Source organism: Legionella steelei (assembly GCF_001468005.1).
In the GTDB taxonomy this organism is placed as follows: domain Bacteria; phylum Pseudomonadota; class Gammaproteobacteria; order Legionellales; family Legionellaceae; genus Legionella; species Legionella steelei.
Window position 1 is genome coordinate 204,358 of the sequence record NZ_LNYY01000019.1, and the last position, 57,671, is coordinate 262,028.

Consider the following 57,671-nt stretch of genomic DNA (forward strand, 5'->3'; position numbering starts at 1 on the left):
CATTAAGTCATAAAACTGATCTGTTGCTGGACGAGTTTTTCAACTGTTTGCATAGAGCAGACGAGCGGCTCAGTTGGGAAGAAATCAAGCATAATAAATCCTTTATGAGTGTTTGGACCCAGTGGTTGACACTAAAAGATGACATTATGGCGTGTTTTAACGACCTGTCGCTTGCGGAGTTTCCTGGACTGGCACGGTGTAAAGAAAGATTACTGGAGTTTACACGAATCTTGTCGTTCTTTAGCCAAGAACATAATAATAAAATACGTTGGTTAGAGCGTTTTAAGCATACTTTAGTTTTTCATATTACTCCCTATGATGTTGCGGAAACATTCAGTAGTCTGCTTTTGCGTCAAGAGTGTACTTATGTATTTACTTCTGCAACCCTAACTATTGCAGATTCTTTTGATTGTTTTTGTAAGCCTCTTGGACTGCATGAAGCGAGAACCTTATTATTGCCCAGTCCTTTTGATTATCAACAACAAGCGTTACTTTATTTGCCTAGAGGGTTACCTGATCCTAAGGATGCAGCTTATTATGAATTATTAGTATCACGAGCTATTCCCTTAATTAATGCTTTAGGTGGACGCTGTTTCTTTCTATTTACCAGCCATAAAGCATTAAAACAAGTTGCTCAAATGATGGGCAATATTTTAAACTATCCCTTATTAATTCAGGGAACTGAGGCAAAACCTATTTTATTGGAGCGTTTTAGGCAATTAGGGAATGCTGTTTTATTGGGAACAGCGACCTTTTGGGAAGGCGTGGATGTCAAAGGTGACGCTCTTTCTTGTGTTATTATTGATAAGTTGCCTTTTGCGAGCCCAGTTGATCCGGTAATTCGTGGTAGAATGGCTTATTTAAAAGAAAAAGGTTTGTCTGGTTTTGACGAATTGTCTTTACCAGGGGCAGTTATTGCCCTAAAACAAGGGGTAGGGCGTTTAATTCGGGATAATACAGACAAAGGGGTTTTAATGATTGCTGATCCTCGTCTTACTAGTAGAGATTATGGTGGGCGTATTCTGGCTAGTTTACCTCAATTACCGAAAACTCGTGATGAACAAAAAGTACTTACATTTATTAAAGAATTAGAGTTGGATTATGAAACTGCTAGCAATTGATACATCTACTGAAACAGCCAGCGTGGCTTTGCTGACAGGGAATGAACTACTTTGCGATGAACAAAGCAACCAAAAAACGCATGCACAATTTATTTTACCCATGATTGATAAGTTGATGGTCAGCTCCGGATTACAGATGAATCAGCTGGATGCTATTGTATTTGGTCGTGGTCCTGGAAGTTTTACTGGTTTACGTATTGCCTGCAGTATTGCAAAAGGGCTGGCTTATGCTCATGATTTGCAGTTGATTCCGGTGAGCAGTCTAGTCGCAATTGCTTGGTCAATTCGCCAGAAAAAACAAATGCACCATGCACCTGTATTGGCGGTAGTGGATGCACGCATGCAAGAAATGTATTGGGCTTATTTTGCTCCAGATCAATGGACAGCAGAGGAACATGTTAATCCAGTGCACGAGCTTACACTCCCAGAAGAACAATCTATAATCCTTGCTGGAGCAGGAGTAGATTTATATTGGGATGAGTTTACACTGGAAGTTAAATCACAAATTAGCGATAAAATAACAGTGAACCCTTCAGCAGAAGCCATGATTCAATTTGCTCAGTTTTCTGGACAAAAAACCATTTCAGCTGCTCAGGCGCAACCTGTATACGTACGAAATAAAGTGACTTAGACTCATAGGAGAATTTTGTGGATAAAAAACTATTGGAAATATTGGTATGCCCTTTGTGTAAAGGAAAATTATTATTAAAAAAACAAGAGTTTATTTGTAAATTTGACCGCCTGGCATTCCCTATCCATGATGGTATACCTGTTATGTTGGAGCACGAAGCTCGAGTTATTTCATTAGAGGAAAAGGATAAGTTGTAATCTTGAATAAGGCTCTGTAGAACAATCTATATACTTTGTTGTCTTTCTCATATCGTATGATATGAATTGTTTGTTTCTAGAAGTTCAGAAACACAATTTCCTTTTGCTAAAAAAAATAAATTTTCCTGTTCTATAATTTATCATAAGTTGTAAGCGTATTAACGAGCCCAATAATGATAGATTTTATAGATAAAAAAAGGTTTTTTGGTAAAAAGTTAGGATTTGATGCACCGGGTGTTGCGCCAAAGGTGAGTGGTACTGTGAAGGGAAGATGGCTTTGGTATCGTGAACGAAATGAAAATGCCTCCACGATTGAGCAAGAAAGAGGCAAAGACAGTCAGGAATATTCAAAGGCCTCTGATGCTGAAAAACAACAGCGGATGTTTTTGGTTAAAACGGGGGCCATTAAGTTTCAAACTAAAGAAGATTTTGCAATTAACAATGTGCGTAATCGAGTGGAGGTTGCTAATTCCGCGATGTTAAACTTTTTTCTTGGGGAAGGAGCTGCTGTCAAAAATACAATCGCTTATTCTACATATCATAATGAAAAAAATCCGGATAACTTTCCAAGCGGCCTTAAATATTACCTTGATGAGAATGGTTTTGTAAAAGAAGAGCTCGCATCTCAATATGCTGGTCAATTTGATACACCAAAAGGGAAAAAAACAGAGGTTTATAATAGAGAGAAATTACAAGAATCGGGTTTTGCCCCACTGAGGAAAGCATTTGTTGTTTGCGGGCTTATGGGTTTTCATGATTTTTTGGGAAATTACGATAATTTTGCCTTCATCAACGGCAAATTAATGATAACTGATACAGGTGTAGGCAGTGGGAATACCGGCCAGCATAATTCATATGTAAGCACTGGGAATACCAATTTTGATAATGATGTACTAAAAGATTTGGATAGGCTATTTGAAAATGACAATCAGCTTGTTTCTTCATTTAGAGGGCATTTAACGATTAAAGATGTGCTAGATGGCATTGATGAGCTAAAAACTAAATCCAAAGAAGATTTGAAAAAAATCCTAGATGAGTCATTCAAACCAATACCTAGCCCATTTGATAAAAGTGATCCTCGATATGATGATTTTATGCGTTATAATGGGGCGTTGCAATTACATAAAGACCGTCTTTATCAAGCATACGGACAGCGAATTGATGCTCTAGTTGCGTTTCAAAAGGTTTTAAATAAATTTTATTCTGCTGATCCCGAAAAATATCATGTTCCTTCTTTTCAAACCCTTCAAGAAATAGATAGAAAATTAACGGAACAAAATTTTTCTCCAAATATGTACAAAATATATGCCAATGCCAATGAAAAAATCTTTGCTTTAAATAAGAAAGGCACACTTGCTGGAAATGAGGCGTTATTACATTCTGCTTTAAAAAGTATATTAGACGAATATGCAAAAGATGATATTAACGGTGAACAAATAGAAACAATATGGGAACAGGTATTGGATCTCGAAGCAAAAATAAATTGTAATAGAGAAAACCTGAAAAAATTTGATAATTTAGTGAATGACTTAAAACAGTCACTCCCTAAAAAATTGCAAATGATTTTAAATGATTCTGAACGTGGTTTGAAAGTGGTTGATCCAACGGCACGTGCTCTGGTTGAATTAAAGGCTCAAATCAATAAGATTAAGAGTGATCTGGGGCAGGGCAAATGTACGTTTGAAGAGGCAAAATCATCACTTACAGAAGCTGTAAGAGAGGTCATTCATGTTTCTAATGAACAACAGGAAAAAACTACGCTGGGTAAAACTCGTAAATTATTGGGATTTACAATCCAAGTAAAAGGAAGTGAGTTATCTACATCACTGCAAAAATTTTTAGAGTCAAAGCATTTTCTTGGTAAAGAATTATTTGACAAAAAGCAAGGAGTGGATTTACCAACAATCGACTCATGTACCAAATACAAATCGGCGATGGACAAAATAACTCACCCAGCTCACGCTTCTGATGGGGAGGAAGAGCATACATCATTTGAGAAGCATTAAGTAATCTTTTCTCTATTAATCCTCAGACTTAGTAAGGTGTTTTTTACGCCAATACAGCAAAAATGCAGGGAGCATCATGATTGCTATTCCCATAGAAAAAACTAAGCGAAAATGACTTGCACTTCCAAAATTCATAAACTCTACTGGTGGTATAAAACCTACAATTAAAGTCATAGTGCAACCACATAAACCTAAAATGCACGTCAGATAGTAGCCTGTTTTCTTACCGGGGATTGCAAAAGGTCGCTTAAGATGGGCAAATTTGCTTTTTAATTTCCAGGCTGCAATAAACATCAAAACATACATCATAATATAGAGTTCGGTGCTTAAGGCTGTAAATAGCCAATAGATGGCATTGACGCTGGGAAACAATAGAAATCCACTGCATAAAAGCGTAACCAAAATTGCCTGGGTGATTAGAATTCGCGAAGGCATACCACGCTTATTTAATTGGCACATAAACTTTGGCAAGAAGTTATGATTGGCCGCCATCAGCAAGCCCTTAGCAGGTGAAATGATCCAGTTGATCATGCTACCTAAACTTCCTAAAAGTAATAATGCAATCAATATGGGCAATAGCCATTCAAGATTATATGCGTGGAAAAAGTTAGTAAAGGCTTGTAGTACACCATCAATCAGGCTGATTTTTTCTTTTGGAAGAACAAACGCTATAGCTAAAGAACCAAAAATCATAGTGGTCAAGATAAGCAGGACTGAGAAAAACATCGCACGAGGAAAATTCGTTTGTGGATTATGCACATTACGAACATGTACTGCCGCAAGCTCCATACCTAGAAATGAGGTCATAATAGCGGTGAGTGATACCCAGGATTGACTGTCTTTCCAGTGCGGTATCAAATGAGATAGGCTTAAATCAATCGCTATAGGATGCCCTTTAATAACCCAGATCAATGCAAGAAAAATAATAAATCCCATGGGAAGTATCATTCCTAATATGGCACAAAGACCTGCAAAATGTGCTGAGGCGCGTAATCCAGATAAAGCAATTATGGTCAATGACCAGAATACAACTAGAATTACTGAAATTAAGTAATATTTATTTTGAGCTAGTTCGGGATTGATTAAATAGGCTAAGACACCTGCAATAAAGGATAAAATCGTTGGATACCAGACTAAAGTATTGATCCACTGCAGCCAGATAGTAAAAAATGCAAGGTTCTCACCATAAGCATGCTTTACCCAACTATAAATTCCACCTTCCTCATCAGACCAAGTTGACGACAACTCTGCCGCCACCAAAGCTACTGGAATTAAAAAAACAATCGCAGAAAAGATAAAGAAAAAAATTAATGAAGAGCCGAATAGGGCAGTTCCCGGTAAGTTTCTTATACTATCAATTGCACCTGTAATTAGTAAGACCAGGGCTAGGACAGATATTTTTTCAGAAGACCAGTTGTTCATTAATTAAATCGACTTGTTAAAAGTGCCCGGCATTATATAGGAAGTTGGCAATGGACGTTACTATTTATTTTATCATATCGCATCAATTTTGTAGTTTTTAAGCTAAATAATTATGATGAAAAACGAATTTTACCTGCAGATTACAATTCAAAGCATATTATTATTACAATACTGCAGGCAGATTTTTTACAGAATAGAAAGGTACAGAAAATGTTATTTAGTCAATAAATAATATTAATAATTATTTAAAATCATAGGCTTACTGATCTTTCTGAACTGGGTATATTCTCATAATAGTCAGGATTTTTTATTCTCTTGAGTTTCTTAAAAAATGAATCTTTTTTGTTATTATCGCTCTGAGAGTCAAAATCTTTTTTTATGCTCTTCAATAAATTATCGAATTCGAGAAAAATTTTTATTCTTAATTGATAATCAGATTTTTTATGATCACTGTTTGTTTTATAAAATACTACAGCTTCATTACTAAGCGTGGTTATTTCTTTTTGTAACAAAGCTTTTGACGTGAATTGATTACTCAGTTTCATTGCCTGCTCGGTCAATTCACCAAACTTTGCTTCGTATGTTTCTATTTTCATTCTAATCCTTAAAGAGTTATTCTTAACTGCATGAAAATGAAGCAAAAAATATGCCGCTTTATTGAGTTTGGATTTAATTGCAGTCTGGATGAGAAACAGCGGACCTCAGGATTAAGAAGTTTTTTCATGCTAAGAAATCGGGTTCCGCTACGCTACACCCAGGCTACAATTATAATATTAATCTTATATATCTTTGTTTTCTTTATTAAAGCCTCCCTTACATGCAGGGGAGTTCAAAACGCTTTTTCCCTTATTTTCCCATTCTTCTGGGGCAAATAAATGCATGCTTAAGGCATGTAGTCCGAGTTCAAATTCATTTTTCAGCAATTGATTTAATAGTCTATGGCGTGCGATTCGTGATAAATCAGTAAATTGTGAAGAAACGACAGTAACTTTGAAATGAGTTTGTGCGTTTTCCGGAACATGGTGGTTGGCTGATTCATCTTCAACACTTAAATAAACGGGAATTAGCTCTTGTTCGATCAATGCTTCAATACGATTTTTACGTGACATATTTAACTCTTACTCATTAAGTATAAAAATTCATAATAAAAAAGCCGCCTTAAAGCGGCTTTTAAAAAAGATAGGATTAGATTCTGCAATTTGCTGGAACATAACGGTCATCGGCAGCATTTTGTACTGCACAAACCCAGGTAATTGGATTTGTAGGTGGTGTTCCCGCAACAAGTGGTTGTCCATTAGATGACGGAGTCAAGGTAAGAACCACATTGTTTGCTAGAGCAGTGTAGGTTACTGTAATTACACCAGTCGCTGGAGTAACTACAACACTTGCAACGTTAGGCGTTTGGGGAGGTTGGGCCCAACCCAAGTCTAAAGCACTAGCGCCCGTCGTGGCATTTTCAGAAATCGTAGTCTGTGCTGAAGAGGCAAGACTTAATCCTTCTGTTACACGCGCTCTAACAACATAATCCTGATAAGCTGGAATAGCAATTGCGGCAAGAATACCAACTATTGCCACTACTATCATCAACTCAATTAAAGTAAAGCCTTTTTGTTTCATTATTTGCTCCTAATGATTCGTACAACGATAAATATGCAAAAAAAATGCCATTTATCAGAAACTTACAACACAAATAGGCCAAAACAACGATACAACCTGCCATGGCAAGAAAAGGAAGTCCTCTTTACTTCTTTTCCTATTCTTATTGTAGCAGAACCCAATAAGGGTTGCTTGAATTGCAGTAATGAATGGTTGTTTTTGCTCCACCTACCGCGCATGAAGCGCGGTAGGTGGAGCGGTTTCTGAAAATTTTAATTCCTAATATATCTGCTATTTTATATGACTAAGTACTTTAGGTACCAATTGATTCTTTAAGCGAACATAATCAGGTAGCCCGTTAACGTAGTCTGGGTACGCTTCGCCTTGAATTAAAGGTAACAAATATCGTTTGCATTCAGCAGTAATACCCATTCCATCTTCGGCAATATATGTTTTAGGCATGGCTTTTTCTTGATTCGCAACATTAGCTAGTTGAACATGGCCAATAGACCATTGATAGGGTTCATCATGTTCACGAACGATTATTGGCATGATGGCATTATGACCCTTTATGGCATATTCTACTGCGGCCTTACCAAGCGCATAAGCCTGATCCAGATCAACTTTTGAGGCGATGTGGCGGGCTGCGCGTTGTAAATAATCTGCAACTGCCCAGTGGTATTTGTAATTCAGTTCCGTTTTGATGTACTGAGCAATGACTGGTGCAACACCACCTAATTGGGCATGACCGAATGCATCACGAATTCCAGCCTCACTTAAGAATTTACCTTCGGTATTACGAATTCCTTCTGACACGACAACAACACAATAACCATAATTTTTAACGCATTCGTCTACTTTTCTCAGGAATTTTCCTTGTTGGAATGGAACTTCAGGTAATAAAATGATGTGGGGTGGCTCATCAGGGTGTTGACTTGCCAAGCCACTGGCTGCCGCAATCCATCCAGCATGGCGTCCCATTACTTCTAGAATAAAGACTTTTGTTGATGAAGCTGCCATTGATGCAACATCAAAACCTGCTTCTCGGGCAGAAATAGCTACATATTTAGCTACAGAACCAAATCCGGGGCAGGTATCAGTATAGGGAAGATCATTATCTACCGTTTTTGGTATGCCGATACAGATAATTGGATAGCCCATTTTAGAGCCTATTTGCGATATTTTATGTGCTGTATCTTGTGAGTCACCACCACCGTTATAGAAAAAATATCCTATATTATGGGCTTTAAAAACCTCAATTAAACGCTCATATTCATCACCGTCCTCTTTTAACTTATAACGGCAAGAACCAAAAGCACCAGAAGGTGTTTGTAATAATTTGGCGATATCTGCATCACTCTCTAGTGATGTATCAATAAGCTCTTCATTTAAAGCACCAATAATCCCGTTTTTGGCTGCGTAGACTTTGCCAATATGTTGTGGATATTGCCTTGCAGTCTGAATCACAGCACAAGCTGACGCATTAATTACAGCGGTTACGCCACCTGATTGAGCATATATTGCATTTTTTACAGTCATTCTTTCTCCTTGTTGAAGTAATTACCTGCCTCATAGCCTCTTGGGGAGAATAAGAGAAGAGATAAGTAATCGCTTAAATTCTTATTTTTTGATTTTCATATTCATTAATCACTGCGTCAATGCTTTGAATTAGTTCTGCAAAAGGAGTAGCAAGCTCTTCAATTGATGCGGTATGCGCAGCCAGTTTTTCTACATGAACTACTTTTTTCTGTAAAGTAGGTACTCCAGAAAAACAACATGCTCCATGAAGTTTATGTGCCGCTTCTCCTATTTTTTTGATATTTTTATCATGCATTAATTGGATAAATTCATCACGATTTTTATGTAATTCCTCGACAAATCGCGCAAGAAATTCTTCAGCAAGCACTTGATTTCCTGATACTTTTTGCACACATAATTGCCAATCAATTGCAGCGTGTTTTGCCTTATCTGCAATACGAAGAATTTGGGTCAGTAGTTGTTTTTCATCTATAGGTTTTTGCAAGCAAAAGTCGACACCTGCTTTTTTGAGATCAATGCTGTTCACATCACTGCCATTTGCACTAATTAGCACGATAGGGGTATGGCGGTTTAGTTGTGATTTGTGTCGAATGAGTCGAGCTGCTTCTAATCCATTTATTTTAGGCATCTGTAAATCGAGTAAAATCAAGTCGTATTTTTTGTCATTACAAGCCGATACAGCCATTTCACCATCATCAACAGCAGTCATATTGGCGTGGGTGCCTAATAAAGAATCCAAGAGCATTTTGTTCACTGGATTGTCTTCAGCGATGAGCAAGTCTGGGTGCATGAAACGTAATTGCTCTCTTAAGCCATCTAATTCATGATTGACTGGTTTTTCAACGTTTTCTTGGCTGGTTAGAGACTCAATAACATCTTGTAGTTTTTGAATACTAATTGGCTTATATAAAAAGCCTTGTGCACCGAGTGCAGTGTAGTCATTGATGAGCCATTTGGAAATCAACACATACGGGAAATAATTATGTTCGGAAATGATTTCAGCAATTTTTTGCTCATAACCTTTATTAATATTGAGAAAAGCAATATTGCAGTCTTTATTATTCTCAAGAGCACTTGCAAGATGATTCAATGAATTTACGGGAATACACTCTATTCCCCAATAACCAAGGCCATTACATAGTGCTTCTAAATGTAGCGAATTATCATCAAAGCATAACATTTTAAAGTGAGCGAAGGGGTGTATTTGATTTTTTTCTATTTCGTAGGCAACTAACTTTTCAACCTTAACATTCGCGATAAAGCTGGAACCTTTATTGAGTTCACTGGTAAAGGTAATGCGACCATGCATTTCTTCACAGAGTTTTTTACAAATGACCAATCCGAGACCTGAACCGCCATAGCGTCGAGTAATGCTGGTATCTGCTTGGTTAAAGGCAGTAAATAATTTGCCTTGATCTTCTGGAGAAATACCCAAACCTGTATCAATGATACTGATGCATAAAGTGTAATCTTTTTCCGTTTCCTGCTCCACTTTAGTGCGAATCAGAACATAACCATGATCTGTAAATTTAACCGCATTAGTCACCAAATTAGTAATGAATTGTTTGATTCTAAAGGGATCACCCAAGACAATTTTGGGTACACTGACATCGGTTATTGGGATTAAATCAATTCCTTTTTTGTGGGCATTGGGAGCTGCGAGTGTTAGTACTTCATCAATACAATGACGTATATTTAACGGGATGCAATCAAGATGTAGTTTTCCAGCATCAATTTTAGAAAAATCAAGGATATCATTAATAATTCCTAGCAGGTCTTGTGCGGAGGCTTTAATCGTTTTGACATAATCTAATTGTAATGGATCAAGCTTGCTTTCCAATAAAACGTTAGTAAAGCCAATAACACCATTCATAGGTGTACGGATTTCGTGACTCATATTGGCAATGAATTCTGATTTTTGCCGACTTTTTTCTTCTATTTTTTTCTTCTCAAGTGAGAGCTCAATATTTTTTTCTTCCAATAGCTCAAGACTTTGTTGTAAATCTTCGGTGGCTACTTCGATGTGTTGATTTAAATCACGCATTGTTTCGAGGTATTTTTTCTGCAAATGGGTGCAACCTTGCTCAATGATACCCAATTCGCCTGCGCTCGTTGTTTTGATTTCTGTTTCGAATTCATTTCGTAAAATTTGTTTCATGCTCCGACGCAAGCGAGAAATGGGCAAATAAATACGCTTGGAGAGAAAATAGTGGATGGTTAATCCCATAAGCAAGCCAAATAGAGTAATAAAGATAGTTACAATGAGCATTTGGTAACGTTTTATTATCATCGAGCGCGTATCAATATCAATGGATAACCAGCCTAGAATATCATCTGCACGCGAAGCCATTGGACTGAGGATATTCTTAAAAGAGGAATTGGAATAAAGATTGAATTTAGGAATAGTAACTGGTGCGATGAAATTAATTGTAAACGGATTAATTTGCTTGCTTTCAATATAATCCCCCGTAAATTTAGGCGGACTAAATGGTTTATCCAACGAATGTTTGCCGCCGCGATATGCAAGTAGTTGTCCGTCGCTACTGTAAAAGGCAAGGGCCTTCACTTCTGGATTGATTGTGGATGCATTAATTAAACCTTGCAAAGTGCGGTCATCACGGCGCAGCATGGCGTATTGTGCAGCAGGAAGCAATTGACGGATGTAAGCCTCTCCCAGACGCGACATGTGCTGCTTCAAGTCATTACCAAAAAGTCCATTATAAAAAATAGCGAGAAGCAGTGCGACTAAAAAGGCTGGAATTAGGGTGGTAATTCTTAGTTGATACTTAATACCAATGCTTTTCAAAATGTCTCACCAAATAGTTTGGATAATACTTTAATTTTAGCCTGCATCGCACGCAACGTAACGTAAAGGGTGATAAGCGGGCTAAAGTCTGCTCATAATATCCTTCACCCAGGCTTTAAAGTCAGTTATTATAGCCCGATTATTTTATTCCTTACAATGTGGAAGAGATTATGACAGTTAGAACCCGATTTGCACCAAGCCCAACTGGTTTTTTACACGTGGGTGGAGTAAGAACTGCTTTATTTTCATGGCTTTATGCAAAGCGCCATCAAGGTAAGTTTATTTTGCGTATAGAGGATACGGATCAAGAACGTTCTACTAAGGAATCGGTACAAGCTATTTTAGATGGTATGTCTTGGTTAGGTATGGATTATGACGAGGGTCCTTTTTATCAAACGGAGCGTTATGATCGATACAATCATGTCGCGCAACAATTTTTGGATGAGGGTAAGGCTTATCGTTGTGAGTGCAGTAAAGAACGTCTGGAAGCTTTAAGAACCGCACAATTAGAAGCTAAAGAAAAACCGCGTTATGATGGTCACTGTCGTGATAGAAACTTACCTTTATCGGATAAGCCCTATGTAATCCGTTTTAAAAATCCTGAACAAGGAATTGTTACGTTTCATGATGAAGTCTATGGAGAAATCCATGTTGGAAATAGTGAGTTGGATGATTTGATTCTTGTTCGTTCTGATGGACACCCAACCTATAATTTTGCTGTGGTTATCGATGATATAGATATGAAAATAACCCATGTAATTCGTGGCGATGATCATATTAATAACACGCCAAGACAGATTAACTTGTTTCAAGCACTTAATGCACCAATTCCTGTATTTGCTCATTTACCGATGATCTTAGGTGAGGATGGTAAACGTTTATCCAAAAGACATGGTGCCGTAAGCGTACTGCAATTTAAAGAATTAGGTGTTTTACCTCATGCGTTACTCAATTATTTAGTGCGTTTAGGTTGGTCTCATGGTGATCAGGAAATCTTTAGTATTAATGAAATGATTGAATGCTTTGATTTAAAGAATGTGAGTCGAGGTGTTTCGAGTTTTAATTATGAAAAGTTGTATTGGTTAAATCAACATTATCAAAAAAATGATTCTGTTGAAGAGGTTGCTCAAGCATTACGTTGGCACTTTGAACAGGCGGGTATTGATCTTTCTAAGGGACCCAAATTAACAGATTTGGTCGCGATTCAGGCAGAGCGATGTAAAACTTTAGTAGAAATGTGTCAAATGAGTTTATATTTTTTTACTGATTCAATTGAATATGATGAAGCAGCAGTAAAAAAACATTTGCGTCCAGTTGTTTTGGAGCCACTGACAGCACTTTATGAACGGTTTCAAACGGTAACGTCTTGGGAAAAAGACCATTTGCAAGAGTGTATTAATGACATCAGTGCGCAATTTGATATCAATATGGGGAAAATAGCACAACCACTGCGAGTCGCTGTAACAGGCTCGGGTATGTCGCCATCTATTGATATGACACTGACTTTATTAGGTAAAGAAAGGGTCTTAACACGCCTTAAAAATGCTTTACAACAATTAAACACTAGGGCTCAAGCCAGTAGTTAATTTCTATATTTGTTGTGTTTTATGCTCTGCAGGTTGAAGGAAATGATGATCTGCAGATTCTATATTCTTAGACTCGTGAATATCGTATTTTGATATGAGTGATAATTTTAATAAAAAAGGATGATGCTTATGAAATTAAAATCACAGTTATTTGGATTAGCCTTTATGGCTTTTTTAACTGCCCCAATGCTTTATGCTGATAGTTATTCTAACCTCACAAATCAGTTGCAGAAAGAAATAGAGGGCTATTATCAGAAGTACAGTAAAAAAGAAAAATTTTCAGCGATAGCTGCAACCGTCTTAATTCCCCAAAATCGTATGAGTTCTAAAAAAGAAACTCACACGGTAGTACATGGTACTATGGGGTTTCCTCCTTTATCGCAACCGATTACAGCAAACAATTTGTTTGATATTGGCAGTATTACCAAATCATTTACTGCACTTATTTTGTTGCAATTACAGACAGAAGATAAATTGACTCTTGATGATCCTTTAGGGAAATGGTTACCACAATATCCTAATTGGAAAAATGTTACTTTAAGACAATTACTAAATATGACCAGTAGTATTCCAAATTATTCTGAAGATGAGGAATTTTCCAGAAAAATGGAGGCGCATTTAGATAAGATTTGGACCGATGAAGAATTATTAAAGTATGCTCATCCTGAAAAACCACTCAAGAAGAGAAAAGATAATCTTTTTGAATACTCAAATTCTAATTATATTCTGGCTGGTTTAGTGATAGAAAAGGTGACCAATGATACTTTTGCCAACCAATTAAAATTACGCATTATTAATTCACAAAATGGCTTAAATGATTCGTTTTATCTTGCAGGACCTGACAGCCAAGCTATAGCAAAATCAGTTGAGGAACGTAGAGTACATGGATATTTTTTTGATGAAAAAACAAATAAATTAATTGATACGATATCTAATGACTTATCTTGGGCAGGCGCTGCTGGCGCAATCGTTGCAACTACTGAAGACGTAATGCGTTGGGTACAATTACTTTATCACGGTACATTGATCAAGCCAATTTATAGAGAGCGAATTTTAGCTGAGCTGGAATCTGTGGTCTCTATGAAAACCGGACAACCTATCCCTAAAGTAACTGCAGAAGATCCGCATGGATTTGGATTAGGAGTAGGGTCTCTTTATGATAAAGAACTGAAGCAACGTTTTTGGGTTTATAAAGGAAGTACTTTAGGATTTCGCGTGATGTATTTTTGGCAGCCTTGTAATAATGTGACCACAGTAGTTGCTTTAAATGGTAAGGGTGGTGAAGGTGATCCTAACTCTAAATTAGGTGATGAGATCATGAAAGCAAACCTAAGTTTATATAAAGCCATTTTAAAAAATTATCCTGAATTACAATGCATATCGTAAAGCCTTTTTTCTTAACCCTTCTCCATTTAGGAGAAGGGATTTTTCTAAGATATACACCTCGAGTAGATGGAGCAAATTGTTGTATTTGTGCCATAGTAGTAACAATGCAAATCGCATGATATAATTTGCGCTTTCCGCTTTAAAAATTATCATATATGACTAAAAGTAAAGTTCCTGTTACTCTTTTAACGCCTGATAATGAAAATATTGCATCGAATAATGTGGATGATGGAGCGTCTGATGATAAGGCCACCCCATCAGCAGATAATGAAAATGCCTCATTAGCAAAACCAAAATCAAAACCAAAATCAAAATCAAAACCAAAAAATAGTCCATTTTGCCCACCTGACAAGCTTAAAATTAATAAAAAAACTGATCATTTTTTTATTTCTATCAATAAGAGAAAGGGAGATGTACATTCTTTTGTGATGTTGGGGATATATGACCCGAAAAAAAATAAAGTCCAGCGCGTGCTTTGTCGCGTAGGAAAATGGGGCGATAGTGGAATTGATGAGCCTGACTATGCTGATAGTATGACGTTCATTTGTAATGCTCTTTTTTTCAGTAATAAATCAAAGTTAGGGGATGAAGGGGTCTGGAGGGAAGGCGCAGAGCTTCAACCAATGAGCTATCAAGCTTATGATATTTCTTATGAGCAATATTTGGAGTTTGTACAAATATTGGAATCAATCCAAACGGATAAGAATACTTTTGGATGTTATAAACCAGGGATAAAGGAAAATCCCCAAAAAACGGCACAAGATCATACCACTGAACAGCCTCAAGTAGAAGATTCTGGCTCTCTAAGCCCTTCTGAGCCGGCTACATTAGTATCCAGTGAACCTCAAGATGAAAATCCTGACCTAGTCACACTAACATACAGTATTCAACGCGTCTTTCCTTCTCGAGATGTCAGAAAGGTACAAGAAAGCGTGAATGGACTGAATATACATAACACATGCAGACACTCAGCAATTAGACTAGTCGAAGAAGTTCAGCATGCACCGGTCGGATCGATGGTTTCTTCCTGTTTTCTTTGGGGATTACCTTATGAAACGTATTTGGATCATGGTAAACCAAGTGAAAATGTCCCTTTTTATGCACTTCCAGCACCTCCAACGACCTTCGCGCATTTGGATGAGATCAAGCTCAATGTCCTTAAGAAACTCTACACGCGAATGGAAGAGATGCTGTGTCTAGAACCTGACTCTCCGGATACTCAAGATAAGTTTGCAACATTGAGGGATAAGTATTTAGACCTCGCGGGGCCAAAGAATGATTTATCTCTTGATGCATTACTAGAAGACATTCATACTTGGAAAGTAACAAATAAATCCACCTTAGAAGTTTTAAGAGAAAAGTATCTGTGGGATTATCTCCCTTTCTTTAAAAGAACATCCTCTACTATGAAACTAGTTTCCGAGTTAGAAAATGATCTTGAAACAGAAATCAAATTTAGAACACATGGCTAGAATCGCTCGTTTCTAGTATGCTCAACTAAGTATAAAACAGATGATTATGAATCACAGGAGTGAATATGAAACTTTATTATGCTAAGTCAGCGTGTTCCTTAACAGTACGTATCGTGCTTAATGAGTTAGGCTTTGATTTTCAAGATGAAGAAGTAGATTTAAAGACAAAAAAAACACACGCAAACGAGAATTATTTCTCAATTAATCCTAAAGGTGCGGTACCGGCACTGCAGCTTGATAATGGCGATGTGCTGACTGAAAATCAGGTTATTTTGCAGTATCTAGCGGATAGCTCACCTGGTCAAAAGCTTTTGGCTCCAGTCGGTGATTTAAAAAGATACCATACACTAGCATGGGTTAATTATGTTGCTACTGAATTGCATAAAACTGTAGGAATATTCTTTTATCCTAATCTCAATGAAGAAACAAAAAACATTTTCATGAGTCTCATTACTAGCCGATTCAAGTATCTTGACGAGCATCTTGCGCAGGGACCATATTTGATGGGTAAAGACTTTACCTTAGCGGACGCTTATTTATTTGTTATATTAAGATGGGCTTTTTATTTTAAATTAGATCTTTCTGCATATAAACATTTAGAGCAATTTATGAAAGTTGTTGCAGAGCGTCCTGCTGTTGTGACCTCGTTACAAGAAGAAAAACGGTAAGAAGTGCTTGTTCCCGATTAAGAACGTTTGTAGGGGTATTTTTTTGCTAAGTGCAAACGTTCTCCAAACTTTTTGCTCAGGGATAAGATAATTACCAACTGTAATTATTTGGAGGTGGAGCGTGTCTTTAAAGTCTACTTTTCAAGGTGGAATCGAACTTAATTTTTCTTCACAACGTAAATTTGAAACGACTGAAGGTGTCGCACAAGAAAATCAAGCGCCAATTATTGCACGCAATACAGTACGTTTTTTAATGATGGGATGGACGGAACAGTGGACTGAGTTTTTAACCCCATCTGTGGCTTATGCTGTTTTCGTAAAACGTGATCATAAATTATTACGAGAATTGCGTTTTGCGTTTCAACAAGGTTTTTTGGATCTTTTCGAGCAATTAAAAAATAAGGAGTTAACGCCGGAGCAAAAGGAGCAGGTTCATCTTTATTTAAGTAATTGCTTAACTTTGCTTCCTTATGGCGATCTAACACCTTATGAATCCATTAAAATCCCTCAATATATCGATGGTCATTTGGAGTTAATTGAATATCAAGTTAAACCAATCGAATTAACAGAACGATCATCATGGCAGAGTTTTTTTATTCATGACAAAGATCGTGTTTTTGCATATGGGCTTGAGCCACTTTTTCACAACAAAGCAGAATCCCACTTGATCTTTATGGGCACTACTTATCCAGCAGGACAAGGCTTTTTACCGCAGGTGAAAACTGACACTAAAGGGTTTGAAACGGTTGGCGAGTCACTTTATCAAACAGGGCGAGAGCGAATTCATAAATGGTTAAGCACACAAAAAAATAAAATACATGTATGTGGCGTAAGCCTTGGCGGTTCTTTAAGTTTATTACTTGCTATTGATAAAGGAAATTATGAGTTGTCGCGCGTTGATGCGCTAAATCCAGCAGGACTTCATGATGCCTGGTATAAAAATAGATATGATCATTGGGACGAATTAACGAATAAGCCATTAGTTGTCGTGCAAAAGCAAGGAAATGATCCTGTTTCAGCGTTTGGGATCTGGAAAGATGATTGGCACATTATTCAAGTCACTCCACCGCCGGATAAGCAAGGGCCTAATTGTTTTTGTGATCACTTTTTAAATTACGCTGGTTTTGCGGATACAACGTTTACATACATTGAGGCAAAACAGGATAATGCAAAAAGAACAGCACGTAATTTTTGGCTTTACACGCTTGGCAGAAGTTTCATTTATGGTTTTTTCTTGTTGCCATATACTTATGCAGCGCGTCCGCTTAGTTATTTTCTCATAAAAAACTGGATGATCTCGGCATCCGTATTAGGATTATTGGTAGGAGCAGGTCTTACAGCGGCTGGTATTTTGCCAGCAGTAGCTTTCTTTATTATTGCTGGAGGTCTATTTGCCACTATTTTTGTATACTCAGATATCCTTTACAAGAAAAATCCTGAAGCTTCTTCTCAACGTGCGCTTATAGAAAAAGAGGGGCTTCCTGAAATGCATGACCCATCTTTATCTCGCAATCCATCGATGGATATTTACAATAAGGACAATACGGTAGATATAAAACTGACTTATCAACAAATACACACTTATTATGAAGTGATGCGTTGTCTGGTAAAAGGGAAAGGTTTTTTGCCTGATGATAAAAAGAAAAGTAAGCACACAGAAGGAGTTAGCAAAAAATCACTACTCGAAGCAAGTTTGGAAGCCCCAAAGGCTGCAGTCGAAGTGCCTTTTACAGTGACTCGAGCTAAAGCAGCACATATCCGCCATACTTTAGATTTAGTACAACGATTAGGAAGGAAGAACGAAACCCTAAAAGCTAATGTAGAGGAATGTTACACCGAGTATCGGATAGGTAAGCATCTATAATTAATCATGGAAAAACAGGATAGGGAGGTTGAGCTTGTTAGACAAAACGACATTCAAAGGAGGCTTAGAGCTCAAGTTTTTTGAGCAAGGAGAATTTGAAGCCCTTGATGATGTAGATTCTTCTCAACATGGTCCTATTTTAGCGCGCAATATACTGCGTTTTTTTACTATGGGATGGACAAAATCTTGGACTCAATTTTTAACGCCCTCGGTCTTATACTCTTTTTTTCTGCAGCGAAATACGCATTTATTAAAAGATGTTCGTTTGGCCATGCAACAAGGGTTCCTAGAGCTTTTTAAGCAATTGCAGGACAAAGACTTGAATGCGGAGCAAAGGGAACAAGTTCAATTATATTTAAGTAACTGTTTGTCTATGCTTCCATATGGCGATTTAACTCCATATGAGTCTTTTAAAATTCCACAGTGCATTGATGGTCATTGGGCGTTAATTGAGTATCAGGTTACTCCAATTGAACTAACAGAACGACCTTGGTGGCAACGTTTTTTTACCTATGATTATGATCGAGTTTTTGCTTATGGACTTAAGCCCATTGTTCATAAAAAAGCAGAGTCCCACTTAATTTTTATGGGCACTACTTATCCTGCAGGCCAAGGTTTCTTCACGCAAATAAAAACTGATTCTAAAGGTTTTGAATCGATTGGATTATCCTTATACCGAAGTGGTAGAGAACGAATTCAAACGTGGCTAAGCCAACAGAAAAATTCAATTCATGTCTGTGGGGTGAGTTTGGGGGGCTCCTTAAGTTTATTGCTCTCTCTTGATAAAGGGAATTATAAAATATCACGTGTTGATGCATTGAATCCTCCTGGGCTTTTTGATCCTTTATTTAAAAGTAAATATGATCATTGGGATGAGCTGACAGAAAAACCTCGGGTTGTAGTACAAAAGCAGGGAAAGGATCCCGTTTCGTGCTTTGGCATTTGGAAAAAAGATTGGGAAATTATTCAAGTAGTACCTCCCAAAGACAAGCAAGGGCCTAATGCTTTTTGTGATCACTGTTTAAATTACGCAGGTTTTGCAGATACCGAATTTAGATATGTTTCTGCTGAGTATGATAACTCTCAGCGTAAAACACACCATCTCTTTTTGAATGCAGCTGTGAGATCGTTTATTTATTATTATGTATTAGTGCCTTATAGTTATGCGTTTCGTCCTTTGGGGAATTATGTGCTAAATAAATTTCTTCCCCGAGTTACAGGGAGTACATCTCAAGGGCTTATAGCGCAAATACATCATCCAACTCTGCCTCGAAATTCAACAATGGATATTTATGATAAAAACAACACTATTGAACTGGATCTGAGCTATCAGCAAATAAATACCTATTATCAAGTCATGCGCTGTCTTGTTAAGAATAAAAATTTTATACCCAGTCAAAACAAAGAAAGTCAGCATATTCAAGGGATGACTAAAAAAGCTTTATTAACAGATGTCAGTGATTCTGGAAAGTCGCATATGCAGGTTTCTTTTAAGGTAACTAAAGCTAAGGCGGCGCATATAATACAGACTTTAGCCTTAGTTCATCAATTGGGGATGGAGAATAAAGAAAAACTTAAACATGAGTTAGAGAAACACTACGAAACATATCGGTTGGGCAAGCAATAAGCTGCTATGGTTTAGTAAACTAGCAAGTGTAGCAACTGTCTTAAAATAAAATTCAAGACAGTTGCTACGTCTATTTTACTTTTTTCAGCAACGACGCATAAATAATAGTGAACTCGGACTAAATGATACTAATCCGAGTTTACATTGTATGAGTATTTTTAACTTTTAAAAGCGATAAATTAGATGGACTGCAACTGAATAAAGGAAAGGATAATAGGAATCTGCCGGATTAAGTTGTGACTCTCCATAACCCGCAGTAAAATTGCCTGCAACTTCGCCGGTAATGTGCTCAGTAAAATGATAATTTACGCCTACGCTGAAAGCAGGTCCAGGACGCCAGTCATTAACAACAATATCTTTACGATGCACACCAGCAACTCCCGCACCGGAAAAGATTTTCATTTGGGAATGAGGAATAGGGACCATGAGTTTTCCCATCAATGTCACGACTTCAGTTTGAGTCGTTAAAACTTCTAAGCCATCGTGATCGAAACTGAATAAACTTATAGAATCGAAATGAACATTGGCTTCAGGAAAGTGCACATAATTGGCTTCAATAGCAAAGTAACGAGTAAATTCATAACCAGCTAAAACACCCCAGGCACTTCCTCCTTCTTCAACTTTGATTGGCGTTGATAACATTAAGGCAAGATTTTGATTTTCTTCACTTGGAACTAAGCCTTCCCAGGTAGTTGAACCAAAACCGGCAATCGCACCGACATAAAAAGGGTGGTGGGGCATATTATCAGTTTCTGCCAAACAAAAAGATGTTGAAAGAAATAAGAATGAGAATAAAAATAATTTTGAATTTTTATTATGCACAATAAGTACTCTACCAAAATTGCTTTAATCATTAGAATTTCTGGTTGGGCTAAAGCTAGCCCAACCTTAATCATTTTTTGTTGACTGTATAATTTAATATAAATTAATGACAGGGTTGCTTATTGGAACTACAGACTCTACCTCGAGAATCTACACCACCCAGGCGATAACAATTCCAATTATCAAGACAATCTTGCTTTGTAGTATAGGGCTGAGCAGCACATGCTTTTTCCAATGAACCATATACACTGACCATGCGAGCATAGAGCATATTCATGTCTTGGCACATTCCAGAAGGCAAACCAGAGCTAGTACAGTAACACGTTGCAACTGTTTTAAATGAAGAACAGAAATTAACATCGTCGGTAGGAACCGCATTACCACAAGCCGCAACATTTCCATTTGCAAAAACTGAGAAACTAAGTAAAAACATTAAACCTGCAAAAAATCCACGAATCATTTTTAACATCCTCCTTTGGGGGCGAAAATTTATCTGAATTACTCTATCAGAAAATTAATCGAGCTGCAAAAGATCGGCATTAATATTATGTGTTTAGCAGTCAATAACCTTAACTTCATTTGCCGTATTCTCATAATGTTGCGGCAAAAGCAATAGTAGGAATTCCAATCTCAATTGATTTAAAAAAACTGTTCTGCCTGTTCACGTTTTAACTTAAGTTCACGCGCATTATTCTCAATTGCTATTGATTCCATGAGCCGAATAACCTCTTGTGCAATTTTCTCACGAAACGCGGGTTTTAAATTGGCAGAAATAACTAAGTAATGTGCATTTTGGTTGCCATCGCGCAAGAAACTGGCTTCAAAAATATAGTCTATTGCCAACAAATCATCATTATTGTTTTTAATTTGTTTTGTATCAAAACCAAATAACTCCAAATTTCTATGAGAATACTCAACGAAATTGCCTCTGATATTAAGATTAATAAGAAATTTGGTATTTCGTTTAAATGACATCATACGACTGCCACATCGTTGTAAAATTTTTCGATAAATGGATGGTACTTTGAGTAGCTTTGTATAGAGTGGGGTAACTAAATGAGTAAAAAATTTTTCGATCATATTAGGTTTAAACGAGCCAATGGAACAGAGTTTGACTAAGTTTGAGCAGTGTTGATAGTTACTGGTATCAATAATCGCGTTACGTATTTGTTGAGATAAACTGATTAATGTGGCTTTATCATCAAGGCTAATTTTGGTGGGCTCCACTCTTAGAAAACAGCCAATCGTATTATCATAAATTGGATTATCACGTGTAGATTGAATAATATTTATATAAGTATAAGGAGTTTCACTTTGATAGTTACCACAGCAATTTCTTAAGGCTAATGCAATCACGGCACATAATGCATTATTAATACTGATGTGGTTGCGTTCGCAAAAAAGCTTGAGATGAGTTAATAAGTCTCTAGGGATTACTGAATAAGTAGAATAGGGAATATGCGCAGTTTGCATGTCTGCGATTACGTACTCTTCCGGAAATGTAAATAAGCTGGCATCTTTGAGATATTCGTCCCAAAAAGAACTGTCTTCTTCCAAATGCATTTTCATTGCAGTGCGTTCACTAAAAATATGCTCTTTAAAACGCGTATCTATTTCAATTTGCTCAAGCGCTAATTGATTATAATGTTGATAAAATCGCGATAATTCAGCGAATAAAATATCTGTGCAATAGTCATCAGAAATTAAGTGGGGCACGCAAATTTGCAGTTCCGATTCATGGCCATTTAAATAAAATAATTTACCAATAATTAAAGGAGTTTTTTTAGGCCATGGATAAAAGTTAATGAGTTGCGTCATCGACTTCTGCAGTTCATGTTCACTGTGTTGCATTGAGTGTGATGTAAGATCATTAATAATCAAATTAAATGTATAATCTTTTTGTATTTTTTGTGCGGGTTTTAATTTTAATACCTGATAAGTTAATGATTCATGTTTTTTTATAAGCGCTTGAAAAGCAAACTCTAAAGCGCGCTCATTTAAATGACCGAACATCCTTTTTCTAGCAACAATATTTAGCTTTTGTGCTCTAGGCTCAAATGTATTTGACATCCAGAGTAAGAACTGAAAATCACTCAAAGGAATATTGATTATTTTATGATAGTTAGGATGTTTGTCTAAGCGTTTTTTCTTATTCTTTTTAGTACTCTTGATAATTGGAGTGAGTGTGGCAATGTTTGTGGCTTTATAAAAGTCATGTATGCTAATGTCCCTATTTAAATCTCCGTTTATTTTCGAAATAATACGTGCTGCCGATAAAGAGTGGCCTCCTAAATCAAAAAAATCATCATGAATACCAATGAGTTGGACTCCTAATTCATCTGACCAAATTTGTGCAAGCTTTTTCTCTAAAGCACTAACCGGCTCAACATAGTTATGACTAACAATTAATGAGGGTAAAGGTAGAGCAGCTTTGTCCAGTTTACCATTAGCAGTCAGTGGGAATGAGTCAATCCTTACAAAAACTGAGGGGAGCATGTATTCAGGAAGTTGTTTTTGTAAATATTTGCGTATTTGATTTGCATTTAATGTCGTATTATTGTTTTTCAGTATGTAGTAAGCGACTAATCGTTGTTCTCCAAAAGAATCTTTTTGGGCGAGTAGAGCAACTTCTTTAATAGCAGAATGGGTCAGCAAGTGTTTTTCTATTTCACTAGGCTCGATACGATATCCACGTATTTTAACCTGCTCATCAATCCTTCCTAAATATTCAATGACTCCATCGACGCGTTTTTTGCATAAGTCACCTGTTCTATATAAACGCGTATTATCATATGAAATAAATTGCTGCTGTGTTAATTGGGGTTGATTTAGGTAACCTCGATCCAGGCATGTTCCGCCGATATATAATTCACCCACTTCTCCATCCAGAACAGGTTGACCATTAGTATCGAAAATAACGCAACTCATATTGGAACCAGTTGTCCCGATAGGTACGTTGGTATCTAAATCAGCACAATTTAGAATGTTTATTTCATAAGTTGATACGGCTACAGTTGCTTCTGTTGGTCCGTATTCATTATACAAAACATGTTTGGGGTACAGTTTAAGCCAAGATTGGCATTCAGCAGACGATAAATTTTCTCCACCAATAATAATGGAGTGTAATTGGGGCAACGCAATGAAGTGATTTTTTGCTTCTTGCAAAAGCACTTTAAAATAACTGGGTGTTAACTTGATGGTATTAATGCGTGATTTCGCGAGATAATGTAAATAAGAGGGTACTTCTTTCTTAACGGGCTCTTCGCAAAGAACAACAGTTAGTCCAAGCATTAAAGGAATAATAGTTAAAGTGACTGCCATGTCAAAAATAGGATTTGCGGAGAAATCAATTCGTTGCTGAGGTTTGCAGTGTGTATAGTCAGCAAACCATTTACAGTAATTAACCACAGAACGATGCTCAATAAGCACGCCTTTTGGAGTTCCAGTGGATCCTGATGTATAAATGATATAAGCCAAATGTTCTGCGGTATTGGCTGGCGGTAGATTATCTATGGGCTGTTTTTTGATGCTGCTATCATCTTGATTCAAGAGAATCACAGAGCCTTGGTAGGATGTAAATTTATCTTTGAACGATGATTTTGTGATTAAAATTGGTGCTTGACTATCATTAAGTAAAAATAACAAACGCTCATTCGGCTGTGATGCATCTAAAGGTAGATAAGCTCCACCTGCTTTTAAAATGGCAAGAAGCGTAATGAGAAAATCAAATGAACGGTCTAAACACAGTGCAACAGGAGTGTCTGGCTTTACACCTAAGCTTTGTAAGTAATGAGCGAGTTGATTTGCTCTTTGATTGAGCTCTCCGTAAGTCAGTTTTTCATTCCCTTTTAGAACAGCGACATAATTAGGAACGTTGTGAGCATGCTCTTCAAATAAGGCTTGTATTATTTTTTTATTAGCCATTTTTTATCCTAAATTCGGCAGTTAAGGAATAGCGCGAAAAACTAAAAACTTATGCTGAATTCAAAGATATCTTAGTTATTTTTTGTGAATTTTTATAGATCTTAATTAAATTAAAAATTCTATTATCGTCCATAAGAAATAACTAAAAAACCTTTAAATTCAGTATAGTAAACACTACTGGTATATTCAAGATTACAGCTTGGGCAAGAGTCGATCCAGCCATTTGGGGAGGTACCAGACCCAATTTTTAAAGAGAGCCATGGTAGCAGGTACTAAAAAGCTTCGTATTAAAAAAGCATCAACGAAAATGGCGACTGCAATACCCAGCCCGAATGCTTTGACCATTAATACATCGGCGATTAAGAAGGAACAGCAAATCACGATAACGATAAGAGCCGCACTCGTAATAATACGGCTGCTTTTTTCAATACCAAAAATAATACTTTGATTATTGTCTTTAGTTAACTGATGTGCCTCTTTAATTCGAGTCAGTAAAAAGACTTCATAGTCCATGGAAAATCCAAATAAAGCACAAAATATAATGACTAATAAACTAATATCGAGCATTTCCTGAGGTTGGAAGTTAAGTATATTCGCCATAAATCCTTGCTGAAATACAAACACCAATGCACCGTATGAAGCACAAAGGCTTAATAGCGTCATTAAAATCGCTTTCAACGGTAAAAAGAGCGATCTTAAGAGCAAAAGTAAGATGAGGTATGAAAATACAATGATCCATAGGATGGCATAAGGAAGAACACGATAAATACTATGTAGCACATCAATGTTACTTACAGCGACTCCAGTCAGTTGTACTTTTAATCCTGAACCTAATTTGATGTGATGTAATTCATTAATCAAATTTTTGGTTTCTTCAGAATTGACTGGATACTTGCTTATCACATTAATAACCGCTAAATGTTTGGTTGTAGTTGTTTCCAATAACTGTTTTACACGTGGATCGAGTAATTTTTTATTTAAATGATACAGCGTATAATATTGATCCTTTTTTAGATCTGATTTACTGCTGATAATGCCATTGACCTCTTTGACCGATGGATTATGTTTTAACTTATGAACCAAATTATATATTTTGGACAAGTTATTGCGTGAAGTGATTGAAGAAGAGGGTGATTCGATCACCAGGACTATAGGATTTAATTGTTCAATCTGAAATTTTTTTGCATACACATCATAAAAAGCCCGGTGTTCTGAGTTTTCTGGAAAAATACGATAATCTGATATGCCAAATTTTGCTTCTAAAAATGGGTATCCAAGCACCAATAAAAATATAAGTATAGGGAAGAAAAAAAGATAGGGGCGACGTACAACTCGCTCTGCAAGCCAGCGCCACCAGCTGTAATGATTTTTGTTCCTAAATAAACGTACAGACAAGAAGTTAATTTTTGATTTGAGCACGGCAAGAATTGCTGGTAAAAATATCGTGGAAATTAATACCGCAAAAAAAACGGCGGCTAATCCACCAACGGCAACTGAAAATAAGATATTGACTGGAAATAAAAATAAGGCACTAAGACTTATAAAAACAGCCAGACCACTAAAGAAAATTGCTTTACCCGCTGTTTCTTGGGTTGTTGCAATTGCTTCTTCAATATTTAATCCATTTTTTAATTCATCTCTAAATCGGCTAATAAAAAATAATGAATAATCCAAACATAAGCACAAGCCGAGCAATAAGGCGATGTTGATTGTGAAAATAGAAAGAGTAAATAGATGACCAAGGAAATAGAGTGTGGTTAAAATGATTATTGCACATCCACCGCCTAAAATAATTGGAAGTGTGGCTGCGACTACTGAGCCAAATACAAGAATTAAAGTGATGATAGCTATAGGTGTGGCAACAAAATCCGCTTTATAAAGGTCAGTTTGTGTCTGTGTATTCACGTTTTGTACGAAAAGCGGTTCTCCTCCCAATAGGACTGTCATATGAGCAGGTTTTTTTATTGATTTTTTAAACTGTGCTAATAATTCATCACTAATAGGCTTATTCGTTTTGATAATCACTGCAACATAAGCTGTGTGTTTATCTTTGGAAATTTGATGCGTATCATTGGGGTAAATGATTTCGTGTTTAATTGGAAAATCCTTTAAATCTGACAACGATTTTTTAATTTTTTCTTTGAATTGAGATTTAGTCGCTAAAAGTTTCGGACTCTGGTACATAATAAGAAATTTATTTTTATCGTTGTAGCCTAACTTTTTATCCATGTATTGTTCAGCGCGTGCGCTTGCAGAACTCTCATCAATAAACCCAGTTGTTTTAAATGGAGTAATGATATGGGGTAAAAATGGAATGCAGAGTAAGATGGCAAGTAACCATAATACTATAATTGGCCATCGCAGCTTATTTATAACTCTTCCTAATCTGTATGAAAGTGCTTTTTTTTGCATTTTTATTATCGGAACTCCATATTCCGTGGATTCATAAAAATTAATGACTCTTTAATTATATTAGTATAAATTAGACAACATGTGTAAATTAATGAGTGAAAAGATATTTGTGCATCAATATCATGACTTAATAACTCTTTTTTATAATTGTTTCGGCGTAGAATTTAATACCAGACTTATTAAAGGCGACAACGAGCCAATATACTTACCCGCTGATGAGCAACGCCCTTATAATGCTTTATATTTTGCTCATGGTTTTTTTAACAGCGCATTGCATGAATGCTCTCACTGGCTTATTGCTGGTGAAGCGCGTAGAAAGCAAGTTGATTTTGGATATTGGTATATGCCAGATGGACGGACTGCAGAGCAACAGATTTTATTTCAGCATGTTGAAGTAAAACCACAGGCATTGGAGTGGATACTTTCGAAGGCTGCAGGACATAAATTTTATATCAGTATTGATAACCTCAATGGGGCAGAATCAGATAGTACCTCCTTTAAACTGGCTGTTTATCAGCAAGTCGCACATTATTGCACACAGGGGTTATCACAACGTGCACAAAAATTTCGCGATGCCTTATGTGCTTTTTATAATCAGCCAAGTGCATTGAGGATTGAAGATTTTTCGTTAGAAGAAATTTGAGTCATTGCAGCCTAGGTGAGTGCATAAGCCGTAACCCAGGTTTCGCTGCGCTTCACCCAGGCTACAATGATTGAATCAATGATGTAGTACCACACCAATAGTCCAATCTAGATTTTGTGCTGGAGGGATATAATTCACGGTTTGATTTTCTGTTAAGCCATAGCCTTCTACCATTAATGCATAATAAAAAGCAGGTAAAAGACAATAGGACTCAATGTATTCATTATTAGGAAATTGATTGCTGATGCTTTCCCATGATTGGTGACAAACCAGACTATTTGCTTGTTGCAGCAAATCTTGAATGGCTAACTGATTGTCATGGAACTTGAACGGTTTGCTTTCTACAAGATTTGGAAAACCACCAATGGCATACCACGAGCTGATACGGCTGGCAGCAAGAAGCGGTTGGACTTCTTTTTTAACTTTGTGCATTTTAATTAATGGTGATACCTCGTGTTCACAAGTAAAAACATCACCTTGTGCAGAGCTCCCGTCAGGAAGAGGGTAACCCTCTGAGAAGCATGAAGCTGTATCTAGAAGTTGGTGCGCCATTTCATTTTGTCCAAGTCCCAGAAAACTGTGCACGGATAAGTTGATATGTTGGCCATACAGATCCAATTCAACGTGTGTACCCTCATTGTCGATATTTTTTTGAATTGGGAAAACAATTTGCACCGAAGCGCCACCAATATCCATAACGCCTACGGATTGACTGGAAGGTGACTGGAGTGCTCTTATGTGATAATTCACTGCAAGCCAATCGTATAATGCTTCATCATGCCCAGTAATTGTTTTTGCGTCCATCAGTTGCCATTCGGATTTCTGTTTAAACCAGTTTTGTACTTCTTTATAATAAATTTTTTGCTTGGTTTGGGGCACAAGGCGCATTCCTGCTGTTGCATAAAAATAAACAGGTATATGTTGTGCAGGAGCTCCTGAGAAGAGGGTTGTTAGGTATGCATCTATGGTATTTTGATTGGCTTCAATCATTGCAAACCCAGGTTTGACTTTCTTAGACCATATTTCTGAAATATGAGAAGGGGTATTCGTTTCATCAAGGTCATATGCAAATATATGAAGTCTTGATCCGGTACTTCCAGCATCAACAACGGCAATGCACTGATGCTCAGTACATGAAGCAGGATCAGCATAAACATCAGTAACTACTACAAAAAAACATGAAAGAAAAAGCACAAAACGCAGCATAATAAGAATCTCAATAATAAGTCGATAAATGATACAGTATGTTTTTTTTATTTTCAATATGGTATTATGTGGAAGAAATGATACACTATTTTTACATTTTCATGTAGGTTGAAGTTACCTTCAGTCGTTCAGGTTGGAGCAAAAATCCAACCTTCTTTTTTATTTAGGTCCGTTTTTCAGGCAGTATTTTCATGATGATAAATCAAGAATATCGGGGTTCCATCTATGCCATTTTATCTGGGTTTCTTTACGGTTTTATTGGATATTTTGGCGTAAGCGCGATTCATGGTAATTTGTCCGCAAGCACTATGTTGTTTTGGCGCTTTCTTATTTCCAGTATGATTATTTTAATATTCATGCTTCCCAAAATTAAAAAAACCACTGATTCTTATAAAAATATGCTTATTGCTTTTTGCACAGGGGTTTTTTTCTATGGTATTTCAACCTGGCTTTACTTTTTAGCTTCGCATTATATAGGCTCTGGTTTGGCAATGGTTATATTTTTTACTTACCCAGTTCTGATTATGTTGCTCAACTATTTCTTTTATAATCAATCTATTCCCAAAATTTATTATTTAGCCATTGTAGTTATTTTAATTGGTATGGCGCTTATGGTGGATTTAGATGCGTTATCTTTTAACCTATGGGGAATTTTACTAGGTGTCGCTTCCGCTTTTTTTTATGCCTGCTATGTGATAGGCAGTAAAAAAAATGAACTTTCTCCCAATATGTCTACTTTTATGGTGTGCTTAGGTTGTATGACCACGAGTTTACTTGTTTCTCTTTTTAATCATTCTTTTACAATCCCGTCATCTATGGATGTTTGGTATCATTTATTTGGCATTGCAGTGGTTGCAACGGTAATTCCCATAGTCCTGTTGTTATACAGCTTAAAATACATCAGCTCAGAAAAAGCGTCTATTTTATCCGTTTTGGAACCGGTCTTTGTCGTTATTTTTGGTGTATTACTCTTAGGAGAAGAACTAAACCTATGGGGTACTATAGGCATTATATTGGTATTAACTGGTGCGCTGATTACTTTATTCAGCCATAAAATTAATCTTGGCCAATTAAAATTTCAATTCATTCGTAGAGAGCAAATTGGTTAGGACTATAGTCTGGGTGCAGCGAAGCGGAACCCGGAAAGCTTGACGTGGCCTAATAGATGGCCACGTCAGTTATGAAAACCCGGGTCTCGCTTCGCTGCACCCAGGCTACATAGCTTAATACCAACTCCCATTGCAACCGCCGCAACCCCCACAATCACTAGCGCATGTTCCGCAGCATGGATTGCCACTAGAACAATTGCCTAATAAGGCCGTTGAGCACACCAGAATTACAGCTAGTATTATTCTTTTCATTACCTATCCTTATTATGGTATGTATATTAACTATACTCTACGTTTTTGAATTTAACCAATTTATACTCAAGTAGTTTTGCACACATTATCTTGTCTAGTTTTCTGCGATGTATAACCATTGCAATTTCCATAAATTATAAATAAATATTTGATTTTGTGTAGTATTTAAATAAGCAGTAAGCAATTGATGGGATAAGTACCGATTATTGGCGATGTAGTGGACTAAATCATGGGAAACTCCTGCTATATCCCATTCACAGCCATTAACATAGAGTTGATATTCAGAGTACTCGTCTGAAGTTTGATAAGCAAAACGACAAGATGCGTCTCTAGTAAGATCGGTCCCTGTTTTTATTTCATTAATAAAAGTAGATAAATCAATTATCTCATTTTCTTCTAAGGGCAAAGGTAATTGATGTTCTGCCTGTTGATCTAATCGTGTTGCAAAACACCCAAACCAGGATTTGATTGTCTTCTCATCGCTAATTAATTGTTGTAGCAGTTGCTGCGCACTTTGCCACGCAGGGCGAATGATCTCAGAGGTCTGATGTGACTGTGTCCAGTCGGGATCCTGATATAATGTTTTGAATGTGCCTTTTTCAGCTAAATAATCACTAAGACTATCTAACAACTCTTGCCCTTGATAACTCCGATAGCCAAAGGAATAGGTCATGCAGTCTTCAGAAAGTGAAATCCCGTAGTGACCTACATGTGGCGGAAGGTATAACATATCTCCTTCTTCAAGAATTAGACGCTCTTCAACGTCAAATTGATTCATGATACGCAGTTCAAGATCTGTAATGTAATTTTCATTAGTACAACCTTTCGTCGTGAGTGACCATTCACGTCGCCCCTGAGCCTGGTATAAAAAAACGTCATAATTATCGTAATGCGGCCCAACGCTGCCATGCATTACTGCATAACTGATCATGATGTCGTCAATCCGCCATTGCGGTATGAAATCAAAATGTTTAAGTAAGGCATAAACCTCAGGAACCAATCTATCCACTCCCTGAACGAGTAAAGTCCAATGGGTTGTGGGCAGGGTATTAAAATCTGTTTCAGAAAATGGCCCACGCTTTAAATGCCAAAAGGGTTGTTCATGGGGTGTTTCAAAGACAATACGACTTTCGACATCCTCTTCAAGAGCAAGCCCAGCTAACTCATCAGCAGATAATTGAGGCGCAAAATTGGGCAATGCATTGCGAATTACTAAAGGTTTTTTTTGCCAATACTCTCTAAGAAAGGTTTCTAAAGGAATTTGAAGATTGATCATGAGTCGTTAATACTCCTCTAAGTCATGTGGTAGCCTGGGCTTTACTCACCCGGGCTGCAATAAATATGTTTTTATTATAAGCAAGTGTGTGCAATTTTTAACTCGATTGAAGAATACGCTCCAACTCTCCTTTCGCTTGACGTGAAAAATTGATGAGCTCACTTTCTTCATCAAAAAAATCAAAAGATTGGATTAACGTGGCCTCATCATGTTTTCTGAACGCGGATGCTTTTTTGCGAATATTTTCATTGTTGTATCCTAGAAACCTCATGACTTCTTTAGTCATAGATAAGGAGGAATCAAATAATTCTCGAATGAAATAATCCACGCCTATGCGATGTAGCTCATAAGCATGACGACGGTTACGTGCGCGAACAAAAATTTTTAAGTGGGGGAAGTGTTGTTTGGCGAGCTTCACAATCTGTAGATTTGCATCGACATTTCCAACCGCGACTATGAGCAATTTGGCATGTTCAGCACCGGCGCTCTTTAACAGGTCTAATCGACTGGCATCTCCAAAATAGCCAATATAACCAAATTTCCTAAGTAGCTCGATTTGTCCTGGATTTTTTTCCAATACGGTAATTTTTATATTTTCACCGTTGAGTAAGCGACCAATAATTTGGCCGAAACGCCCGTAACCAGCAAGAATGATTCCATTTTTTTCGTTAAAGGAATCATACTCGCGTTCGGGTATAAAGCTCATAAATTGAGGAATGATCAATCGATGATAGATAAGCATTAAAAAGGGGGTGGCAAGCATAGATAATGCAACAACAAGAGTAAAAAAGGAGGCCGTTTCCTGATTAATTACTTTAGTACTTCCAGCATAGTCAAAGAGCACGAAGGCAAACTCACTCCCTTGTGCTAAAGCAAAAGCAAAACCGATGCTTTGTAGTTTGCTTAAATCAAAGATGTGGCCCAGAAAATATAAAATAATTGCCTTGACAATAATTAAGGAAAATACGGCGGCCACAATGAGTATCGCATGATGAGAAAAAAGAGAGAAATTCATTGCCATTCCTACTGAGATAAAAAACAACCCAAGTAGAAGTCCTTTGAATGGTTGAATGTCTGCATCAACTGCGTGTTTGTATTCGGAGTTTGCTAATACAACTCCGGCAATAAATGCACCTAGAGCAGGGGATACACCGATAGACTCCATTAATAGAGTGACACCAACTACCAAAGCAAGTGAAAAGGCAGTGAATACTTCACGTAAATTGGTTTTGGCAATAATTGAAAATAAATATCTAGATAAATAACGCCCCACGAAAATGACGATTCCGATGATTCCAGCAACTAAAAGCGCATGTAGCCATCTGGGAAGATGCATAATGAATGCAGTTTCATGAGGATTCATTTGAATATTTTCATGTTGGGCGAGTAATGGAATGATAATTAATATGGGGATTACGGCGATATCTTGAAATAAAAGTACAGCAAATGATGCTTCACCCTCTGCTGTTTTCAGAAGATTTTTTTCTTGGAGCATTTGCAGTACTAAGGCTGTTGATGAAAGGGCCAACGCCATACTTACTGCTAGAGTTGCTTGCCAATTATAACCGAGCATCAGTCCAATGGCCGTTAAAATAATGGTAGTTAAGAGTACTTGTAGATTGCCTAAACCTATAATCAGTTTGCGCAATTTCCACAACATAGCGGGTTCTAACTCTAGACCGATGAGAAATAGCATCATGATCACACCAAACTCACCAAAATTCATGATTTGTTGTGCGTTTCCAATCAGTTTGAAACCAAAAGGACCGATAAGAATACCTACGATAAGATAACCCAGGACTGACCCTAGTTTGAAGCGACTGGCAATAGGAACCATAATGCTGGCAGAAGCAAGAAAGATAAAGATATTAAGCAATAAGTGACCATTCATAATTTAACTCTGTATTTGTATGTGTTTGACATTAAAACGTATGTCAAACTGGACTATCGAATTGGATCCCGTACACATGCTTTACATCCTTGCCTTCTTACGGGATAAGGTTTGTTTAGTGACATAAAAGGTATTTTATGTCTTTTATATTGAACCCACATTACTTTGCATGACAATTTTTAAATTTTTTCCCACTACCACAAGGGCAGGGGGCATTACGAGCAACTTTTGGTTTACTGATCTTATTTAAACCCTGCTTATGTACACCACTAACATAAAACCACTGACCATGCTCTTTATGAAATTCACTTAACTCATGTATCATTTGTACTTTGTTTTGTTCCGAAAAACGCGCGGCAAATTCGACAAATCCTTTATCAGGACCAGACATACTTGAGTTTATGACCTCTAAATTAATCCAGGTCACACTGCTTGCCCATTGCGCGGCTTCGAGTTCATTAAAACCTACTAAGGCTTTGCCTTTCATTGTATTTTTGATGTAATCAATTTTTCCCATAGTGTATGCAGTATATCGTGAGCGCATCAATTGTTCTGGGGTTTCCGGCAATTGCTTTTTATCCAAAAATAAACCGCAGCAAAGCTCATATGTATTTTGAGATCCACAAGGGCAAAGTGACATGATATGATCCAGCAAAAAGTAAAAATTGTATTTTGCGATTATATGCGATATGGCATTAAATTTTTACTACATTAACGTGAGTTCGACATATTATTTAGGATAAAAGAATGAATTCTTATTTATTCACACAAAATATAGAGCAAATTGATCAGCAAAAGAGTACTGACCAATTGGAGGAAGGTAAAGTCTTATTTTTCCCAGAATATTTTTTCTCTTCTGTTGATCCTGAGCTACTCTCAGAAAATCTTTTAGATGGCAGTCGAAAAAATGTCAGTTATGATATTCGGAATAAAAAGCTGAGTGCTTATAAAAAAGACACGAGTGGTTTGGATATTAAGCTTACTGCGATGATGCATGGTTATGCAGAATTTGCTCATCAATTAATTCAGAGGACTCTGCCTTCTTATATTCCTCATTTGCAATGGGGCAGGACCAGTTTCAGACCTGCGCAAATTGATGGACGTCGTTCCTCAAAACGAAAGGATGATACTCGTTTGCATGTTGATTCTTTTGCAGCAAGCCCGGTCCATGGCTTGAGAATCTTGCGTGTTTTTTGCAATATAAATCCTCATAGTGAACCGCGAGTATGGAATCTTGGGGAGCCATTTGCTGATGTTCTTCATCGTTTTGCCCCCCAAATCACTCCTTACAATAAAATAAAAGCAAAAATGCTGAAACTGGTCAAAGCAACGAAAACTTTGCGTTCACCTTATGACCATTACATGTTGCATTTACATGACACGATGAAGTTGGATGATGTGTATCAGGCGCAGGTTGAAAAGGTACAAATTGATTTTCCAGCCAAAAGTACTTGGATAGTTTTTACAGATCATGTGTCACATGCTGCATTGAGTGGCCAACACTTGTTAGAACAAACGTTCTATCTTCCTGCTGATAAAATGGCAACACCAGATCATTCTCCTTTAAATTATTGGAAGAAACTTAGACCCGAAGTGGGTGTTTGTTATTCATAGGGATTTATGTCTGATCACCTCGATTTCCATTAAGTCATTTTGACAATAAATTTTTAAGGAAATATAATTGGCATAATTTTTGTTACTTTGTTTTTTATTATGCCAATTATAAATGCGAGAGACAATAAGAGGACTGCTGATTTTCTGTTTTTGATACGCTATATGCCTCGTGTTGCATTAAATACGGTGAAATATGGTTTTTACGGTGCTTTGTTTGGTTTTGGTAGTAGTTTTTTATTTTCAGAAGCATTGAAAAGATTTGCTGCAGAAAATCCAGAAGTGGTTAATCTTGATGGTCAACACGTTCCTGATGATGAACAATTTCTAAAGTTTTCACGCCATTCTGCTTTCACAAAACATACCCCTCCTATGTCGGAAATGATTCCCATTTACTCTGCTATTGTTGGGGGATGTGCGGGAGCCTTTTTTGGTCTCAACAAATCATATATGGAATTTTCTGAAAAACGGTTAGAAGACCGGGAATTAAGACGATTAGATATGGTTTAAAAGAGGAGGCTATCACGTCATCCTTTCCAGTTCATAAATTGCTCCCTATCGTTCGCCTCCTAAACTGTAGCCTGTGTGCAGCGAAGTGGAACCTGGGATAAAAGTACCTGATTTTTTATTTGCAACCCCGATTACGGCTTTGCCTACACCCAGGCTACAGCGTAGCGTCTATTGTAAATACGGCCGTATATGCATTTTTTATTGTCTCTGAAAAAATTCATTTTTAAATCAATTAACTAGCTGGACGAATAAGCCTTATTTAATTCTTGTCTTAGGCACAACGTCTAGCCCATCCTCAAGCCCGATAGACGGTAGGATTAATGGCGATGCTTTAAAAGCTGTTCAATCCCACGTGGTGTCAATGGCTTGCTGAAAAGAAATCCCTGTACTTCGTCACAGTGTTGTTGTTTTAAAAAATCCAGCTGCTTCTGACTTTCTACCCCTTCAGCAAGAACTTTAAAATTAAAGCTGCGCGCCATAGAAATGATTGCTTCAATAATGACTTCATCACTACGAGAGGAGGATATATTTTGAATAAAGGATTGGTCTATTTTTAGGCAATCGATGTGCAGTTGTTTCAGAAAATTGATGCTGGAATTTCCTGCCCCAAAATCATCTAAAGCAATGCGGATGCCTATTTGCTTAAGCTGATTGAGGGTTTGTATGATATCCCTATGCGTTATAATCACGTTTTCGGAAATTTCAAATTCTATATGTTGCGGATCAAGCAGATGCTCTTTTAAAATTTTTTCGACAACATAAATAAAATCGGGTTGTCGTAACTGACGAGTAGTAATATTTATAGCCACCCGAATATAAGGTAGTCCTTTTTTATGCCAAGCTTTTATTTGTTGACAAACCTCGCTAATAATCCATTCACCCATAGGTATAATTAAACCCGTTTCTTCTGCTAAGGGAATGAAGTCTAGAGGCAGTAATAATCCTTTTTCTGGGTGATTCCAGCGAATTAAGGCTTCAACGGACAATAAGTCTTCCTTATCAATGTTGAATTGTGGTTGGTATAACAGGAAAAACTCTTTGTTTTTAATGGCCCTGCGTAAATCCGACTCGAGTTTAAAGCATTTATCAGAATATTCATGCAATTGGGGCGAGTAAAAGCAGTATTGATTGCCCCCACGTTCTTTAGCCTGATACATGGCTAAATCAGAGTTTTTTAACAAATCACTGGGAGTACTCCCATCTTGTGGATAGAGACTTATTCCTACTGCTGTAGTAATCACTAAATCCCGATTTGCAATTTTGAATGGCTCTTTCATGGCGTCTAAAATTTTATTGGCAATAACTTTAATGTCTTCATTTTGGGTTATGTGGCAGGTCATGACAAATTCATCACCTCCAATTCGAGCGATAGTATCTTCTTTGCGAATTAAAGGTGACCAGCGTTGTGCAACTAAACGTAATAATTGATCACCAACTTCATGTGACAAGCTGTCATTCACTAATTTAAATCGATCTAAATCAAAATACAGAAGTGCAAATTGTTGTTTATGTTTTTTTGCATACTCAATTCCGGCTTGTATTTTGTCAATTAACAATGCTCGATTAGGTAACTCGGTTAATGGATCATGTAAGGCTTGATATTTAAGTTGTTTTTCAAGGTTTGCCCGTTCCGTTATATCACGAAAACTCCAAACACGGCCGATCGTATGCTCATTCAAACGATGAGGAAGCGTATAGCATTCCAATATTTTACCATTCTTAAACGTCACAATATCGCGAGTGATTTCATCAATATTTTTCCTGAGACGATTTATACCCGCTAAATACTCTCTGGGTTTAGCGAGCTGATTGAGCATGTAATACAAAATAATATTTCCATTATCTGTCTCTAATATAGACTTGGGGATATTCCACATGGAGGCAAATTTTGAATTACAGTCAATGATCTTGTTATGTAAATCGATCACTAAAATTCCATCAGCAGATGATTCAAATGTTGACCTTAAGAGGGATAATGATTGTTGTAATGATTCTGTGCGCTCCTCAACAGTTTCTTGCAGTATCTTTTGATGATGCTTGGAATCATTGGCCAAAATCCATTTTCTCGTTAGCGCACAGGCAAGTTGTCTTACTGCGACCACGTCAAAAGGTTTTTTCAAAATAAGATAATTATCTCCCATACCTAATTCTTTTACTGTTTCCTCCCAACTGTAATCAGAATATGCAGTGCAAATGACGACCTGGATATCAGGATCAATCTTCCACATGTGTTTTATTGTTTCAATACCATCCCATCCTGGAGGCATTCTTATATCGACAAAGGCTAAAGCATAATGTATTCCTTTCTCTAACTCTTCGCGAATTTTTTGAATCGCTTCTTGGCCTTGGCATGCTGTAGTAAATATAAATTTGGGCAAAAAGAATTCTATCTCGGGACTAGTTGGTTCAAGTAAAGAGAGCTCATCATCAAATAATTGTCTGTCTAAATGGTTTAATTCTGACGTAGTGTTTGATGCAGTCAAAACTTTAATAAAGTCCTGATGTATTGAAGGATTATCATCAATAATCATAATATGTAGTGGTATATCACTCATCAGGGCCTCCCTGTTCTATTGATAATAGGTAAAGTCAATATAAATTGAGCACCAAGTCCCTCACCTTTGCTTTCAGCGATAAGAGAGCCACCCATTTCTCGAGCTGACAAGGCGGAACTGTGCAAGCCAAAACCATGGCCATTTTTTTTTGTAGTGAATCCGAAAGCGAAGATACGTTGTAAGTTTTCCGTATTAATGCCAATCCCATTATCTTCGACAAAAATGTTCACTGAGTTTTTTCCTGTTTTTTGTATGATTAATTTGATTTCTTTAATAGTAGACGCAGTGTTTTCTAAAACTGATTCTTTGGCATTTTGAATGAGATTGATCAATATTTGCAGTAGCTTGGATTTATCTATATGAACCAACGGTACTGGTTTAAACTCTTTAGTAATCGTAATATGAGCATTTTTTGAGGAGGTCATGGTAATGTTTACCGCGGTATCAAGTATTTCCGGCAAGTAGACTTTTTCATTCATACTTGATAGACCGCTAATTGGTTTTTGCGTATCAACTATTTGACCTATATGCTGTAAGTCATTCTGTAGATTATCTATTTCAATATTATTTTTTTCATTTTCTTCTACGATAACTTTGGCAAGTGCGAGCAGGTATCGAGGTATGATTTGCCCCTTGGGATCATGGGTTAAAAAATCGATTAAATCGATTTGATGTTGCTCCATCATCTCCGTAATTTTCAATAACTTTTGATGATAATCGAGATTAAAACTGTTTTTTAAAAGGGTGATTGAAACATTAGAACTGTTTAAAATATTACCGATATTGTGCAAAATAGTCGTTGCCACTTCCGCCATTCCTGCGCGGCGGGCAGCAGACGATATTTGTTGATTTAATTCTTTAATTTTTTCTTCAAAAACTTTACTTTTATGGATATCAATGACGATTCCAGCAAGCTGTTTTTCCCCTTCCTGACACTGACAAATTATGCGATACCAATGGTAATTTCCGTCAGGGTTTTTTATACGCAGTTCACATTCATAATCGATTTTATCGTTAAGTGCGCGTTTTACTTTGTGTGTCAAATCAAATCTGTCCTGTTCATGGACCAAATCGATAAACTCATCGAGTGAAGGAGCTTTATGAGTAGGATTTAAATGGAATATATTGAATAATTCATTGGACCAGATAGTGCGCTGAATATTGCCATCATAGGACCAATATCCTAAGCCTGCAATATGTTGAGCATATTCAAGTTTTTCATTCAGGCCCATCATTTCTCGGGAGGAAATATTCATACTGCGCTCGTGCAAATAACGTTCTTGATCCGCGTCTATGTATGCGTTGTTGACGCGTTGAATAAAAGTATGCCACTGCTCATCAGTTTCTGGTTTTTTATCTTGAGCAAGGTTTGAGTGCTCTAGCTGTCGCTTTAATAATTTATGAATTTCCATATCACTCATAGTTATGTTTTATTATGTTTCGTAAATTGTTGTAATCGTCATTGTTTGATTATGTAATTCGCAATTTCCAACAGAAAATGGTGATAGTTCCCCATATGAATAAAAGCCTATCTGGGTCGAACCCTCAGGCAAAGCCGACATCGTTGATTCGATTTCTTCTTCTGTTCGTTCACCTAAAAGCAGTCGTCTTCCCACGCAACTGATGTCAATAGCTAAAACAGGACCCAATTGTTTTAAGTTACCGTTCAGCATTAATTGATTTGCTAGAAGAGCTGCTTCATTAGCACTATCAATTAATCGATCAAAATTGGCCCTCATCAATTGAGCATGCCATCCTGTTGGAATATCTCCTGCAAATACCAGAGATTGTTCTCTCTCATCCACGGCAAGAATTGTACGAACCAAGCGAGTGTCATTATGAGCTTCAGGATTATTGATTGCTAAAGGATAAAGCAATCCTGAAGAGGGTAATTCAGATGCTTTTTCGCCCAAGTATTCTTTATAAAGTTGTAAAGCAGGTTGATAATCAAGCTCATATAAAACATTAGATTCTGAACGTGTAACCCGGCGAACTGGACCAAAAATATCCCATCCTCCTTTAGAGGCATGGCCAATATGAATATCAGAACCATAAAAACCTACGGCTACGACATAATGATCAAGAATTTTATTGTTTAAAACGGTCCATGTTTTTTTGAAGTCGCTGCCATCACCAGCTAATCCACCGGTCATAACAAGCTTATGAGTATTATTTACGCTATTTAATCCTTGTACTAATTCAGAGCCATTCACATTCAGTCCGTCAGATAAGATAAAGATGCTGTGTAGATCATCTGCTTTTAATTGCTCAGCAATTAATTGCCCCGTATTTTTAGAGTTTTTATTGTGATTTACCTCTGCTTTGGCAATTTTTAATGATGTTTTGGCGAATTTGATGACAGCAACTGTAATACTGTGGTCGAAAAGATTCTTACCAAAAATTTCACCCGCAGTGGAGCAGCCTATGACTTTTGATTTGGGATAAAAGTTAGCTAATTGAATTATAGGCTCTTGAAAATCCAAGAATTCTGGAGCTGCAAAAATAAGAACTAAAGTGCTCTCTGAGTCAAGGTCTGGAAATTCTTTCAAGCTCCATCCTTTATTCATAAGGAATTGAAAGGTTTTTATTTCCATATTGTCTCCTGAGCGAAATATGACCGTAAAAAGAAGTATTTTTAATTAGTATAGTGTTAATTTTGGTTTTTTTCTTGAGCAAGTTGGCTGTGTTTTGGTGTGCAAATACGATTGACGTGCTTCCAGCTAGATTTTTTTGCTACCCTCATGAAAATTCGCTATGATGAATTTCTTTATGTTGGCTCAAGGAACGTAGTTTTTATGGAAGGAGAAAGGTCACCTACTAAGAAAAATAAAACGGTGATTTCTAAACGTTGGCGCGAGCGTTACCCAGCAGACAATTGGTTAGGGCTGCTCATTATCTGTATTGCTTTGGTTGCAGCGCTATGGCTTTATATTGTCACTAAAAAAACAAAAAATACAGCGCCAAAACCTATCCCTGTTGTTGCAGACATTTCTGCTAGTCGTGATGTACCTATTTATGCTCCAGCACTCGGTACAGTAACACCAGTTTATACTGTGACGGTGCAAACTCAAATCAATGGCTTATTAATGAAAGTTCTTTTTAAGGAAGGGCAATTGGTCAAAAAAGGACAGCTACTTGCGCAAATTGATCAGCGCCCTTATGAAGCATTACTTATCCAATATGAAGGCGATCTTAAACGAGATTCAGCGCTGTTGGCTAATGCACGAATTGACTTAAAACGTTATCAAAAATTATGGAAAGAAGATTCTATTTCTCAACAAACCCTCGCAACGCAGCAATCATTGGTAGAACAATATGAAGGTAATGTTAAAGCCGATTTGGGCCTGATTCAGAGCACTAAAGTCAATCTTATCTACTGTAATATTACGTCGCCAATAGATGGACGGATTGGTTTGCGCTTAGTTGATCCCGGTAATTTTGTGCAAACGTCAAATACCCAAGGTATTGCAGTGATCACGACCAATGATCCCATTACCGTCATTTTCCCTGTTGCTGAAGATTATGTACCACGAATTGCACCACAGGCCTATGCTGGCAAAGAGATGCAAGTGAAAGTTTATGATCGACAACAGAATAATTTACTTGGAATAGGAACATTATTGGCTTTGGACAACCAGATAAGCACAACTACTGGAACAGTAAGGCTGAGAGGGATTTTTAATAATGAAAAAAACAAATTATTTCCTAATCAATTTGTGAATGTAAAAATTTTAATTGAAATATTGCACCAAGCGACCGTTGTACCCACTGCGGCGATACAACATTCAACTGCGAAAGATTTTGTGTATGTGATTCATGCAAACAATACAGTCACCACTCAAGAGGTGGTCAAGGGGCCTACTAGTGGTGAGTATTCTGTAATCAAAAGTGGTTTGTTACCAGGCCAAAAAGTGGTAGTAAATGGTGCTGATAAATTAATAAATGGCTCAACAGTACTGGTCAAAAAAGAGCCTGCCAGTAAGCCAGTTCAAAATGCAGGTAATAGCTCTCTTTCAAAGCCCACTGCAGTCGAGTTTCGAAAAAGGTCTAATGAATCGAGAGCGCGCACTATCACATGAGTATTTCAGGCCCATTTATCGCAAGAGCTATAGCCACTTCGCTGTTAATGTTCGCTATTTTTCTTAGTGGAGTTCTTTCTTACAAACTCTTGCCTGTATCCGCTTTACCTGATGTGGAATATCCGACAATTCAAGTATCAACGTTTTATCCTGGGGCGAGTCCCTATGTGATGAGTACCACGGTTACTGCACCACTTGAGCGACAATTTGGACAAATGCCAGGTTTGGATCAAATGACCTCAAACAGTTCATATGGCTCGTCGATTATTACCTTACAGTTTAAACTGGATATCTCGTTAGATGTTGCTGAACAAGAGGTTCAACAATCCATCAACGCAGCGAGTAGTTATTTACCTGCTGATTTACCAAATCCCCCAGTTTATAGCAAAGTAAATCCAGCAGATACACCCATTATTACTTTAGCGCTCACTTCAAAGACAATACCTTTAACAAAAGTCGAAGATTATGCTGAGACGCGCTTAGTTCCCAAGATTTCTCAATTAAGCGGAGTAGGATTAGTGAGTTTGGGAGGAGGGCATAGACCTGCCGTACGCATTCAAGCGAATCCTAATGCATTATCCGCTTATGGATTAACTCTAGAAGATGTGCGTGCGATTGTTACAGCTTCTAACGTGAACACAGCAAAAGGAAGTTTTTCTGGTCCTCGTTTGGCGTATACCATTAATTCAAATGATCAATTATTGACTGCAGAGGCGTACCGTCCGCTGATCATTTCCTATCAGAATGGTGCTCCAGTCCGTCTATCTGATGTTGCTAATGTCATAGATGGTGCAGAAAATAGCATGCAAGAAGCATGGATGAATAATGAGCCTGCAATTATTGTGAATGTCCAACGCCAGCCTGGTGCCAATGTGATTGAAGTGGCACAACGGGTCAAAAAATTATTAAATCAAATGAAGTCTGCAATTCCTGCTGGAATGGAAATTAAGGTCCTAACGGATCGTACTATTAGCATTCAGGCATCGGTAACAAATGTGCAATTCGAATTACTTTTGTCTGTAGCATTAGTGGTTATGGTGATTTTCCTTTTCTTACGCAAATTACCTGCAACCATTATCCCCAGTATTTCGGTACCTTTGGCACTTGTAGGTACTTTGGGTCTAATGTACTTACTCGGATTTAGCCTTAACAACCTTACTTTAATGGGATTGACTATTGCTGCAGGTTTCGTGGTCGATGATGCGATTGTGATGATCGAAAACATCATGCGCTATATTGAACTGGGTGAAAAACCTTTAGTTGCTGCTCATAAAGGCGCAGAACAAATTGGGTTTACTATTATTTCTTTATCTATATCACTTATTGCGGTACTTATTCCTTTGTTGTTTATGGGCGATGTGGTCGGCAGGCTATTTCGAGAGTTCGCACTGACGTTAACTATAACGATTGCTATATCTGCGTTCGTTTCTTTAACGTTGACACCTATGTTGTGTTCGCGCATTTTAAAGCCAGAAAGTGAAAGTAAAAGTAATGATTTGCAAAAATCTCTTGAGCACAAACTAAATTATCTTATTGAAAAATATAAAATTTCTTTACAATGGGTTTTGTCACGCCAACCGCTTATTTTATTGATTTTCTTTATTACTGTACTCATTACAGCGATTTTGTTATTTCTTATTCCCAAAGGATTTTTCCCTATTCAAGATACTGGGGTGATCCAGGGCATTTCTGTGGCAGCTGACTCGGTCTCATTTCAAGAAATGGCTAATCGTCAGAAAGCTTTAGCAAAAGCGGTACTTTCTGATCCAGCTGTAGAAAGCTTATCTTCCTTTATTGGAATTGATGGAACAAATATTACTTTAAATAGTGGGCGTATTCTTATTAATCTTAAACCTTTTGATGAACGACCCGGCGTAGACGAGGTGATAAGACGATTGCAATCTAAGGTTAGAAATGTGGTTGGTGCCAGATTGTATATGCAGCCAGTTCAGGATTTAACCATAGATACTTTAACGAGTCGTACTGAGTTTCAATACAGTGTGAATGGGCCTGATCTTGATGAAGTGACCAAGTGGTCAAAATTAATTCTAAAACGAATGCAAAAATTACCTGCACTGAAAGACGTCAACTCAGATCAACAAAATCTAGGTTTGGTTACGGAATTGGATGTGGACCGTGATACGGCATATCGGCTTGGAATCAGCATGCAAATGATTGATGATACGCTTTATGATTCTTTTGGTCAGCGACAAATATCGATTATGTTTACCCAGCGCAATCAATATCGGGTTGTATTAGAAGTTTTGCCTTCGTTACAAAAGGAAGCAGTCGCCTTTGATAATATTTATATCAATTCGACTGTCTATAATTCTACTCCGAGTATTTCTTCGATAAAGAATGCTTCTAGCCCTGGAATAAATTATCCGACGGTTAATTCATTAGGTGCCACGATTACTCCGGGTTCGGTATCATCATCTATAACTACTTCGAGTGGCTCAGTTCCTATAAAGACATTTGCGAGTGTCAAACAAACTGTAGGGCCATTAGTTATTGCACATAAAGACCAATTTCCAGCGGCAACACTTTCATTCAACCTTGCTAAAAATGGATCATTGGGCGCGGCAGTGCAACAAATGGATGAGATGAGGGACAACCTTAATTTACCGCTGAGTATTACTGCGGAATTTCAAGGAACAGCAAAAAGCTTTCAAAATGCACTCGCGAATGAGGGATGGTTGATTCTTGCCGCAGTTATAGTGGTATACATTGTATTGGGCGTGCTTTACGAAAGCTATATCCATCCCTTAACTATTTTATCTACGCTGCCTTCAGCGACTATGGGCGCTTTATTGGCGTTATATCTGACAAATAATGAATTCAGTATTATTGCTTTGATCGCCATTATTTTATTAATTGGTATTGTATTAAAAAATGCCATTATGATGATTGACTTTGCGCTTGAGCAAGAGCGTGAATACAATAGAAAGCCCATAGATGCAATTTATGAAGCTGCATTATTACGTTTTAGACCCATTTTGATGACGACTATGGCTTCAATGCTCGGAGCAATTCCTTTAGCGTTTAGTAATGGCATCGGAGGGGAGTTACGACGTCCATTAGGTATTGCCATTATTGGTGGTCTAATCGTGAGTCAGTTAGTTACTTTGTACACAACCCCAATTATCTATCTAACTTTTGATAGAATATCGCGCAAGGTAATGAGTTACCGCAGTGATAACCTCCATAAAGTGAGGGGGAACGGGTGAATTTATCCTCATTATTTATTCATAAACCTATAGGAACAATATTACTTGCATTCGGACTAAGTGTTGCGGGCATTCTCGCATTTAATCTTTTACCTGTGGCTCCTTTACCACAAATTGATTTTCCTACAATTACAGTTCAAGCACAGTTGCCAGGCGGAAGCCCTGAAGTCATGGCTACTTCTGTAGCCGCTCCTTTAGAGCGTCAAATCGGACTTATTGCTGGGATTACTCAGCTTACGTCATCAAGTACTTTAGGGCAGTCTATTATAACGGTGCAATTTGATTTATCGCGTGATATTGATGGCGCCGCGCGCGACATACAGGCAGCGATTAACGCATCGTTAAGCCAATTACCTACGAATTTGACCAATAACCCGACGTATCGCAAAGTAAATCCTGCTGATGCGCCGATTATGATTATCGCTTTGACTTCAGATAAAAAAACTCCAGGACAATTGTATGATGTAGCGTCTACCTTTTTACAACAAAAAATCCTGAGAAGTGAGGGAGTAGGGCAAGTGAACGTTGGTGGCAGCTCTTTGCCTGCTGTTCGTGTTGAAATCAATCCAACCGCGTTAAACAGTTATGGAATAGGATTGACGCAACTCGCTAATGCTATTGCTGCTGCGAATCTAAACCAAGCAAAAGGGCAAGTGCTTCAGGGTGGTTTGACATCAACAATTAAAAGTAATGATCAAATACTCAAAGCCGCAGGATATGCCCCGCTGATTATTAGTTATTTTAACAATCAACCGGTGCGGCTTTCTGATGTGGCTGATGTGATTGACTCAGTTGCTGATGTGCGTAATGCAGGTTTGGCTAATGGACAACCTGCAGTTTTACTGGTTTTATTTAAAGAACCAGGTGGCAATATAATTAAAACGGTTGACAACATAAAAGCGATGCTGCCACAACTTGAAGCGTCATTATCCAGTGACATTAAATTAAAAATTTTGATGGATAGAACAACAACAATTCGCACGTCCTTGCATGATGTGGAGTTTACCTTGCTTATTGCAATGTGTTTGGTAATTTTTGTTACTTATTTCTTTCTTGGCAGTATACGTGCCATGATGATTCCTGGAGTTGCTGTGCCATTATCGTTACTTGGCACGTTCGCTGTTATGAAATTGTTAAACTACAGTCTGGATAACTTATCCCTTATGGCATTAACCATTTCAACTGGCTTTGTAGTGGATGATGCTGTAGTTGTACTTGAAAATATTTCTCGTCATATTGCCATGGGTAAAAAACCTTTTAAGGCAGCTTTAGACGGCTCTAAGGAAATTAGTTTTACCGTATTATCCATCAGTATTTCTTTGGTCGCAGTATTTATTCCAATTTTGTTCATGGGGGGAATAGTTGGGCGCCTATTTCGTGAATTTGTGGTGACGCTTTCGGTGGCAATCGTGATCTCTATGATTGTTTCATTAACATTGACACCGATGATGTGTTCGCGAATGCTTGATTCAGATGAGGGTAAAAAAGAGCACTTTTTTATTCGCTTTAATGAGTACATTAGAATGCGCTATGCAAGGGGTTTGCGTTGGGCATTACACCATCCCATATTAATGCTTGTTCTCACTTTGGGCACTATCTTACTCACGGCTTATTTATTTATTATTATTCCAAAAGGATTTTTCCCGCAACAAAATACAGGCAGAATTGCAGGTTCATTACAGGCTGATCAAAATATTTCATTTGCTGCAATGAAGAAAAAATTAATCCAATTTGTTTCTGAAATACGTAAGGATCCGGCAGTAGAAAATGTTGCGGGTTTTATAGGGAGTGGTCCTGGTAATAATACAGCAAACACTGGATCTGTATTTATTATGATGAAGCCTTCTGTACTCACTAAAGAGACTACTGATCAGGTGAAGGATAGATTACGATCCGAGTTATCTCATATTTCTGGTGCAACACTCTATATGCAGGCAGCGCAGGATTTGACCCTGGGTGGCAGACAAAGTGCTGCTCAATTTCAATACACAGTGTCTGCTGATAACTTAAAGGATCTGGCGACTTGGACCCCGCGAATTATGGAAAATTTGTCCAAGCTACATGGCATTGTTGATTTGAACAATGACCAGCTCAATCATGGCTTACAGATATATGTTGATGTGGATCATGATACTGCGTCGCGTTTTGGTCTCACGCCAGAACAAATAGATAGGGTGCTCTATAACGCATTTGGGCAAAGCCAAATTTCAGTGATGTATATGCCCATGAACCAATATTATGTGGTGATGAATGTGGCACAGAAATATTGGCAATATCCTGAAGTGTTGGATGAAATTTATGTTATTTCACCGGATGGTAATGAAGTACCTTTATCTGCATTTGCAAGTTTCAAACAAGGAGCAACTTTGTTGTCTGTCAATCATCAAGGCCAGGCTCCTGCAGCAACGTTTTCATTTAATTTAGCCCCGGGAACCTCGTTAGGTGACGCGGTGACTAAGGTGACTAAAATTATTAATAATATGAACTTACCACCAACTATGCGTGGTTCCTTCCAGGGAACAGCTCAAGCATTTCAGGAATCTTTTGCAAATGAAAAATTTTTGATTATGAGTGCTATTTTCGCTGTTTATATTGTGTTGGGAATGCTGTATGAAAGCTTGATTCATCCAATCACTATTTTATCGACTTTACCATCGGCAGGTGTCGGCGCTTTACTCGCTTTAATGCTGTTCAAATCAGACTTAAGTATTATTGCGCTTATCGGGATGATCCTTCTTATTGGTATAGTGAAAAAAAATGCCATTATGATGATAGATTTTGCTTTAGACGCAGAGCGCAATGAAAATAAATCACCGCGCGAAGCGATTTTTGAGGCGGCGTTATTACGTTTCCGCCCAATTATGATGACAACTATGGCGGCTATATTGGGCGCTATGCCTTTGGTCATCGGTTTTGGTGTGGGTTCTGAATTACGCCGACCGCTTGGAATCGCGATTGTTGGTGGCTTAATCGTAAGTCAGTTATTAACACTATACACGACCCCAGTTATTTATTTAGCAATGGATACTGCTGGAAGACGTGCGCGCCATTTTATGAAACAATTTAAATTACGAGGTGCCTATGGCCACTCATAATCAATTAAAATTTCCATGCAGCCTGGGTGCAGCGCAGCGAAACACGGGTAGGTGGTGGCATAATACTCTCGGGTGCTGCTGCGCAGTACCTAGGCTACAGTTTTCTAAGAACTTCAGAATTTCTTTAATTCTAGTACTGTTTTCTTTTTTACTGCCATCTTGTATGGTTGGTCCTAATTATGTGCCTCCAAAGCTTGTGGTGCCAACACAGTTCAAAGAAGCTAAAGGCAAAAAAGAAATCGGAGCTAAACGTAAAAATTGGAAGCCTATTCAGCCACAGGATAATATGGATCGTGGGCAATGGTGGAAAATTTTTAATGACCCGGTACTCAATGATCTGGAAAATCAGTTATATCATTACAACCAAAGTATTGTGAATGCCGAAGCAAATTTTCGTCAATCACTGGCCATTGTAGACCAAGCTCGCGCAAATCTATATCCGACAGTAGTAGGTGCATTTAGTTTATTCGAACAGCGACAAGCGGGGGGATCTACTTCAATTATCAGTACCTCAGGAACGACAGGGACTGCAACAACAAACATTGCGCCGGCAGCAACCACGACAACAATTTACACCTCATTCTTGAATGCAAGCTGGGAACCTGATCTTTGGGGGCTTGTGCGCCGAACCATCGAGGCAGATCTTTCTTTAGCAGAATCTAATGAAGCATTGATTGGAGTGACGCGTTTGTCGGCTCAAGGTGCTTTAGCACAATACTATTTTGAATTACGTACATTGGATAAAATTCAAAAGTATTTAGATGACACCGTGATTGCTTATAGAAAAGTCTTACAACTGACAAAAAATCAATATAAATCGGGGGTTGTCTCGCGCGCTAATGTGCTTCAAGCGCAAATTCAACTTGAATCAGCCCAAGCATCGGCCATTAACAACGGTATTTTACGCGGCCAATACGAACATGCAATTGCTGTATTAATGGGACGTCCTCCAGCTTATTTTTCTCTAAAACCTGTTATTATCAAATTGAAACCACCCACGATTCCTGTGCAAGTACCTACTGCTTGGTTGGAGAGAAGACCTGATATTGCACAAGCTGAGCGTTTGGTTCAACAAGCAAGTGCCTTAATTGGAGTTGCCGTTGCTGCCTATTTCCCAACGTTAACTTTGACTGGAACTGTTAGTGCCGCAGGACACAGTTTTCATCAACTGTTTCATAAGCCGGCAATCAGTTGGTCTACTGGTCTGCAACTGGCAGAAACTATTTTTGATGGAGGTTATCGTTCAGCAGGAGTGCGAGCCGCAAAAGAGCAATACATGGCTCAGGTCGCCAATTACCGTCAAGTAGTACTCACTGCTTTTCAAAACGTTGAGGATAATTTGATTTCATTGCGTCTTTTGGAAAAGCAAAGCATTGCTCAAGATAAAGAAGCTGCTGATGCGCTTCTTGCGCTCAAAATTGTTAAAAACCAATATAAAGCTGGAACTGTACCTTATTCGAGTGTACTTACTGCGCAAATCAGTGCTCTGGCAGCAGAACAGGCAGCAACACAAGTAGACGGCCTGCAAATGTCTTCTGCAGTGGGATTGGTTAAGGCATTAGGAGGCGGTTGGGTTGCTAATGTAACGATGTTACCTAAGAAGTACAAGGCCCGACAAATTTGAAACCTGCTGAATTGTAGCCTGGGTGAAGCGGAAGCCGCAGCTTGATTTTTTGATCAGAAACCCAGGTCATGGCTCGTAGTCTCGCTTCGGCTGGAGCTGAAATGCTTGAATGCATGAACGAAGCGTCTATGACTACAGAAATTCAGGCGAGTATGTTTATTAAAATAAGAAAAAATAATGGAAGAGTCCTATGCTGTATTTACTTGGTGAAAAAGAATTATATTACATTTTTGATGGACAAACGGTTAGCGAAATTGCAAGTAGGGCACTTACAACGTACAGAAATCGCCCTGGTTTTTTTACTCCTTATAGAGATGGTTATGAGTTCGTAGGAGAGTTAATCGCACCTGGTTTATATCCATTTGCGAGTCTTGCATTGGCAGGATATTCTGCGCTTGCTTTTGTAGGTTCAGCAGTTGTTTGTATTGGTGCTTATCTTGTTGCTGCTGGTGCTTTCTTATTTAATGCCACAGGATTCCGCGATGATGCACTTAAATTTGCAGGCTCAGCACTACATTTTACTGGTATCGCACTTTTCGAATCGGCTGTGGGCTTCTTACTCGCACTCATAAGCTTTCCTCACAGTTTGCTCTCTATTGTTACGCGTGCTGCGGCTACAGTAATTGCGGCAGGTTCAGAGCCTTCTGCAGAGCAAGAGAGGATAGATGCTGAAGGGCCTGATGAGTATACTTTCCAATTGAATTAGGGCTAACCTAGAGCCCTTTTTTTCTGATGCATCTCTTCGCGCTCCAAATAATGTTCTATCATTTTTAACTCCTTTTGAACACGAGTGATTTTTTCTTCTAGTTTATTTTCTAGATCTTGGCAATTTTTAAGATCTAGAGTGACCACTTCTTTTTTTTCTTGTTGTTGCGTGATGAAATTAAGCCAATTGATTTCGCTCACTGGATTCACAATAAGTGAGTTAGAGACAGGTTGATTAATTCGTTCTTCAATTTGCTGAAAGTGTAGTTCGAGCTCTTGTTTTTGATGCCGAACTGTATGTAAATGTACATCAAACTCATTGAGTTGTCGGTTTAACTTGCTTATTAAGATATTGAGTGACTCATTCATTTTTTAACATAGGTAAATATTTTTACATACTAAATACTTTAAGTTCAGTATGGATTAAATCAAACTGACACAATGAAAGCAATCCTATGAATGGAAATAACCTGTAAAAGTATTTCTTAATAATTGTGATGCAATAGCCTTGATAGCAAAATGTGATTAATATGATTGTTAGTTGCTCATTGATATTGTTAGAATACGCGTAAAATTGCTCACAGTTTTATATGTAAAGAGATACTTAATGAAAGAAATCACTCTAACCGCTGTATTTGAAGGCACTATCTATAGCATTGAAGAACCTAATACTCATTTGCATGAAGTGTTATATAGAGATTGTAAAGGAGTACGTATTACTTCAGCCGATGAAGTAGAGCAACATAAAGACGCCACTCATTTAAAAATGGGTTTCAATGGATGTGGTGTTGATTATGGTGTCACAGGACTTTTATTTGGTGCAGGAGTAGAAGAACAAAGTGATCAGGTTGTAGCTGTTGTCAAAAAGCTAATTCAAGATGGATATACAGTTAAGTTTAACGCTATTGGCTTAAGCCGAGGTGGAATTGCTGCAATTTTGGCAGCCCTCAAGTTGGCCAGTATTGATCGCTTTCATCTGGAAACGAATTTACTTCTTTTAGATCCCGTACCGGGTAATTTATTTTCCACAGCATTTTTAGATTTTTTTAACCATACATTAGCTAATCGAGCAGTTGATTTGTCTGGGTCTAAAAACTTAAATTATGTTGAAACACTTTATCCCTATCTTGAAGTGGGGGATGATACCGGCGAATTTTTGGACCGTGTTCTTGCCAAGTTCCATATCCCCATAAGACCCACTTATCCGAAACAATGTGAGGTAAGGGAGGAAGTAATTCTGGGGGCACATTTAAAGGCTTTTCAGGACCTTAATAAAGAGAATGATGCTGCTCATTTGATTTATGGGGTGAATGTAATTCCTGTAATCAGGAAACTCAGCAAAGCAATTATGTATCAATTCTTGAGTCGCGTTGGCTGTTTGCCAGAATCGGGAGAAAATATACATCAATCTGAAATCATTAATGAGTTTCAACGAGAAAGAGAAAAATGGACACAACATCTTACAGCTATTATTGCGAATATTATTCCCAAAAGTAGAAGTTTACATTCTCAGGATGGTTCTAAAATTACGGTTTCAAACTCAGCAAAATATCTTAATAAAACGCATCGTGAACTTGTTGATACAGAGTCACTTGAGCCTGATGAGTTATGTTTAAAAGTAGAGCCGGAACGTATCCGTTTGCAAAAGGAAAAGCAACCATTAATCAAAGCAGATTTGTTGCGTTTAATAGACGTCATCGAAAATAGTATGAGTGCTAAGAGTAAGCTTGGTAAAAAGAAATTATTACTGGATAGAATTAAAGCCGGTTTGAATGATAGTGATTTTGCTGAGGAGCAGTTGAGTTTTATACTGAGAGATATTCTCACGGTTGCATTACAACGTGACCGAAACAGCTATAGTTTTTATAGTACAACAGCCTCAGGTTTAGCCTTGGTTAGTGCCTTGAATCAGCCTGAGTTTAGTGCTGTCAAAGAGCTCGTACAATCGGATGATGATCCTATTCAATACGCTGATTTATGTGCTTATGTTATAGGTAGAAATGATTTGGTACACTTTAATAGTCAAGATAAGGATATAAATCTTTCACATGTTGAGGAGCATATGGTTGGAGAGGATGGCTATAGGATGTTGATTTAATGCGTATTGAGTCAAAGAAAGCAATCAAGGATGAAACACAATGGTAAAAAATCTAAAGAAAAAAGTATTACTGTATGTTGCTAAAAGACAGATTTGTGCAAAAGATATGTTTTTTTTCGTTTCAGTACGGTTGCTATAATGTTTCACTGGCTTAAAAAATGGCGGTACGAACGGATTATGCGCCATTCACCTATAAGCGATGATGAATGGAATGTGGCATTTCAAAGTTTATCTTTACTGCGACGCTTGAGTAAACAGGAAAAAATAAAGCTGAAACAACTAGCTATTTTATTTCTTCATTACAAATCATTAGAGGGCGTTGGTGATCTTCAGATTACAACGTCAATGCAGTTAAATATTGCCTTACAGGCATGCCTTCCTATTCTTAATCTTGGATTTGATTGGTACGATGGTTGGGTTTCGGTCATCATTTATCCTGGAGCCTATTCACGAGAGGACAAGGTAATCGATGAGTTTGGAATAGAACATTTAGGGCGATCTAATTTAAGCGGCGAGTCGTGGCAACGTGGACCTGTTATTATCTCTTGGGACGATACGCAACATCATGGTGGTGCTACTGGACGAAATGTAGTGATCCATGAGTTTGCACATAAGTTGGATATGCAAAATGGTCGGGCGAATGGTTTTCCACCACTTCACAAAGGAATGTCCGCGTCGCATTGGGCTGAGGCTTTTAACTCAGGCTATCATGATTTGGTAAATCGTCTGCAACAAGATGATCCTATTCCAATTGATCCATATGCTACTACATCCCCAGCTGAGTTTTTCGCTGTATTTTCTGAATTATTTTTCGAAAAACCTGAAATAATAAGTCATTATTATTCTGAGATTTATCATTTGCTTGCCCAATTTTATCGTCAAAATCCGTTGGGGGATTTGTAGTTTTGTAGCATTGTAGCCTGGGTGAAGGCGTAAGCCGTAACCCGGGGAATCTGCGGAAAATCGCGGGTTCTGCTGCGCTTCAGCCAGGCTACAATGCTACGATAATTACCAATTAAATGTATATCGTGTTTCTTTGGAACTCCATCCGTCAGTAATATAGACTTCAAGTGAGTTTTGAGAAATGAGATGAAACTCGATTAGTGAGCCCCAATAAGGATTATGGAATTCAAAACTTTGTTTTGTCTGCCCAGTTGTTAGCTTGCAAGAAAGTTGCCTTGGCTCAGGAGCACCAAGACCATCCCCATAGCTTAAATCCAATTGAGTTGAACCTTGTGAATTAGCCACAGACGCGACTGCATTCAACCAATTACATTCAATCTTTGCAGATTGAGGGTTTTGGTTTTTAAGTTTTAAACAGCTTCGATTTGTACTTATACACGGTTTTGCAAAACTTGTACCTGCCAGTAAACCCAACAAAAGAAAAGTGTACAATTTAGTCATTTTTATACCTGCTCAGTTAGGGTGTGTGATGTTTTTAGCATTGTTATTAAATTGTTGTCAATGGTCTCAATTGATTGTTGTTTATTAAAAAAGCAGAAAATAAAGAAAAAAATCATTAACGGAATCAAAAGAAGTCTGAATTAATAAATAACAGATTTTATATTAGACGATCTTCGGATAATATTTGAACCAGAATTTTAATATGATAAGGAAAAAGTATGAAACAAAATATTTCTATGTACTCTGCATCGATACCAGTGTTCAAACAAATGCTTACTTCATTAAATGCAATTTTGGAAAAAACGCAGGCTCATATTGATAACAATAAAATGGACCCTAATGCTTTTTTACAAGCCAGACTTTTCCCAGATATGTTTCATTTTACGCGTCAGGTACAGATCGCGACTGATTTTGCTAAAAGTACGGCAGCACGTTTGGCAGACAAGGAAATACCTGTCTTTGAAGACAATGAGCAAACATTCTTTGAATTACGTGGCCGAATAGAAAAAACACTGTTCTTTCTTTCTAGTATTTCTCCAGAAGATATGAACGGTAGTGAAGAAAAAGAAATTATTCTCCGTCCCGGAACGCCAAAAGAACGAAAACTGATTGGTCAAACATATCTTTTGCACTATGGAATACCACAGTTTTTCTTTCACGTTACTACAGCTTATGACATCTTAAGAAGTTTGGGCGTTACTATTGGAAAAATGGATTATATGGGAACATTTTAAAACCATACCCCGGGTTAAGCGTATGCTGTAACCCGGGTTCTGCGCTACCAATGCACTATGATACAACGGATATTGCTGCATTTTGAACATTCTCTAGTTCGAACTCACCAAGTGGTTCTTCTTGTCTTCCAGGAATCTTTGTTTGTTCTTGAGCTAGATTTGCTTCATAACGTAACAACTCGCTTGTTTTGAAGAATCGACGCGTCTGATAACGTGTTTTTTTCTTTTCTTCTGCTGCAATTTTATCAATAGCAGGTTCTGTTTCTTGAAGTTCTTTTTCTATCACGGCAACCTGTTGTTTTGATGCATCAACAAGATGAGCGCTCAGATCACGTTTAATCTGCTCTATGCGGCTTGTTAATAATTCGGTTCTTTTTCTATCCAATCGATCATTTTGATCGCTTAATGCATCCCTACATTCTGTTTCTTCCTCTTGAAGTTGTCGTAAAGTGTTTTCGAGTTGTACCTTTGTCCTTTCAAAGGATTGGACATTTTTTCCTAATGAACTATTTTTATACATTAACGTGCCTTGTTCCCAAAGGGAGCAAGTAGACTCTTTCATGCGTGTTTCTGCTTTTACAATAAGTGCTTTTGTTTCTGATATATCTTTTATCTGTTTGCTGATTTGTTCTCTAGTACTCTTTACTGTGCTTTGGATTTGCCCCAGATCAACTTTGTGTCTTGACTGTTCATCTAAAAGGGCAGTAACACTTTCGTCAGGCTCTTGACCTAAAATCCTCCTGAGTTGGCTCAAATCTACTGCATTTAATTTCCAATTTAATTGTTTCAGTTCATCGACATATTCTAGTTTCTTGCGAATTGATTCAGGAAGCTCGTTACGATCAATCTGAACATTATTCCAATTAAGATTTAAAAGTGTTTTGAGTCTGAATAATTTCTCAAATTCAGGACGCATTTTTGGTGGAAGAACATCGACCACATTTTCATTAGATAAATTGAGAAGCGTATTTTTATTTTGTTCAACAACTACTTTAATTTTTTGGAGTTCGTTTTGCTCTGCTTCAACTCGTGTAAGAAACGAGGATTGATATCCAGTGAATCCTTGCTGCAACTCCGCATCCTCAACCTGTAATTCGATATAGGATTGAATACCATCAGTACCACTTTGAATACGTACTTTTTCTGGATTTACTTTCAATAAAGTAGCAAATTGGGTTTTCTTTTGTGCAAATAAACTTTCCTCTACATCTTGATTTAACCCATCTGCTTGAGCTAACTCTTCTATAGAGTACTTTAGTTGTTTTTTCAAAGCATTAAGTTGGTTTACATAGGGTCGATATTCTTTATAGGAGCTAAAGCGTAAGGTCGCCTCATATAACTCATGCACCACATGGCTGGGATTGTCTTTACTCTGACGACTTATTTGGAGCAATGAGTTTTTCAAATGCTCCCAAGTAGGGTCGACGGTCTTGAAAAAATAAGGTGATGTATTCGTTAAATAGCTACGAAAACCAGCTATTTGATGCTCTGCAACTATTTTATCGTGACAGTTTTTCCTAAAGTCGAGATCACAATGCGGGACATTATGTAATGAATCAATTGCATTCAGTGCATCATTGATTACATCTCTTGGGGATGAGTGAGTTATCGAAAACAGATACTTATCTTTTAAAACGGCTTTGTGACGTTCAAGTGTGGCATAAAGTGCCCGAATTTTATCTTTATCCTCAGGAAAGTTACTTAAGTCTTCAGCAAGCGTATGAATTTCTAAAGCTGCTTTTTTGGCTACGGTCCGTTCGAAGTAGGCATGGAGAGGCTCGGGTTTTTCTTTTACCCAAGCAAACTCATCGAGCAGGTATTGAGCCAGTTTTTTCATTGCTTCTTCGTTGTAGCTTTTTTGCAATGCGTTTAACTCTGGATCCTCAGGCAAGCCTAAATTTCTATAAAGTGTCGTAAAAGAGAGAACTAAACCTTGCATTTTAAATTGCTCAACGAGCGAAAACTGTGTTAAGTCGTTGCAGTGATTTATGATTAAAGGTTTGATTTGATCTAATAAATTCTGAATGGTTTTATCATCTGCTGTCATTAATTTTTTTTGGTAAAATTGAATGATGCTGTCAGTAACTTCTTGATGCTCTTCGCTCTTCCATACCTTGTTTTTTTGTTCAATTAACGTATTAATTCCAATTCTGATTATTTCTGGGACAAACGAAGAGTTTTTAGCCGTGTTTTTAGGGAAAAATACTTTTGTGGTTTCTGGACAAAGAGTACAAAATTCTCCAATTAAATAGGGTAAAATTTGTTTGCTTTGTGCCAACTCCAGAGCTCTTTTTGCTTGGCCTTCGGGTTTGGTATAATTTAGAACTGCGCCTGCTTTATCGGCAATTATTGTTTCTAAGTTTTGATGCATTAAGGCTTTTGCACCAGCTGAAAACGGCTTTGATTTTTGTTTGAGCTTTGTTTGAACATTTAACTCTTGAACAAAATCTAGCTGTTTTAAAAACTTAAGCCTCAGTCCTTGCTCGTGGCTCATTTTGCTTGCTTTTTCTGCTTTGGCCGCCCATTTTTCTTCTCGAGCTGTCTCCCACAGTTTGTTAGCCGATTTCTTAAAT

General features: G+C 37.6%; 42 protein-coding genes (2 of these 42 only partly in view). 22 read left to right on the forward strand and 20 right to left on the reverse strand.

Going from position 1 to position 57,671, the window contains the following annotated elements:
• The 4 genes from Lste_RS05130 to Lste_RS05145 form a co-directional block, all read left to right on the forward strand.
• A protein-coding gene (locus Lste_RS05130; RefSeq protein WP_058510001.1) for a DNA repair helicase YoaA crosses the window boundary here: on the forward strand, nucleotides 1-1,121 show its 3' portion. The gene continues 838 nt to the left of window position 1, outside the view; 1,121 of the gene's 1,959 nt are visible here — the last part of the coding sequence; the start codon falls outside the window, past its left edge; its stop codon occupies nucleotides 1,119-1,121.
• A complete protein-coding gene (gene tsaB / locus Lste_RS05135) occupies nucleotides 1,102-1,752 on the forward strand; it encodes a tRNA (adenosine(37)-N6)-threonylcarbamoyltransferase complex dimerization subunit type 1 TsaB (RefSeq protein ID WP_058510002.1) in 651 nt (216 codons plus the stop codon). Before Lste_RS05130 ends, tsaB begins: the two co-directional genes overlap by 20 nt.
• A 17-nt stretch (nucleotides 1,753-1,769) precedes the next feature.
• Nucleotides 1,770-1,949: a Trm112 family protein gene (locus tag Lste_RS05140; RefSeq protein ID WP_058510003.1), complete on the forward strand. Its 180-nt coding sequence runs from the start codon at nucleotides 1,770-1,772 to the stop codon at nucleotides 1,947-1,949.
• A gap of 380 nt (nucleotides 1,950-2,329) precedes the next feature.
• On the forward strand, nucleotides 2,330-3,955 hold the full coding sequence (locus Lste_RS05145; protein ID WP_157070708.1) for a hypothetical protein: 1,626 nt from the start codon (nucleotides 2,330-2,332) through the stop codon (nucleotides 3,953-3,955).
• Nucleotides 3,956-3,970: 15 nt separating this feature from the next.
• Here the strand turns inward: Lste_RS05145 and Lste_RS05150 are convergent, their stop codons facing one another.
• The 6 genes from Lste_RS05150 to letS all read right to left on the reverse strand — a co-directional run bounded on the left by Lste_RS05150 (nucleotide 3,971) and on the right by letS (nucleotide 11,321).
• Nucleotides 3,971-5,377 carry an APC family permease gene (locus Lste_RS05150; RefSeq protein ID WP_058510005.1) on the reverse strand — a complete coding sequence of 469 codons (1,407 nt, stop codon included), beginning with the start codon at nucleotides 5,375-5,377 and terminating at the stop codon, nucleotides 3,971-3,973.
• A gap of 251 nt (nucleotides 5,378-5,628) precedes the next feature.
• Nucleotides 5,629-5,973 (reverse strand): hypothetical protein, encoded by a 345-nt coding sequence (locus Lste_RS05155; RefSeq protein WP_058510006.1) that lies wholly within the window; start codon nucleotides 5,971-5,973, stop codon nucleotides 5,629-5,631.
• Nucleotides 5,974-6,156: 183 nt separating this feature from the next.
• Nucleotides 6,157-6,486, reverse strand: coding sequence for a BolA family protein (locus tag Lste_RS05160; protein ID WP_058510007.1), 330 nt, complete (start codon nucleotides 6,484-6,486; stop codon nucleotides 6,157-6,159).
• 76 nt (nucleotides 6,487-6,562) lie between these two features.
• Nucleotides 6,563-6,994 carry a pilin gene (locus tag Lste_RS05165; protein ID WP_058510008.1) on the reverse strand — a complete coding sequence of 144 codons (432 nt, stop codon included), beginning with the start codon at nucleotides 6,992-6,994 and terminating at the stop codon, nucleotides 6,563-6,565.
• Between the two features lie 270 nt (nucleotides 6,995-7,264).
• A complete protein-coding gene (locus Lste_RS05170; protein WP_058510009.1) occupies nucleotides 7,265-8,512 on the reverse strand; it encodes a 6-phosphofructokinase in 1,248 nt (415 codons plus the stop codon).
• A 73-nt stretch (nucleotides 8,513-8,585) separates the two neighbouring features.
• Nucleotides 8,586-11,321, reverse strand: coding sequence for a two-component system sensor histidine kinase LetS (letS, locus tag Lste_RS05175; protein ID WP_157070709.1), 2,736 nt, complete (start codon nucleotides 11,319-11,321; stop codon nucleotides 8,586-8,588).
• Between the two features lie 167 nt (nucleotides 11,322-11,488).
• Between letS and gltX the strand changes: the two genes are divergently transcribed.
• The 6 genes from gltX (at nucleotide 11,489) to Lste_RS05205 (ending at nucleotide 19,921) form a co-directional block, all read left to right on the forward strand.
• Nucleotides 11,489-12,904 (forward strand): glutamate--tRNA ligase, encoded by a 1,416-nt coding sequence (gene gltX / locus Lste_RS05180; RefSeq protein WP_058510011.1) that lies wholly within the window; start codon nucleotides 11,489-11,491, stop codon nucleotides 12,902-12,904.
• A gap of 165 nt (nucleotides 12,905-13,069) precedes the next feature.
• Entirely contained in the window at nucleotides 13,070-14,290 is a 1,221-nt protein-coding gene (locus tag Lste_RS05185; protein WP_420324188.1) for a serine hydrolase domain-containing protein, read from the forward strand.
• Between the two features lie 155 nt (nucleotides 14,291-14,445).
• Nucleotides 14,446-15,762, forward strand: a complete 1,317-nt coding sequence (locus Lste_RS05190) for a hypothetical protein (RefSeq protein ID WP_068310906.1) — start codon at nucleotides 14,446-14,448, stop codon at nucleotides 15,760-15,762.
• 65 nt (nucleotides 15,763-15,827) lie between these two features.
• Nucleotides 15,828-16,430, forward strand: coding sequence for a glutathione transferase GstA (gene gstA / locus Lste_RS05195; protein WP_058510013.1), 603 nt, complete (start codon nucleotides 15,828-15,830; stop codon nucleotides 16,428-16,430).
• Nucleotides 16,431-16,551: 121 nt separating this feature from the next.
• Entirely contained in the window at nucleotides 16,552-18,294 is a 1,743-nt protein-coding gene (locus Lste_RS05200) for a hypothetical protein (RefSeq protein WP_058510014.1), read from the forward strand.
• A gap of 34 nt (nucleotides 18,295-18,328) precedes the next feature.
• Nucleotides 18,329-19,921, forward strand: a complete 1,593-nt coding sequence (locus Lste_RS05205) for a hypothetical protein (RefSeq protein WP_058510015.1) — start codon at nucleotides 18,329-18,331, stop codon at nucleotides 19,919-19,921.
• Nucleotides 19,922-20,086: 165 nt separating this feature from the next.
• Here the strand turns inward: Lste_RS05205 and Lste_RS05210 are convergent, their stop codons facing one another.
• The 4 genes from Lste_RS05210 to Lste_RS05225 form a co-directional block, all read right to left on the reverse strand.
• Nucleotides 20,087-20,743 (reverse strand): outer membrane beta-barrel protein, encoded by a 657-nt coding sequence (locus tag Lste_RS05210; protein WP_083503914.1) that lies wholly within the window; start codon nucleotides 20,741-20,743, stop codon nucleotides 20,087-20,089.
• Between the two features lie 103 nt (nucleotides 20,744-20,846).
• Nucleotides 20,847-21,212, reverse strand: a complete 366-nt coding sequence (locus Lste_RS05215) for a hypothetical protein (RefSeq protein ID WP_237760430.1) — start codon at nucleotides 21,210-21,212, stop codon at nucleotides 20,847-20,849.
• Nucleotides 21,213-21,382: 170 nt separating this feature from the next.
• A complete protein-coding gene (locus tag Lste_RS05220) occupies nucleotides 21,383-24,667 on the reverse strand; it encodes an amino acid adenylation domain-containing protein (RefSeq protein WP_058510018.1) in 3,285 nt (1,094 codons plus the stop codon).
• A 192-nt stretch (nucleotides 24,668-24,859) separates the two neighbouring features.
• Nucleotides 24,860-27,079 (reverse strand): MMPL family transporter, encoded by a 2,220-nt coding sequence (locus Lste_RS05225; RefSeq protein WP_058510019.1) that lies wholly within the window; start codon nucleotides 27,077-27,079, stop codon nucleotides 24,860-24,862.
• A gap of 109 nt (nucleotides 27,080-27,188) precedes the next feature.
• Between Lste_RS05225 and Lste_RS05230 the strand changes: the two genes are divergently transcribed.
• Nucleotides 27,189-27,722, forward strand: a complete 534-nt coding sequence (locus Lste_RS05230) for an elongation factor P hydroxylase (RefSeq protein WP_058511652.1) — start codon at nucleotides 27,189-27,191, stop codon at nucleotides 27,720-27,722.
• Nucleotides 27,723-27,797: 75 nt separating this feature from the next.
• Here Lste_RS05230 and Lste_RS05235 read toward each other — a convergent pair whose 3' ends face one another.
• Nucleotides 27,798-28,928, reverse strand: a complete 1,131-nt coding sequence (locus Lste_RS05235) for an acetate and sugar kinases/Hsc70/actin family protein (RefSeq protein WP_058510020.1) — start codon at nucleotides 28,926-28,928, stop codon at nucleotides 27,798-27,800.
• A 194-nt stretch (nucleotides 28,929-29,122) separates the two neighbouring features.
• On the opposite strand from Lste_RS05235, the gene Lste_RS05240 reads away from it, so the two are divergent.
• Nucleotides 29,123-30,037, forward strand: coding sequence for a DMT family transporter (locus tag Lste_RS05240; RefSeq protein WP_193393414.1), 915 nt, complete (start codon nucleotides 29,123-29,125; stop codon nucleotides 30,035-30,037).
• Nucleotides 30,038-30,383: 346 nt separating this feature from the next.
• On the opposite strand, the gene Lste_RS05245 is transcribed toward Lste_RS05240, so the two are convergent.
• The 3 genes from Lste_RS05245 to Lste_RS05255 form a co-directional block, all read right to left on the reverse strand.
• On the reverse strand, nucleotides 30,384-31,565 hold the full coding sequence (locus Lste_RS05245; protein ID WP_058510022.1) for a JmjC domain-containing protein: 1,182 nt from the start codon (nucleotides 31,563-31,565) through the stop codon (nucleotides 30,384-30,386).
• Between the two features lie 97 nt (nucleotides 31,566-31,662).
• On the reverse strand, nucleotides 31,663-33,456 hold the full coding sequence (locus Lste_RS05250; protein WP_058510023.1) for a monovalent cation:proton antiporter-2 (CPA2) family protein: 1,794 nt from the start codon (nucleotides 33,454-33,456) through the stop codon (nucleotides 31,663-31,665).
• 160 nt (nucleotides 33,457-33,616) lie between these two features.
• Nucleotides 33,617-34,096, reverse strand: a complete 480-nt coding sequence (locus Lste_RS05255; RefSeq protein WP_058510024.1) for a YchJ family protein — start codon at nucleotides 34,094-34,096, stop codon at nucleotides 33,617-33,619.
• A 107-nt stretch (nucleotides 34,097-34,203) separates the two neighbouring features.
• Between Lste_RS05255 and Lste_RS05260 the strand changes: the two genes are divergently transcribed.
• Both Lste_RS05260 and Lste_RS05265 read left to right on the forward strand, forming a co-directional pair.
• The gene (locus Lste_RS05260) at nucleotides 34,204-35,070 is read left to right on the forward strand and encodes a Kdo hydroxylase KdoO (protein WP_058510025.1); all 867 of its coding nucleotides are present in this window, start codon (nucleotides 34,204-34,206) and stop codon (nucleotides 35,068-35,070) included.
• Between the two features lie 99 nt (nucleotides 35,071-35,169).
• The gene (locus tag Lste_RS05265) at nucleotides 35,170-35,577 is read left to right on the forward strand and encodes a hypothetical protein (protein WP_058511653.1); all 408 of its coding nucleotides are present in this window, start codon (nucleotides 35,170-35,172) and stop codon (nucleotides 35,575-35,577) included.
• A 317-nt stretch (nucleotides 35,578-35,894) separates the two neighbouring features.
• Here Lste_RS05265 and Lste_RS05270 read toward each other — a convergent pair whose 3' ends face one another.
• From Lste_RS05270 to Lste_RS05280, 3 genes are read right to left on the reverse strand one after another with little or no spacing between them, the layout of a single operon-like run.
• Nucleotides 35,895-38,132 carry an EAL domain-containing protein gene (locus tag Lste_RS05270; protein ID WP_058510026.1) on the reverse strand — a complete coding sequence of 746 codons (2,238 nt, stop codon included), beginning with the start codon at nucleotides 38,130-38,132 and terminating at the stop codon, nucleotides 35,895-35,897.
• Nucleotides 38,132-39,544 (reverse strand): sensor histidine kinase, encoded by a 1,413-nt coding sequence (locus Lste_RS05275; protein WP_058510027.1) that lies wholly within the window; start codon nucleotides 39,542-39,544, stop codon nucleotides 38,132-38,134. Before Lste_RS05275 ends, Lste_RS05270 begins: the two co-directional genes overlap by 1 nt.
• Before the next feature lie 21 nt (nucleotides 39,545-39,565).
• Nucleotides 39,566-40,726 (reverse strand): FIST signal transduction protein, encoded by a 1,161-nt coding sequence (locus Lste_RS05280; RefSeq protein WP_058510028.1) that lies wholly within the window; start codon nucleotides 40,724-40,726, stop codon nucleotides 39,566-39,568.
• A 201-nt stretch (nucleotides 40,727-40,927) separates the two neighbouring features.
• On the opposite strand from Lste_RS05280, the gene Lste_RS05285 reads away from it, so the two are divergent.
• The 5 genes from Lste_RS05285 to Lste_RS05305 all read left to right on the forward strand — a co-directional run bounded on the left by Lste_RS05285 (nucleotide 40,928) and on the right by Lste_RS05305 (nucleotide 50,863).
• Entirely contained in the window at nucleotides 40,928-42,211 is a 1,284-nt protein-coding gene (locus Lste_RS05285) for an efflux RND transporter periplasmic adaptor subunit (protein ID WP_058510029.1), read from the forward strand.
• Nucleotides 42,208-45,438, forward strand: a complete 3,231-nt coding sequence (locus tag Lste_RS05290) for an efflux RND transporter permease subunit (RefSeq protein WP_058510030.1) — start codon at nucleotides 42,208-42,210, stop codon at nucleotides 45,436-45,438. Before Lste_RS05285 ends, Lste_RS05290 begins: the two co-directional genes overlap by 4 nt.
• Nucleotides 45,435-48,533: an efflux RND transporter permease subunit gene (locus Lste_RS05295; RefSeq protein ID WP_058510031.1), complete on the forward strand. Its 3,099-nt coding sequence runs from the start codon at nucleotides 45,435-45,437 to the stop codon at nucleotides 48,531-48,533. Before Lste_RS05290 ends, Lste_RS05295 begins: the two co-directional genes overlap by 4 nt.
• A 136-nt stretch (nucleotides 48,534-48,669) precedes the next feature.
• Nucleotides 48,670-50,157, forward strand: coding sequence for an efflux transporter outer membrane subunit (locus Lste_RS05300; RefSeq protein ID WP_272947123.1), 1,488 nt, complete (start codon nucleotides 48,670-48,672; stop codon nucleotides 50,155-50,157).
• Nucleotides 50,158-50,347: 190 nt separating this feature from the next.
• The gene (locus Lste_RS05305) at nucleotides 50,348-50,863 is read left to right on the forward strand and encodes a hypothetical protein (RefSeq protein WP_058510032.1); all 516 of its coding nucleotides are present in this window, start codon (nucleotides 50,348-50,350) and stop codon (nucleotides 50,861-50,863) included.
• 2 nt (nucleotides 50,864-50,865) lie between these two features.
• Here Lste_RS05305 and Lste_RS05310 read toward each other — a convergent pair whose 3' ends face one another.
• On the reverse strand, nucleotides 50,866-51,231 hold the full coding sequence (locus Lste_RS05310; protein ID WP_058510033.1) for a hypothetical protein: 366 nt from the start codon (nucleotides 51,229-51,231) through the stop codon (nucleotides 50,866-50,868).
• A gap of 238 nt (nucleotides 51,232-51,469) precedes the next feature.
• Between Lste_RS05310 and Lste_RS05315 the strand changes: the two genes are divergently transcribed.
• Nucleotides 51,470-52,960 carry a hypothetical protein gene (locus Lste_RS05315; protein WP_058510034.1) on the forward strand — a complete coding sequence of 497 codons (1,491 nt, stop codon included), beginning with the start codon at nucleotides 51,470-51,472 and terminating at the stop codon, nucleotides 52,958-52,960.
• 138 nt (nucleotides 52,961-53,098) lie between these two features.
• Nucleotides 53,099-53,863, forward strand: a complete 765-nt coding sequence (locus Lste_RS05320; RefSeq protein WP_058510035.1) for a M90 family metallopeptidase — start codon at nucleotides 53,099-53,101, stop codon at nucleotides 53,861-53,863.
• Between the two features lie 105 nt (nucleotides 53,864-53,968).
• Here the strand turns inward: Lste_RS05320 and Lste_RS05325 are convergent, their stop codons facing one another.
• Nucleotides 53,969-54,364 (reverse strand): hypothetical protein, encoded by a 396-nt coding sequence (locus Lste_RS05325; RefSeq protein ID WP_058510036.1) that lies wholly within the window; start codon nucleotides 54,362-54,364, stop codon nucleotides 53,969-53,971.
• A 218-nt stretch (nucleotides 54,365-54,582) separates the two neighbouring features.
• Between Lste_RS05325 and Lste_RS05330 the strand changes: the two genes are divergently transcribed.
• Nucleotides 54,583-55,098 carry a DUF1993 domain-containing protein gene (locus Lste_RS05330; protein ID WP_058510037.1) on the forward strand — a complete coding sequence of 172 codons (516 nt, stop codon included), beginning with the start codon at nucleotides 54,583-54,585 and terminating at the stop codon, nucleotides 55,096-55,098.
• Between the two features lie 55 nt (nucleotides 55,099-55,153).
• Here Lste_RS05330 and Lste_RS05335 read toward each other — a convergent pair whose 3' ends face one another.
• Nucleotides 55,154-57,671: the 3' portion of a hypothetical protein gene (locus tag Lste_RS05335; protein WP_058510038.1), read on the reverse strand. 6,239 nt of this gene lie beyond the right edge of the window; 2,518 of the gene's 8,757 nt are visible here — the last part of the coding sequence; its start codon lies off the right edge, out of view; its stop codon occupies nucleotides 55,154-55,156.

Bases quoted from the DNA above. Each gene is read 5' to 3' on its own strand.
- tsaB (WP_058510002.1), top strand. From the start codon at position 1,102: ATGAAACTGCTAGCAATTGATACATCTACTGAAACAGCCAGCGTGGCT.
- Lste_RS05145 (WP_157070708.1), top strand. From the start codon at position 2,330: ATGTTTTTGGTTAAAACGGGGGCCATTAAGTTTCAAACTAAAGAAGAT.
- Lste_RS05150 (WP_058510005.1), bottom strand. From the start codon at position 5,377: ATGAACAACTGGTCTTCTGAAAAAATATCTGTCCTAGCCCTGGTCTTA.
- Lste_RS05155 (WP_058510006.1), bottom strand. From the start codon at position 5,973: ATGAAAATAGAAACATACGAAGCAAAGTTTGGTGAATTGACCGAGCAG.
- Lste_RS05160 (WP_058510007.1), bottom strand. From the start codon at position 6,486: ATGTCACGTAAAAATCGTATTGAAGCATTGATCGAACAAGAGCTAATT.
- Lste_RS05165 (WP_058510008.1), bottom strand. From the start codon at position 6,994: ATGAAACAAAAAGGCTTTACTTTAATTGAGTTGATGATAGTAGTGGCA.
- Lste_RS05170 (WP_058510009.1), bottom strand. From the start codon at position 8,512: ATGACTGTAAAAAATGCAATATATGCTCAATCAGGTGGCGTAACCGCT.
- gltX (WP_058510011.1), top strand. From the start codon at position 11,489: ATGACAGTTAGAACCCGATTTGCACCAAGCCCAACTGGTTTTTTACAC.
- Lste_RS05185 (WP_420324188.1), top strand. From the start codon at position 13,070: ATGGCTTTTTTAACTGCCCCAATGCTTTATGCTGATAGTTATTCTAAC.
- Lste_RS05190 (WP_068310906.1), top strand. From the start codon at position 14,446: ATGACTAAAAGTAAAGTTCCTGTTACTCTTTTAACGCCTGATAATGAA.
- gstA (WP_058510013.1), top strand. From the start codon at position 15,828: ATGAAACTTTATTATGCTAAGTCAGCGTGTTCCTTAACAGTACGTATC.
- Lste_RS05215 (WP_237760430.1), bottom strand. From the start codon at position 21,212: ATGTTAAAAATGATTCGTGGATTTTTTGCAGGTTTAATGTTTTTACTT.
- Lste_RS05220 (WP_058510018.1), bottom strand. From the start codon at position 24,667: ATGGCTAATAAAAAAATAATACAAGCCTTATTTGAAGAGCATGCTCAC.
- Lste_RS05225 (WP_058510019.1), bottom strand. From the start codon at position 27,079: ATGCAAAAAAAAGCACTTTCATACAGATTAGGAAGAGTTATAAATAAG.
- Lste_RS05235 (WP_058510020.1), bottom strand. From the start codon at position 28,928: ATGCTGCGTTTTGTGCTTTTTCTTTCATGTTTTTTTGTAGTAGTTACT.
- Lste_RS05240 (WP_193393414.1), top strand. From the start codon at position 29,123: ATGATAAATCAAGAATATCGGGGTTCCATCTATGCCATTTTATCTGGG.
- Lste_RS05245 (WP_058510022.1), bottom strand. From the start codon at position 31,565: ATGATCAATCTTCAAATTCCTTTAGAAACCTTTCTTAGAGAGTATTGG.
- Lste_RS05250 (WP_058510023.1), bottom strand. From the start codon at position 33,456: ATGAATGGTCACTTATTGCTTAATATCTTTATCTTTCTTGCTTCTGCC.
- Lste_RS05255 (WP_058510024.1), bottom strand. From the start codon at position 34,096: ATGTCACTTTGCCCTTGTGGATCTCAAAATACATATGAGCTTTGCTGC.
- Lste_RS05260 (WP_058510025.1), top strand. From the start codon at position 34,204: ATGAATTCTTATTTATTCACACAAAATATAGAGCAAATTGATCAGCAA.
- Lste_RS05265 (WP_058511653.1), top strand. From the start codon at position 35,170: ATGCCAATTATAAATGCGAGAGACAATAAGAGGACTGCTGATTTTCTG.
- Lste_RS05270 (WP_058510026.1), bottom strand. From the start codon at position 38,132: ATGAGTGATATACCACTACATATTATGATTATTGATGATAATCCTTCA.
- Lste_RS05275 (WP_058510027.1), bottom strand. From the start codon at position 39,544: ATGGAAATTCATAAATTATTAAAGCGACAGCTAGAGCACTCAAACCTT.
- Lste_RS05280 (WP_058510028.1), bottom strand. From the start codon at position 40,726: ATGGAAATAAAAACCTTTCAATTCCTTATGAATAAAGGATGGAGCTTG.
- Lste_RS05285 (WP_058510029.1), top strand. From the start codon at position 40,928: ATGGAAGGAGAAAGGTCACCTACTAAGAAAAATAAAACGGTGATTTCT.
- Lste_RS05290 (WP_058510030.1), top strand. From the start codon at position 42,208: ATGAGTATTTCAGGCCCATTTATCGCAAGAGCTATAGCCACTTCGCTG.
- Lste_RS05305 (WP_058510032.1), top strand. From the start codon at position 50,348: ATGCTGTATTTACTTGGTGAAAAAGAATTATATTACATTTTTGATGGA.
- Lste_RS05310 (WP_058510033.1), bottom strand. From the start codon at position 51,231: ATGAATGAGTCACTCAATATCTTAATAAGCAAGTTAAACCGACAACTC.
- Lste_RS05315 (WP_058510034.1), top strand. From the start codon at position 51,470: ATGAAAGAAATCACTCTAACCGCTGTATTTGAAGGCACTATCTATAGC.
- Lste_RS05320 (WP_058510035.1), top strand. From the start codon at position 53,099: ATGTTTCACTGGCTTAAAAAATGGCGGTACGAACGGATTATGCGCCAT.
- Lste_RS05325 (WP_058510036.1), bottom strand. From the start codon at position 54,364: ATGACTAAATTGTACACTTTTCTTTTGTTGGGTTTACTGGCAGGTACA.
- Lste_RS05330 (WP_058510037.1), top strand. From the start codon at position 54,583: ATGAAACAAAATATTTCTATGTACTCTGCATCGATACCAGTGTTCAAA.